The sequence below is a fragment of the Flavobacterium sp. LHD-80 genome, assembly GCF_030929605.1.
Taxonomy (GTDB): domain Bacteria; phylum Bacteroidota; class Bacteroidia; order Flavobacteriales; family Flavobacteriaceae; genus Flavobacterium.
Genome location: NZ_JAVFVS010000001.1, coordinates 230,687 through 288,357 on the forward strand (window position 1 = coordinate 230,687; position 57,671 = coordinate 288,357).

The window sequence follows — 57,671 nt, forward strand, 5'->3', positions numbered from 1 at the left end:
ATCCTACATAAACACCATTTAAGTTTTTTACTACTTCACTTAATCTGATTGCTTGTTGCTGTTCGATTACTTCGCTTCCAATAATCTGAACACTTTGTGGCAAGTCCATAACTTTAATTCCTGAACGCGCTGCTTCAATTGGTTTTTTAGGCTTGTTTGCTGTGATTAAAACTTCATTTAAGATTTCTCCTTTTTTGTTTTTAACAGTATCACTTACAGTTGTGGTATTTTCTGCACTTGTAAATTCTTGGCTATAAGCACCGAAACTTATAAAAGATAAAGCAAGTAGTAAACTATGTTTCATGTGATTTATTTAGATTTAATAAAAATAATTTTTTGTGCAAATATACAGTTACATATAGCGTTTAACAAAATTTATAAAAGGATTTTCTTACTTAAAGTTGTATTAGTTTTGCCTTAAGATTAGCTTAAGATTTTGGTTTTTACATTCTAATTTATTATTTAGAATGGTTTTAAAGAATTGGATTGAAAACAAAAAAACCTTGCTCTTACGAACAAGGTTTTTTACTAAGACTAATTTAAAAATGAAGGGGTATTATTATTTTACAGCAATTTGGTAAGTAGCCATTTTCCAAATTTCATCATATTTTTTGCCGTTATGTTCTCCAGATGATTTGTCTGTGTGCGCATATTCAACCATATAATTTCCTGACCAGATAGGAGTAAATGAAAATTCACCTTTATCGTTTGTCCATAATTCTTTTTCCCAGCCGTTTGGAGCTATTACTTTAATTTTTGTTTCTTTTGCTATAGCGCCATCATAAGAAGCTACGCCACTAATTTTGCTGTCTTTTTTTGCAACGTCTGCATTTTCTGAGAAAACAGCAATCTTATTGGTGTTTGATGTAATGTTGTTTCCTGTAGCTTTGTTTCCAACAACAACAGTTGCACTTGAATTGTAATCTAATTTCATTGTTCCATAAACATCTTTAACCGTATGGTGCATTACAATAGTATAAACCCCATCTTCATCTGGTGTAAAAAACGCTTGGTATTTATTATCTAAAGCTTTTGAAGTAAGTTTAGTTTCTTTTTTTGATGGACTGATAACTACTAAAGAGAAATCTTTTAAATCTGAAAACCATTTGTCAGCTTTTGTAATATCGTTTTCAGAAAATTCTCCAAAATAAACTGAAATTTCTTGTGCTTTTCCTTTAACTCCTGTCGATTTTGTTTCGATCCAAAGTGCATGAGCAAATAATTGTGGACTTGCAACTAACATTAAAAGTAAAAATGTAATTGTTTTTAAAGTTTTCGATTTCATAATAATTAAGATTAATAGTTTTTAGAAATTTCTTTTGCAATTTTTAATGCCAAAGAAATAATTGAATAGCTGACTTTGCTTGCCTGCCGAAATTAAATGCAAATATAAAGTTTAAAATCAGTTTAGCAATTCTTATTTAGAATAAATATTAATAATAATTGCTAAAGTTTTATTTGAAAGAATTTAAGAAGAAAAAAATGGCCTCATTCTATAAACAAGGCCTAAAAAAATAAATCAGAATTATTAGGGAAGTGTTTCTATTCGTTCTAGTTTAATTTTGAAACTGCTTTCGAGCATCGGTGGCTAATTTTTCATTTCCGTTCTTTAGATAAGCTTTTTCTAAAGAAACATACACATTTTTGCTTTTAGGGTAATATTTTTCAGCCCATTTAAAAAAGGTGATCGCTTGATCTGTTTTTTCAATATCTAAGCAATAATTTCCCATCCAATCCAGATAATTTTCGCTCGGAACAAAAGTAAAACCCGTTTGTTCAGAAAGTTTTGCATATTGTTTTTCTACTAAAGATGGATCTTGAACAGCTTGTTTTACCTGAACTAGATGTTCTTTGAAAATAAATCGCAATCCGTCGTATTCAGCCGGAATCGGAATTGTTCCGTGGTCTTCATTTTCATAATATTGAAATCCCCAGCGTAGATTTTTTGTTTTTTTGTCGTTCAGCAATTTTTCAAATTTTCTTATTCCACGTGCCATATCGGTGGTTGTGTCTTGCGGAATATTTATTTTATTGGCCATAGCCACATAAATATTGCGTTGTTCAAAATCTTTTTTATTGAAAATAGAATCAGCTTTTTTGATCATAATTTCGTTATCCCACCAAAGACTCGGATCAATAATGATGTAAGAATTGAATAATTTGGTGTGATGCAAAAGAATGTTTGTGGCCGTCAAACCTCCAAAAGAATGTCCGTTTAATATATTATAACCAGAAGTTCTGTAATTTTTTTCGATATACGGGCGCAGTTCTTTTTCTAAAAAAGTAATAAAGTTTTTATTGCCCCCAGTTTGCTGAAACATATTTTTCTTTTTGTCAAAAAAAGCTTGTCTGTTTGCTTCAGTAGGTGTCAGATCTCGCGTTCTATTCGTATTGGTAATCCCTACAACAATCATTTGTGGTATCATTGCATAAGGACCTTTTGCTAACGATTGCTGTAGTCCTGTAAAAGAATGAAAATTGCTTTCGGCGTCTAATAAATAAACCACTGGATATTTTGCTGGAGCAAATTTTGAGGAATTATAATCGGGTGGGAGATAGACCCAGAAACTTCTTTCTTCATTTAAAGCTTTTGAAAATATGCGGTGTTTGCTTCCAATCGTTATGCTGTCTTGAGAAAAGGAATTGGAAAACCAAAAGAAGAGCAGGAGTAGGAATATCTTTTTCATATGGAAATAGGTTGTGTTTTTTTCTTTTTATTTTGACGTCCGTACCAAATTAAGAACCCAGTAACGGGCAGAAACATGCAAATTAGGCCAATAAACAAGGTTAGTGTTTTTCCGATCCATCCGGCCCAGAAACCTATATGCAGATTCATTGTCGTATCGTCGATATCTAATCCGTTGAGGACTTTTACTGGAATTTCGATTTCTTTCCCTGTGTATCGGTTTATAGAAAAAGTTTTTCCGTTTTGAACGCCTTTTAGTCCAATATCTTCAGCCGCAACTGCAAACAAACTGGTTATGCTGTCTTTTGCGGGAACCGATAATTTTACTTGTTCCGCTTCTGGATTTTTTGCAAATAGTTTTTCTACAATTGGATTTAGTGGAGCAAATGTTTTGGTGCTGTCATATTCTGGTTTTAAATCTCTAATAACGGCATAGGCGCGTGGCTTTCCATCAAAAATTTTGTGTGTCGCTTTATTTAGAGGTTTATTGACAATAATTAATCCTGTTATGGTAATCAATAAAGCTGGCAATAAATTGTAAAAACCAGGAACGTTGTGCAAATCATAATTAAGCCTTTTAAAACTAGATTTCCATTTAATGGTAAAACTTTGTGATCTGGTTGATTTGTTCCACTTTTTTGGCCACCATAAGATAAGTCCGGTAATCAATTCAATTAAAAAGATCCATACCGATATTTCTACAATCAAATTTCCTGCATCACCAAACGGAATATGACCGCTGTGAATGTGGGCAATCACATAAAAAAAGTCATACGCTTTTCCAGAGGTTAAAACTTTTCCGGTATAGGGATCAATCCAGGAAAACTGCAAATCTCTTTCTTTTGTTGAAGAAGCCAATTTTATGGTTCTTTCAGGATTTCGATAGGTAATAAAATAACTCGCTTTTCTATCGGGATACTGTTTTTTGAATGCTTTTAAAAGTTCTTCGGGAGTTAGTTTTTTTTCTTTTACTTCTTTGACATATAAAGAATTGTAGGCAAGACCATCAATAATATTATCACAAAAAATAAATAAAACGCCTGTCAACGCAACGATAAAAACAATTATTCCAGACGAAAGTCCAAGCCATAAATGAAGCCAATGATTCAGTTTGCTCCATTTGCTTTTTGCTTTGCTTTTTTTCTCAGTTCGTTTGATTGGATTGTTTGTCATAATAAAAAATGATAAAACCAAGCCGGCACCACCATGAAAGATATGCCAGCTTGGTCACAACTAATTAAAATTGTTTTAAAATTTAAGCGTGATGTTAGCCACTAATTGTCTTGTAGGCATCATTGTAGACCAATAATCGTTTGTCCAATATTCCTTATTAGCAATGTTGTTTAATTTTAAACCAAGTCTGAATTTTGATTTTTCATAAAAAACCGTTGCATCCATAACAGTATATCCGTTTACAGTGAAAGTATTAGCATCGTTGGCAAAACTGTCGCTTTGTGTGTTTCCTCCAAAACCAAAACCAAGACCTTTTACTTTTCCATCTAATATTTTGTAGCTCATCCAAAGATTTGCCACATTTGCTGGCGCACCATAAGGCGTTTTCCCATTTGCGGCTCCAGAGGTATATTTACTTTCGTTATATCCGTAACCCATAATGACGTGGAAACCTCTAAATGGATTGGCAATCAAATCAGCTTCAAAACCTTTACTGCTTTGAGTTCCATCCTGAATCTGAAATCCATTGTCATAACGTACTTTGTCTTTTACCTTAATGTCATAATAGCTTAAAGTACCGTTTAATTTCCCACCTAATATTTCAACTTTTACACCACCTTCCAGCTGATTGGCCTGTTCTGGTTTGAATTCAACAATAGCACCTCCAGGAACTTCTCCCGCACCAGTATTGGTAAAGCCATTCATATAATTTCCAAAAACAGAAACTTTGTCTTTTACAATTTGATAAACAACTCCCATTTTTGGAGAGAAGAAATTTTGATTTTGTTTCGTGATTCGGTCTTCGTTATGATCGTAACGAACACTCGCCATTGCAAGCAAATTATCTGTAAAATTGATTACATCAGACACATAAGCACTAGTAGTTCTTAAATCTCTATTATTAACCAGCCAAGGCTCTGGCAGATCAGCAAGCATTTTTTTGTATTTTTCCATGTTGATAGTAGGCGCATCTCCATTGATTGGCGTCAAAGGATTTCCTGCCGCAGCATCATATGAATTGATCATCCATCGTGTATCATTTGTTCCTAAATACACATAATCCAGACCAACTAACAAACGGTTTTTTAAACTTCCAATTTTAAAGTTTCCAACGAAATTTTGCTGTAACTGACTCGTTTTGAAAGTACTGTTGATTGTCATTAATCGGCGTTGTAAAAGAGGTAATGCTCCAGCAGTTGGATTATTATTCATCAATAAGAATAAATAATTTGCTTTGTTGTCTGTGTAAGCATTAGAGAAATTGGTTTGAGAAACCCATTTTTCAGACAACTTGTAAGTCGCCCTTGCGTAAACGTTAGTATTTTTTGCTTCCGACTGTAAATCATCTGATGAATTTGATTTTTTAAAATCAAAATTTAAATCATTGAAGCTTTTATAATTTGAATTTGCCGGATTGAAATTTCCTAAACCAGTATAACTTGCATTTCGGCTTCCGCTGTACATTTCGACATCAAAATCAAAAGTAAGTTTGTCATTTGCAATGTACGTGAACGATGGAGCAATAATGAAAGTTTTGCTTTTTCCAAAATCCTGCCATGTTTTTTGATTGTCCAAAGCAGCGTTAATTCTAAAAAGCATTGTTTTTTCTTCGTTAAGAGGTGTATTAAAATCAATAGTTGTTCTGCTCAAGGCCCAGCTTCCGGTAGTATAGCTTACTTCACCTTTTGTGATTTCAAAAGGTTTTTTGGTGACTCTATTTACAAGTCCACCATAAGTAGTTAATGTAGAACCAAATAAAGTCGCCGATGGTCCTTTGATAACTTCAATGCTTTCTAAATTTACAGGATCGCTCATGGTTACATAATTGGTATTCATTCCGTTACGGATAGAACCCGCCGCCGAAGCGCCACTGAACCCACGCATTCTGATGCTTAATCCAACTCCTCCTGATCCTACACTTTGCGTCACATTGCTTAAACCTGGAGCAGTAGTCAAGGCACTTCTAAAATCAGTAGCAATTTGTTCTTGGAAAAGTTCTTTTGGAACAACTGTATAAACTTGTGGATTTTCTAAATTGCTGATAGGTAATCGAGCAACATATTCACTTTTCTTTTCGGCAAATTTTTTGGCTCCAGAAACTACCACAACTTCCTGAAGTTCTTTCAAAGAAGATTCCAATTGAAAGGTAATATTTGCGGTTTCGTTAGCAGTTACAGTCACTTGCTGTTTGGCCGGTGTATGTCCCATCATATTGATTTCGATTTGATAGGTTCCTGCTGGAATTTTATGCAAAATAAAAATTCCGTTTTCGTCTGTAATTGCCGATTTTTTTAATTCGGTTATTACAACATTTACAGATCCTGCATTTTGGTCATCAGCTGTAAGTACGGTTCCTTTTATAGAACCTGTATTTTGTTGTGCAAAGGCACTTGTCAGTAAAAAGCACCACAATAAAGTAGTGTAAAAGAGCTTGTTTAACATTTTTGTTGGCTTGGTTTCAATAAAAAACATATTATGTTTATTTAGATTGGTTATAAATTGATAATTTTACGCAAAAGTAAGCGGTTAATAAAAAGCCGATAAACGCAAAACGGATTAATATAAACGCAAAAGGGATTAATTGAAATTGACTAATAATTAGAAGATTACAAGTGCAGAAAACACTTTATTGCATAACCGTAATTAAAGAAAGAACAGATGAAAACAACGATGAGGAGTGATATTTTTAAAAAAGAATTGATAGTAATCAACGACCCGATTCGTTTTAATAAAGAAGATCTTATCGAGAAAAAAATCAATTACAATCATAAAGGAATTGTTGGTATTATTACCGACATTATGCTCGATGGCGTTCATGTTGTAGCAAGAGATTTAACGATAGAAAATGAATATTCTATTGAAGTTGAACATGATTTTTCGTTTATAAAACTCCATATTGAAATGGAAGGCGATAACGAATATTGCCCTGAAAAGAAAGACGAACCCAGTATTTATATTCCGCAAGGGCATTATAACTTTTTTTATATTCCGAAAATTAAAGGCGTTTTAAACTATCGGACGAAAAGAAGAAGAACGTTAGAAATTACTTTTACAGAAGAATATCTGCAACAGCTTTTTTATCCGAATTTAAAAAATACGATTCCGCTTCTTGCTGAAGCAATTGAAAATGGCAGTTCGTATAAAATGTGGGAGACAAGCAAAAGTATTTCGCCTAAATTGAATATTTTGATTGAAGATATTTTGCAGTGTTCCTATTCTGGTGCAATCAAAAAAGCTTTTTTAGAATCTAAAGTTGTTGAGATTCTTTCGTATTTGTTTACCATTATAAATGAAGAGGAAAATACAAAAACGATTGTAGAGCTGAGCGCTTGCGATTATTTGAAAATTTTAGAAGTTGAAAATATTCTTAAAACGCAATTCAAAGAAAAACATACTTTGGCAAGTATTGCAGCGCAGGTTGGCTTGAATAATTTTAAAATTAAAAAACATTTTAAATTAGTATTCAATACCACTGTATTTAATTATTTGACGCAGGTTCGGATGGAATATGCTAAAAAGCTAATTACCGAAAAAGAGCTCCCAATTTGTGTTGTTTCAGAAGAATTAGGGTATAAAAATCAGCATCATTTTACGGTTGCTTTTAAGAAAACATTTGGCTATTTGCCAAGCAAGCTTAAAAATCAAAAGGAACTAACTTTTTAAGATTAGCTCCTTTTTTGAAATTTTACTTTTTAATATTAAGATTTTACAATCGCTTTTTTCTTTTTATTATTTCGCCCCCACCAAATCAAGAAACCGGTTATAGGCAAACTTGCTGAAACAAGGCTGGCAAAAAAAGCAAGTATTTTTCCCGGAAAACCCAAAATACTTCCTACATGCAAATCGTAATTTATAAACCGGAATTTTTCGCCATTGTTTTTGTCACTGTAAGTAATAGTTTTAAGATTTTTTCCAGTATATCGATCAAATTGCATGGAAACATCATCGAAACGGCTTGGATATCGTACAAATGTTTGAAAAGTGGCTAATGAGTCTTCTGCTTTTGGAAGAAATAAATAATAGCTTTTAGCATTAGGATTTGCCTTAATGGTTGTGGCATAAATTTTATCTGTCGCTGTATTTTGAGTATATTGAGTAGTATCTGAAACTATTTTTTCCTTTTCAAATGTTTTTCCGCCATTAAAAAGCCATTGAACACCTTTATCGTAACATTCAAAAGCCCAAACTAATCCTGTAAGTGCAATTATTAAGGCAAAAAACATCATATAATAGCCCAGAATATTGTGCAAATCGTAATTTTTTCGTTTCCATTGCGTGGTATTTTTCCATCTAAACCAAAAGCGCTGTTTTGCCGCCTGTTTGTTTTTTGGCCACCAAAGTATCAATCCTGTAATTAATGAAATGATAAATATAATTGTAGCTGTTCCGACTATTGGGTCGCCAATTTCGCTCCTAAAGCAAAGTGTTTGGTGAAGCATTCGAACAAAAACAAAAAACTCAAAATTGTAGTTTTCAAGCTTTTTGACGCTTCCAGAATAAGGATCCAAATAAACATACGTGCTTTGATAACGGTTCCAATACCAAATGGCATCTTTATCTAATTCTTCAAAAAACCAGATAATAGCCGTTCGTTTTTCGTCATTTAGCACCCTGCATCCAGAAAGTGTTTGTTTGGGATTAATCTTGTTTGCTTCCGTAGCAATCTGAATTAACTGGCTAATGGGGAGTTTTTTATTTTTTACTTGATCAACATAATAATAGTCATGAACAATTGGGCGCAACTCTTCTTCAAAAACATACAAACAGCCAGTAATACCAAGTATAATCACAATTAGGCCAGATGACAATCCCAGCCATAAATGCGCTTTTTTTATAAAATTTTTAAATGTCATGTTTTTTGATACTATGGCATAAAGCCATGATTGTTATTAAAAAAACACCTCATAACGTTAGTACAGAGGTGTTTTTTGGAAATTTTGTTTTAGAATTTAAGGATTAAATTTGCCAATATATTAGTTGGCGCTTGCGATGTACCCCAGAAATCCCAATATTTTTCATTGCTGATATTATTAAATTTCAAACCAACTCTCCATGTCGATTGATCATAATAAACTGATGCATTGTAAGTAGTATAGGACGGCATGTAGAAAGTGTTTTCGGCTGTAAAATAGTTTTTGTCAACATAATTTGCGCCAGCACCAATTCCTAGACCTTTTAATTTGTTTTGGAAAGTATAAGAAGTCCAAAAGTTAACTACATTTTCTGGAGATCCAGTTGCTTTGTTTCCTTCAATCGCAGCAACAGATGCTTTCACAATTCTGTTGTCATTATAGCCATATCCTGTTACAATGTTTAAACCGTTGATTGGGTTTGCAATTAATTCAAAATCAAAACCTTTACTTACTTGTTTTCCATCCTGAATAGTATATCCGGCAGCATCAACTCTTGTAGCGTTGTCGATTGTGATATTGTAATAACTTACAGATCCTGTTAGTTTTTTATGAAAAGCTTCTGCTTTAATTCCACCTTCATATTGTACGGCATAAATTGGATCTAAAACTAATTGTGTAGCATTTGGTTGTGTTACAGGCTGTACGTTTTGGAAACCGTTCATATAATTTCCAAAAACTGAAACTTGATCTTTTACCAATTCATAAACTAATCCAAGTTTTGGTGCTAATGCAGTTTGGTGGTAACCTTCAACTGTTCCCACTTTTTCGCGATCAAAATTATCTAGACGTAAACTCAGCATTGCAGAAAGTCTATCTGTAAAATTTACAACATCACAAGCATAAACACTAAATGTTTTTTGGTCTGCAACTGGCGATGCAGTCAATACTAGTCCGGCATCAACCGCTTTTCTTCTGATAGGAGCAAAGTTGGTTGTAACATCAATATTATCTAAAGTAAAAGTAGTTCCTCCAGAAAAATTAGAACTGTAAAGTCTGTAATTTACACCGGCTAAGAATTTATGTTTAATACTTCCTGTATCAAACTTCCCGTTTATGTTTTCTTGAATGTTGGTGTAGTTGTTATAGATTGGTCCCCAAAGCCCAACTCTTCTTGCAACTTGTGTTGGAGAACTCCAAACAGCGTAACTCTGATAACTGCGTTCTACATCTTCGCCAACAAATGAGAAAACGGTAGTCGATTTCCAGTTTTCAGACAGTTCATATTCTGCCTGAGCAAAAACTTTAGTTGCTGTCGATTTGGCGTCGTTATCATCATGAAACATAGATTTTCTGTAGTCTATTTTCAACTGAGTTGGATTTGTAATTCCCGAAGTCGTAGCATATGTATTATAAGTGCGTCTTGTGTTATTTACATTGTAAAGCTCGGCGTCAAAGTTGAAAGTAAGTTTCTCAGATGCTTTGTAAGTAAGGCTTGGTGCAAAAAGCAAAGTATTATTAAAGCCATAATTTAGGAAACTTTTTTCTCTGTTAACGGCCATATTAATTCTGAACAAAACTGTTTTGTCTTTATTTAACGGTGTATTTACATCAGCTGTAAGTCGGTTTAAATTGTAGCTTCCTGCTGTGTATGATATTTCGGCAGCTGTTGTTTCAAAAGGTTTTTTAGTAACCAAATTGACAACACCTCCAAATGAGGAAACTGACGAACCAAATAAAGTTCCAGAAGGACCTTTCATGATTTCAATTCGCTCCACATTTCCAAGATCTACAGAAGAACGGCCCGAAGCAGTTTCCATTCCATTTCTGGCATTTACTCCTGTAGAAAATCCTCTAAAAATCACTCCAACTCCTCCCGAAGGATAACTGATGGAAACAACGCCAGGAGAATTTTGTACCGCACTTCTAATATCTACCGCTACTTGCTCTTGCAAAAGCTCTTTATGAATAACGCTGTAAACTTGCGGGTTTTCAAGATTTTTTAGTGGCATTCTGGCAACGTAATCTGTTTTTTTAGACACAATGCTTTTTTTGCTGCTAATTACAACCTCTTGAAGTTCTTTATTAGAAACTTTCAATTGGAGGTTCAATGTATTGGTTTCATTTTCGGTAACTACAACTTGACTTTCCGAAGTTTCATAACCTGTCAAAGATATTTGAAGGATGTAATTTCCTGCTTTTACTCTGTTGAATTCAAAGCTACCGTCGTCATTGGTGGTTGTTCCGTATTTAGAATTTTTTAAAATGATATTCACGCCGGCCGCCGCGTCGCCGTCTGAAGTAGTAATGTTTCCTTTAATTTTTCCGTGATTTTGTTGTGCAAATAGGCTTAAAAATGAAAATAGAAAACTGATTGAGAATAGAAAACGTGATGTTTTCAGCTTAAGGTTATTCATGATTTTTTAATTGGTTTGTAAATTAATTTTATTTAGAATAAATAAAAACAGTGCAAATGTAAAAATTAATATTTCCTTAACAAATATTATTTTACTTGATTTTAGATACTTTTTGTTATATAATTGCTGATTTGTTTTTTTTTGAAAAATGATATTGCAATTTTTATCGAAAAACCTTAGAAAAGGGTAGAAGTTCGTTTTTAAAAGCCTTAATTTTGCATTCAGAAAATTGACTTCATGATTTTACCTTTCTTAAAAAAGTATCAAAATACCCCCAAAGGCTATCGCATTGCTAATACGGTTTTTTTCTTTCTCTCCGGAATTGGATATTCGTCATGGGTTTCCCGAATTCCGCACATTCAAGCGCAATTGCATTTGTCTGAGGCGCAATTTGGAGCTGTTTTATTCGCCTTCCCAATAGGTTTAATGCTTACAATGCCTTTTACAGGAAAACTTTTAAATAAATACAGCAGTCGTTATATCATGCTTTTAGGAGCGGTTATGTTTAATATAGTGCTGGCTTTACCTGGTTTGGTTGCCTTTGTTTGGCAATTGGTTATCGTGCTTTTAATTTTTGGAGCTTCCAGAAATATTTTCAACTTATCAATTAATGCGCAGTCATTAGAAGTTCAGAAATTATATCCAAAATCAATTATTACGCGTTTTCATGCTGTTTGGAGTATTGCCATTTTTACTGGTGCTGGTTTGGGTTATGTAATGGTGACACAGCATGTTGCACCTTCGCATCATTTACTTGGAGTAAGTGTTTTTATGATGGCGCTTACGGCTTGTTTTTATCCAATGAGTATTCATAATGAGCCTGTTCCGGTTAAAAAGAAATTCTTTTCACTGCCGGAAAAAAACTTGGTTAAGTTCGCCTTGATTTGTTTTGTTTCAATGGCGTGCGAAAATACAATGTATGATTGGAGCGGGATTTATTTCGAAAATATATTGAAAGCTTCGCCAAAATTGACCAGCGCCGCCTTTGTGTTTTTTGCAACGGCAGTTACTTTAGGGAGAATATTTGGTGATTACGGAGTAATGAAATTTGGAACTAAAAAAATCCTGCTTTATAGTGGTATTTTGATCACAGTAGGTTTTGGAATTTGTTTTATTCTGCCTTACATATATCCAACTATTTTTGGTTATATGTTAATCGGATTTGGGGTTTCTTGCGTGGTTCCGTTAGTGTTTAGTATTGCTGGAAGATCTTCAAAACTGAGCAGTGGTTCTGCATTAACGTCTATTTCCACAATTGGTTATCTTGGGTTTTTACTTGTTCCGCCAATGGTGGGTTTTATCTCAGAATATTTAAGCATGAAATGGGCTTTTTTGGTAATGGCGCTTTTGGGTATTCTGATGATTTTTATGGTGAATAAGATTGGGGAAAACGAATAGTTTTTAGAGGTGCTGAGGTTCTAAGATGCTGAGGTTCTGAGTTTTTTTTGTCCTGATATATCTTTGTGGATAATCTTTGCGTAAACTGGACTGAAGTCCAGCTCTACAATATGTTTCGAGCCTTTGGTTCTTATTGGGAAGGCAGATTATTTTTCTAGTGTATTAAGATAATCTTTCCATTTTTTATTCCGATTTTGCATTAAACAAATTTTCAATCTGTATCCTTTCGGCAAAATGCTCAAGTTTAATATCTGAAGTTACATTATTAAAGATCGTTTTGATTTTTTGTGCATTTTCTGGATGAATTATTTTACAGCCTGCAAAATCGTGATTTTCTAGATACTCACCAAAAGTGTTTAGTAATTCCTCTCTTGTAATCAATGCATTTTCTTTTTTGGTCTTGAACCATTTTTTTTGAACTTTAGTCAATAAAAAATAGTCAGCAGAAGGAATAACATTCGGGATATGTTCTGTCCAGCTAGAAACGGTTATTACTTCGTTATTTTCTTTCGTTTTGAAAAAAAACATTTTAGGAACGAAATAGGAATCTCCTAACTTTTCCTGAATTAAATTTCGATTAAAGTTGTAATTCCAAATAGAATTAGATTTTTCAATTTCTAAATAATTGCTTTGCTCATGAAAATGTCCGGAACTCACGTTTAGATTTGTTTTATTCCAATTTTCATAGAGTTCGGTACTTGTTGGTTTATATGGTTCTTCGTTTTTAGATTGAGGATTTAGAACGTATAAATCTAGATCCAGTACCAGTTTTTCTACAAATTCAAATGCTTCAATTCCGAAAAAACTTGGACGAAGAAAATTTAGATTGAAAGAAATATTTAGAGTCTCAAAATTTTCAAAACTTTCGAAATCGTCTTCATTTTCTGTTTTTTCAAAACTGTAATATACTTCAGTATCGAGATTTTGAAAAAACCATTGATTGTTTTCTTCAGGAACTAAATTTAGAGATAAAAAATTCTCGATTTCGTTAGTAGTTATTTGACTTTCTTTGCTTTTAAAAAAGTATAAATCGTAACTCATATTTGTTTAATAATATTTAGAACTTAAAAACTACTTCTTCGTCATAATAAACCTTTCCGTTGTCAGCTTTCCATTCAATTTACCTGAAATCTCTGCTGTCATCGTATTATTTGCCCCTTTTGTATACATGATTTTTTGAGGATAATCGTGTTTAGGATTTTCGAAAACTAATTTTTGATCTGTTTCAGAAGTCGACGGAAATGAAACAGGTTTATCGTCATTTTGCCCTTTTACAGTCGCTTTGTAAGTTAGTGTTTCGCCTAATTGAGCTAGAATAATTGATTCAAAGTGCAAAGTATCTTTTCCTTTGATAAAATACGAAGAAGCACTAAAAGTACTGTCATTCAACTTTTGCCAGTTTTCGGTTAAAACGCCATCTGGCGAAGTATTTTCCCAGTTTCCAATTAGCCAATCGGCAACTTTGATTTTATCTTTTTCAACAGATTCTTTCTTCTGACAAGAAACAAAAGTGATTATAAGTGCTAAAAGAGTAATTTTCTGAAACATAATTTAAAGGTTTTGGTTGTACTAAAGTATGAAAAAAATGTTTGTCACAGATTACCAAGATTGAAATGATTTTTTTACGCAGATTCTGCTGATTTTAGCAGATTTAATTTCGATTTATTTAAATAAAAATCTGTGTACATCTGCTTAAATCTTTTTAAATCTGCGTGAAATAATTTAAACACTTTTCTGTAAAATAGAATAAACCAATTCTTTAGTTGGTTTTTGATCTCCAAGTTTAGAACGAACTTCATCAAAAGTAACTTTAAAATCACAACCCGATTTATATTCCGCGCAGCCATAAGCCGTTTTTCCTTTTAAAATAGTTCCTTTTTTGCATTTTGGGCAAATTAAAGAATCTGATGATTCTTCTTTTGCTTTTTTTGCTTCTGTTTTCTTGGGTTCTAATTTAAGCTTGTAGTTTTCTTCAAAACGAATTAAACCTTCAACTGTTCCGGCATCAGTTTTAAAACCTTTTATGTTTACGGTTGAACCTTTTTGAACCAATCTTAAATACTGACTTTCAGTGATTTTTTTATCTGAAAAAACAAAAGGAAGTACAAAATCGCAACCCGATTTATATTCACTACATCCAAAAGCCGATTTCCCTTTTATCAAATTTCCTTTTTGACATTTCGGACAAGTTTCTGCCAAAATTCCTCCTGCAGCTTTCTTTTTTTCTGCTTTTACAACAGGTTTCTGAATCGTTGCAGCATGCGAAATATTAGCATGTCTGGTTTCACTTCGAACTTCAGTTACCAAAGCTTCAACCATTCGTTTCATATTTCGGATAAAAGCGGAAGCGGTAAAAGTACCTTTTTCAATATCTTTTAACTGTTTTTCCCAAGAACCAGTAAGCTCAGCCGATTTAATCAATTCATTCTGAATCGTATCAATCAACTGAATTCCCGTTGTTGTTGGCAAAACCTGTTTTTTATTTCGAACAATATATTGACGCTTAAAAAGTGTTTCGATAATATTCGCACGCGTTGACGGACGACCTATTCCGTTTTCTTTCATCAATTCGCGCAAATCTTCGTCGTCGACTTGTTTTCCTGCGGTTTCCATCGCGCGCAGTAAAGTTGCTTCGGTAAAATGATTGGGCGGTTTGGTTTCTTTTTGAAGGAAAGAAGGTTCGTGTGGCCCTTTTTCGCTAACAACAAAACTCGGTAGTAAATCGGGTTCTTTTTCTTTTGCATTTGGATCTTCAAAAACAATTCGGAAACCTTTTTTCAGGATTTCTTTTCCTGTAGCTTTAAAAGTTACATCGGCCGCTTTTCCAATAACTGTCGTATTTGCAACCAAACAATCATCATAAAAAACAGCTATAAAACGTTTTACAATAATATCATAAACCTGCTGTTGATTGTACGGCAAATTGATTTCAATTCCTGTCGGAATAATTGCGTGGTGATCGGTTACTTTTTTATCGTTGAAAACCTTTGGCGATTTCTTGATTTTCCTTCCTAAAAGCGGTTCTGTCAAATGATTGTAATTATTTAATTTTTGCAGAATTCCCGGCACTTTTGGATAAATATCTCCCGGAAGGAAAGTCGTATCAACCCTGGGATATGTAATCGCTTTTTGCTCGTATAAAGTCTGTGCAATTTTTAGCGTTTCTTCGGCAGAAAATCCAAATTTTTGATTGCAATACACCTGTAGACCTGTTAAGTCGAACAGTTTTGGAGCATATTCGTTTCCGTTCTTTTTATCGACTGAAACAATTTCGAAATCACTTTCTTTAACTTTTTCGGCAAGAATTTCTCCGTCTTCTTTTTTCAGAAAACGCCCTTCTTCATAACTAAAAAGTGTTTCTCTGTATAAAGTCTGCAATTCCCAATACGGCTGTGGTTTGAAGTTTTCGATTTCTTTAAATCGTTCCACAACCATTGCCAATGTTGGCGTTTGCACGCGACCAATAGATAAAACTTGTTTGTAACCGCCATGTTTTACCGTATACAAACGAGTAGCGTTCATTCCGAGAAGCCAATCGCCAATCGCTCTTGAAAATCCGGCGTAGAATAAATTATCGTAGTTTTCAGAGGGTTTTAAGTTGTCAAAACCTTCTTTTATGGCTTCTGTTGTAAGAGATGAAATCCATAAGCGCTGTATTTCGCCTTTATAATTTGCTTCGTTCATCACCCAACGCTGAATCAATTCTCCTTCTTGTCCAGCATCCCCGCAGTTTATAACCAATTCGGCTTTGTCAAAAAGGGTTTTGATGATTTTAAACTGTTTCTGGATTCCCGAATTCTGTACAACTTTGGTTTCGAATTTTTCAGGAAGCATTGGGAGATTGTTCAAATCCCAGCTTTTCCAGTGCGGTTTGTAATCATTGGGTTCTTTTAAGGTACATAAATGCCCAAAAGTGTAGGTTACGGCATAACCATTTCCTTCGTAATACCCGTCATGTTTGGTATTAGCGCCCAAAACGGATGCGATTTCACGTGCTACACTTGGTTTCTCAGCAATACATACCTTCATTTTCTCCTTTTCTTATTGAGGAGCGAAGTTAGGATTTTTTTTTGGTTTGCCACAAAGACGCTAGGACGCTAAGGTTTTTGTTTTTGGTTCACACAAAGTCGTAACGTCGCAAAGTTTATGCTGTAAGTAAAGCTTAAAAATTAATCTCGCAAAGTCGCGAAGGCGCAAAGTTTTCTTTTACAAAATTTTAAACTTGGCGTCTTTGCGACTTTGCGTGCAAATTTCGGAGTACAATTGAAGCTTGAAATTTAATCTAACAAAAGTTATACTAAACCTTTTTTCTTCTCTCCGTTAAATATTTTCTAATTGGCGTATCATAAAAAACCATTGTTAAATAAGCAAAACCAAGCAAAAGAAGCGTTCCTATAATTATTATTAAAGTCAGCTGACTTGCGTCTGGTTTGTACTTCGCGTAATACCCCGCGAAAATCCACATCACGGCATAATGCGTCATGTATAACGGATAGGATATTTTTCCGAAGAAGATGCATAGTTTTCTAAAACCTTCTGATAGTTTTGCTCCAGCTCCCAATACAATTAATAGAGGAAAATAAAGCAATACCACAATGGGTTCGGTCAGCCAATTCCAATCTGTAAAAGGCAATAAAAGTGCTAACAACATTAGTATTGATAAGCCAACAAAACCAAGCTTTGATTTAATAATCCAGTTAGAACGATAAATGAGCATTCCGGCTAAAAAAGAGTATGAAATGCGTCCAAATCCGTCCCAAAAGGTTTCACCGCTCCAACCGCCCATCAATGAACCGCCCGCGCGATTGCTAATAAAACAGATTCCTGCTCCAGCAATGATAGTTAATATAAACAGTATGCGTTGGCTTAATTTATGAAGGAAAAGAGCATAACAAATATTGGCAATATATTCCCAAAACAAAGACCACGCAGGCGCACTTAATCCGAATAAATTGAAATAGCGATCTGGCATTGCAGGAAACGGAATCAGAAGAAGTGAACTAACAATTACTAAAATTAATTTGCCAGTTTCATAGTTTTGAAAATGATTGCTGAACGGATCAAGAATAAAAGTCAGCAAACCCAAAATTGAACCAAAAATAACCAAAGGATGCAATCGAATTAGCCTTAATTTAAAAAACTCAGTAAGACTCATTTTGCCAATTCGATCATGATAAGCATAAGCAATTACAAATCCGGAGAGACAAAAGAAAAAGTCGACAGCTAAAAAACCGTGCGCTATGAAATTTTCCTTTGGCGGATAAACAATTTCCATAAAATGAAAAACGACAATGGCCAAAGCGGCAATTCCTCTTAAGCCGTCAAGGGTTTCGAAATGTTGTTTTGGTTTTGTAATTGGTGTATTCGAGTTTTCAGTTGGTTGAATTGTTGGGTTTTGGGTAGCCATTTTAGCCTTTCGGTTTTCGATTTAATAATTTGATAATCCTTTTTACAAAGATTAGTTTTTCTGTTTAAAAAGTGATGATTATTACTCGTTTTTATTCTTTAAAAATATCAATCCTTCTCATCCAAAAAATTTCTGATTCTAAAAATTGAAGTTTCGTTTTAATGACTTTATCACTTTTATCTCTCGGATTTTTAGTTACAAATCGGGCTGTTGATTTATTAAAATCCAAAGTATATTTTTCGTTAAAATCTTCTTTTTTATCAGAAGAAAAAGTAATCAAATTGTCTTTTTCGCTCCATTTTCCTTTTCCGTAGTGGTTTGTTTCCGGTGGAGTTCCACCTTGCAGTTTTGAGTACGAATGAAATACAAATGTCCCATCAGGATTTAAAGTCAAATTGTATTCGATTATATGTCTTTCCCCTTCAGAAAGTTTTCGATTATAATTACCTGTAAGCTGACTCGCTTGTGCGAACAATGTTATATTTGAAATTAAAAATAGAGCAATGATTAGCTGTTTCATAAGTTTGTTTTTCATTTAATAAAAAAATAAAAATAAGTAAAAATCTTCTGATGATTTGTAATTAAAATTTATATATTTTTGGTTTGAAATGTGTTTGCTTATTTTTTGGTCATATTAACTAAAATAATGATTTGTTTTATGATTTTAGCCTATATGTTGATTAAGTATTGTGCTGTTTTGTGAATATCATTAGTAAAACAGTGACTAAAATTAAATAAAAAAGCACAATTCAAGTAACCAAATCACCAATCAAGAAATCACTATTTTTATGAGCAACTTTCCTAAAGAAACAAGTTTACCAAAATTTTACAGCACCACCGCATTAATAGCATTTATCTACGCTGGTTTTACAATTCTCTTTTTAGTTTATAAACAATTTTTTTATGTTAACGGAACTTGGTTTCATGGTCTTACAGTAAATGGCTTAGCTCTTTTAAATACGCTGGTTTGGATGGGAATCCTGATCGTTTTTAAACTTTTTCTAAATAGAATTCTAAAATATAAAAAAGCAGATTCATTGATAAATGTTTCTCTGGTATTCTTATTAATCGGACTTTATACAGTGACTTTAGTTGTATTCAAGTCGGTACAATTATACTTATCGCTTGATGGGGAGCAGGATATTAACTCTTTAACGTCTTTTGCTTCGACCTCTTTTTCGAGTGCAGTATTGCTGATTCTTTCTAACATTGCATTGATCATTGTTACCATTTTATTGGGAATACGTATCCTAAAAATTGATATTATTTTAAATAAACTGTTTTCAATTTTAGGCTTTTCATTGATATTACTGGGTGTGTTTTCTGCACTTTCGGTCGTGAATATTACAGGAAGCGAGATACTTACGTTTTTGGTAAAAGCTTTTACAGCTGCCGTTTTAGGATACATTTTAAAAGAAGCTTCTCAAGTGAACTATGCCGATTTGCCTGTTTCGCAAGAACCTGAAAAAAGAAATGATTTGAATTATTCTAAAGCAAATTCTCAAACTGTAATTTCATCTCAAAAAGTTGCCGAAAAAACAGAAAAAATAAACGTTTTAAAAAGAAGCAAAGAAGCTGTCCCAGCGCCTGAGGTGATTCCGAATCTTGATATCAACGAGCTTGAAGATAAAGAAATGGTGATTTCTTATTTTGAGAATTTGTCAAAAGAGGAGTTAAGCAGACTGGAAGCTGTTGTTGCTAAAAAGTATACTCAGAGCTTAAGTGAAGATCAAATCAAGAATCTTGTAATACAACATATTGTAGAGAAAAAATCGTATGATCATAATCGATTTGCACCAAAATAAAATCCTTTTGATGTGAAGTTTATCAAACAAAAAAGCTGCAAGAAAGTACTCTTACAGCTTTTTGTTTTTTTATAAAATCAGTCTTTGTATTGCTTAGTTTGCTGTTTCAAATGCTTGTCAAGGAATTTCTCCATTGCCGAATAAAAATCAAAACGATTATCCTGATTTCTAAAACCATGGCCTTCATCATTTTTAACCATATATTCTACTACAACACCACGTTTTTTTAACGCTTCAACCATTTGATCGCTTTCTGCTTTGTTCACTCTTGGGTCGTTTGCGCCCTGAGCAATAAACAAAGGCGTTTTAATTTTGTCAGCGTGCAATGCCGGCGATGCTGATGCAAGCAATAAACTGTCTTTTTTAGGATCACCCACCATTTCGTGAATTTGGGCCAAATAAGGCGTCCAGTAAGGTGGAATTGTATTCATAAACGTGAACAAATTACTTACTCCAACATAATCTACCGCGGCAGCATATAAATCTGGAGTGTAAGTGATTCCGGCAAGAGTGGCATAACCGCCGTAACTTCCTCCATAAATTGCAATTCGTTTTTCATCGGCAATGCCTTCTTTTTTGAGCCATTCAACGCCATCTGTAATATCGTCCTGCATGGTTTTTCCCCATTGTTTGAAACTTGATTCCCAAAATTTCTTTCCGTAGCCTGTACTTCCTCTGTAATTCATTTGTAAAACAGCATAACCGCGATTGGCTAAAAACTGAACTTCCGGATTATAATACCAGCCATCGCGCGCCCAAGGTCCGCCATGCGGGTTGATAATTACGGGAAGATTTTTAGGTTCAATACCAAGCGGAAGCGTCAAATAACCATGAATTTCTAAACCGTCTCTCGATTTATACGTAATAGGTTTAATATGACTCATTTGATTTTCCTTAATCCAAGGATATGGATCTGCCACTTCTTTAACTTCAGTTGATTTAAAATCATATAAATAAAATTTCCCTGGAGTTCTGTCATTTCCAGCCCAGACAATAGCTTTAGTTCGGGCATCATCGTAGCTTACAATTTCGGTTTCATAACCTTCAATTTGTTTTTTCAAATTGGTGTTGATTGTTTCCCAATCTTTATCGAAAAAATGTTTTTCTTGTTTTTCGCCTTCCCAGTCAACAGAAACCAAAGTTTGTTTTTTTCGGTCGTAATTAATACCATCTAAATCATATTTGCCGTCAGCAAAAAGTTCTTTTACATTTTTTTTGCCAATAGGATCGTATTCAACCAAAGCTACTTTATCTTTTCCAATGTTGCTCAGCGCATAAATATTTTTATTGTCTTTATCAAAAGAGGAAGGCGTAAAAATATCTTTGAAGGTCGTTGTAATCAAAGGTGTAAAAGGTTCTTTGTCTGAATTACGGTAATTCCACGTAATGTTTACACCGTCTGTTTTTGAGGCAAGACGAATAACTCCATTATTATCGGTAACCCAGCCGTCAAAGTTTTCTTTGTTATCGTAAAGAAGCGTCAAAGTTCCCGTTTCAACATTTAAAAGATACGGATCAAAATATTCTTTAACTCGTTTGTTGATCTGTACAATCAATTCTTTTTCTTTTCCTTTAATGTCAATCAGAGCGTCAGTAATGTCGCTTCTAATGCCAGGAAAAGGAGTTAATTTTTTTAAATCTGTTCCATCTGCTTTAACTGAAAAAAGCTGAAAATTTTCATCTCCGCCAACATCTTGCGCGTACACGATTCTGTCACCTTTCCAGAAATAATTAAAAATACTTCTCAACGTATCATTAGTCACACGAACCGACTTTTCTTCGCCTACTTTCTGAACAAAAATGTTGGTTTTTCCCTTATAATCGGCGCGATAGCTAAAGTAATTGCCATCTGGCGAAATTCGGAAGGAACTTTTTTCTCCATTTTTGAAAAAAGTTTTCACATCAATTAATGGGGCAGGAGTTTCTTTTGGTTCCTGTTTGCAGGAAATAAAGAGTGTTGCCAAAACAACGAAAACGGATAAAACGGATTTTCTAATCATATTTTGCTTTTTTTGGTGTTCTTGGAATTATAAACTGCTCTTGAAAATACAATTGATTTTAAATTGTATAATGTTGAAAATGTGGTTTTTATAATTTCAAAAGTAAGAAAAAGTTTCTAATATTGATTAGAGAAGATTTAAATTGTTTAACTCAGTGATTTTGTTGGGAAGAAATACGAAATTCTGGATATTTTTTAAAGCAAAGTAACTTAAAAAACAATTCGTTTGTATTGTCTCTACGATTAAGATACGGGTGTTTTTTGGTTCATAATTTTATTGATTTTTTCTAGAATGTTATTTGCATTCTTAATATCTAACCAATCGATAATTCTTATAGTTTGAATCCCTTTTTGAATAATAATCGAATAATTGGAATTTGAGAATAAATAATTCAAACGTATGTAATATTTAGTTTTTTCAATTCCTAAATCTAAAATACTGATTTTCTCAATTTCAGAAATTCTATATTCTTTTGGCTTATTGAAAAGCTTGTTTTTAGTCGTCACTTTTATTTTTTCAGGTGAAATTTCTAAAATCACTTTGCCAAAAGTATTCCACAACCAAATGTAAAAGAACAGAATAAAAAATGCCAAAAAAGGTACAACCGATTGAATGTAATTCAACGCTGAAAACAGATAAGTACTTTTAACAGACACAATGGGAAGGAGAATAAATATTACGAAAATCAAAGCTAAAAGAGCAATAGGACAGATAATTGATATAATCCAGTTCGGTTTGTTTTTAATTGTTATAATTTCAGTCATTCGATTTTTTAATTTCGTTCACGAGCAGTATAGTCGAGCCAGTTTGGTCAATAAATTATATTGTCATAGCAAACACAGTTACACCTAAAAACACAAAAAAACAAATTACATCGAATATAGTGCCTTTTCGATCATCATAAAGATCTGTTGCGCCGTTTTTTGCTGGCATAATTAATTCTTTGTTCTGAATTTGTAAACTTAAAAATCGAAGCACTTGAAAAAGAAATAATGACAGTAGAGTATTTCTTAATATAATAGCAGCTTTTAAACCACTTCGTTCAAAAATATTTTGTGGTAAATCTTTTAACGCAAGAAAAACACAAAAATGAAGTATTCCAATTACTACCCAAATTAAAAAATAATTAAAATTACGAAGCGCCCGATATTGAAAACTGTAAAGAAATAATTGAGTAGCGAGTCCGTATAAAAATAGTATGTCTTGGGTGTTTTTGTTTATTGCAACGTAACTTAATAAGAAAAAAGAAAGCAGTACATAAATACTAATAGTGATAATATTCCATTTGGTTAATTTGGAACGACGAATAAATTTGTTTTTCATTAAAACGGTAAAGATTGTTTTATCAAAAATAGGAATTACGAACGAATAGACATTTTAAAAACCCTTAATTATTTATCATCGGATTCAAATTTTCGTCTTTATTTCGTAAATCCAATCCGCCTTCGTAAACCGATTTAAGATTGGTGAGATAAAAGTGCCAGCCGTTTGAACAGCCCAATCTGATATTTTGTTTCGAAAAATCATCCGTTGGAATATTGTGCTGATGAAGTTCGACAATTGTATAACCATTACTTTCGCTCAATTTTATATCAACAAGGCAATTTCCTTCAAATGTAAATTGCAATTGGTTTTTTCCGTTTGCTGAAGTAATTTTTCCATTCATTGCGTCTTTGTATAAATACCAAAGCCATTCGTAAGCAGTGCCTTCTGAAGCATTTTTATTTTTGGGGATTGAGTTTTCATTGGCATCAAAAAAAGAAACTTTTTCTAGAAACCATTTTTCCAGTTCATCAGCTATTGTCCAGGCATTATAAATATCGCTGATTTTAGCTTTTATGGCTATTTTTTTGGTGAAGGATGTCCAATCGAAGTTTTCCATAATAATTTGATTTTATATTACCTGTTGTGATTTTAATTAACCCGTTTTTTACAATCATTTGTAAACGCAATTACTAATGCAATTCCACAGAAAAGCAAACATATAAGCGCACGAACAATTTCATTTCCACCACCTTCTGATGGATTTGCAACGGCATCAGGAATATGAAAGAATAGGAAAAACAATAAAAGTGTAAAGGCCAAAAGAAGTGAAATAGGTTTTATTAGTATTTTGAAAATAATGGATATTCCAGCAATAACAAGTGCAACGCCAAAAAAATACGTCCAAAACATTGGCGCCGGCAACCATTTTGGAACCATTGTCGCAATAAAACTGGCAAAAGCAAAATGACTTAATCCAAATATTATAATGAGAATGGAATAAAAAACGCGTCCACACGGAATAAGTTTTTCTAATAATGACGTGAAATTCTTTTCGCCTGTAGCAGCATTATTTTCTCCAAATGATCCTGCCATTACAAACGCTCCACCGCTATAGGTTAAGGCTTCGATAGCATTTATCCAAACTTGAAAATCGGGAGTTTTTTCTGCACTCAGCATGATGATGTACGGCAAATGAGAAGCGATGACAGAAACAAGAAAACCAAAACCTAAATAAAGACATGCTTTTTTGGTTTCAATAAATTTAATTGTAAATACGCCCGAAATGATAATTCCAGCAAGTATTAAAACGATTCCGACAAGAATAGGGAAGATGCTATTGTCATGCGCCCAAGCAGGAAATGGAGCTAAAATTTCTGAACGAAATTTTTTGATTATAAGTTGATGGATCCCTAAAGCAACAACGCCGATACCATAAAACAAACGGCCAATTTTAATGAGTTTTTCCATTAGTGGTTTTGTTAGAAAAAATGATTAAAGAATAGATTTTGGCAATAATCAAATATATAAATTAATTTATAAGATATTGATTTACTGTTTGTTTTGTTTTTTGTCATGAAAATGACTCTTTACGATTCGTTACCGCAGATTTGTAATCTGTGCCCGCAAAGATTGGTTTGTTCTTCGAAGATCAGGAAAGAGGTAATTCTCGTGCTAGCGCGAGCGTCTCGCTCGTGACCGCATCGTTTTTAAAATTGATTTTGATCGCGTGCACGAGCGGGACGCCACGCCAGCATGAGATTTAAACCTTATGTTGATTTATTAACTATTCTGAGAATTACGTTTTTTAATTTCGGAGTCTATTTGACTCATAAAAATTAAAATAGGGACTATTGTTGTAATGGCAAGTGGCAAAAGCGTAAAAATTAACTTGTATTTTGGTATACTAACGATCCACGACAGAATAAGAATCCATAAAATGCCTAAGGCGATAATAATTATTTTTAAGGCTTTTTTATTCTTAATTAGTTCTTTTAAACTAGACTCTGATACTGATTTATTCCTCATAATTAAAAAGTTAAAACGCATTACAAAAAAAAGTAATAGATTTTAAATTCATTTTACACTTTTGTGTAGTTTTTAGTATTTTTATAAGATGGAAAACGAAAAACGATCTTTACTCAACCGCAACAAGATAGAAGCCACATCGGATGCAGACAAAGTTCAGTTCGGGAATTATCTGGAAGTGATAAAATCTTTTGCAAAAATAACGTATCAAAGTATTTATGTGATCGATTATGAAGAAATGAAGTTTGAATATGTTTCCAATAATCCTTTGTTTTTATGTGGTTTTTCGGCAGAAGAAGTGCTTGAAATGGGATATGAATTCTATTTTAATAATGTTCCAAAAGAAGATCTAGAATTATTAAGTACCATCAACAGTGCCGGATTTGATTTTTATGATAAACTGCCTAACAATGACGAACGAAAATTATACAGCATATCGTATGATTTTCATTTAAAAGGGAAATATGACAAACCCATTCTTATTAATCATAAACTGACGCCTCTTTTTTTGAATCAGGAAGGAGCAGTTTGGAAATCGTTGTGTCTGGTTTCTATTTCACATAATAAAAAAGCTGGAAACATTATTATAAACAAGCAAGGTTCAGAGACTTTGTGGAAATTTGATTTATCCAGTAAAGTCTGGATCGCAAAAAATAAATCAAAATTAAAAGACAAAGAATTGGAAATACTTAGGTTGTATGCTCAAGGTTTAACCATAAATCAGATTGCCGAAAAAATGTTTGTTTCTCCAGATACGATAAAATATTATAGAAGAAAAATTTTTGAAACTTTTGAAGTCAAAAACTTCACCGAAGCACTGGCTTTTGCTAAAGACAATAAGATTATTTGAAAATTAGTTTGATTGCGTTAATGAGCGGGACGTTATTATTTCCAGTCTAAAATAAAATCAAGCAAATTCTCGACAAATCTTTTTAACCAATTTTTCTTTTTCTTCATAAAGAGCTTTTATTATATCACGTTAGCGCGGATTTGTAATCCGTGCCCGCAAAGATTGGTTTGTTCTCTTTGTAAATATAAAAAAAAGCTACATGATATTTTAGCTTTTGTTTTTTATGATTTGTATTGTGTCTTGTTGGTGCGATCAGGATTATACTTCTGATTTCTTTTTTAAAATGAGCAAAACTATAGGCAATAAGAGAAGTGAAAATTGAATGTATAAATGACTAACAGCGTTAAACTTTTGATCTTCCATATGCTTTTTGTTGTCTACAAAAAGTGCGTCATTCAGTTTGTTTCTCCATACTTTGATAGATTTTGCTTTTCGGGTAGAGACGTACTTGAAATTATCGTTGTTAAGGGCAAGTCTTTCTTTATAAAATGTATAAATATTATTGCCCTGCCAAATTATTTCTTTTTTGATGTTCGAATGCAATAAGTTACCTCTAATTACGGTGTATTTTGATTTTGTGTCAGAGGGTTTTCTGCCTGAAGTTTCTTCAATAAATGCAGTATCGACTACAAAAAAATCACTTTTTAAATATTTTTCGGGATTAGACAATGCGGTATAATTTTCAAAAGGTTTTTTCAAACCTAGCAAAGGATCCCCATTGTTATAACCACCAACTAATCCTGAAATAAAAATAAAAAGAGAAACAAACAAATGAAATAATAATAGATACTTGAAATTTCTATATTTTGTAAAGAACGGATGATTTTTTATATTCATTTTTTTAATGTTTGTCTTTTATTATCGAGAGCTATTTATTTCATATAGATTTTCTAAAAACAATATCATCATGGCGCAGATTTGCAATCCGTGCCCGCAAAGATTGGTTTGTTCTCTTTGTAAATATAAAAAAAGCTACATGATTTTGTAGCTTTTTGTTTTTTATGATTTGTATTGTGTGTTACTGTTGCGGGCACAGATTGCAAATCTGCGCTAACGAACTGTGGAGACATATCTGCGCGATGTATTAAAACTAAAAATTTTCTTCTTCAATTTTAGCTATTTTTACTTCGTATTTATTGTGAGTTGAACTAAAATTTATAATTTCTACTACTAAATTGTCATCTTGCATAATTTCATAATCGATATCACTTAATTCTCGTTCTGATATAAAGCCAACTTTATTTGTCTTGGAAAGTTTCAAAAAAAGTCCATACCGCATTATTTTTGTTACTTTTGCATTAAGCTTAGTTCCTGCGTCTAAAAGTTTTGGAGTATTTTGTGCAATTCTACTTTTCTCATTCGAAATGATGGACCGTATTTCTTCTTCTTTTAATGGAAATGATTGTTTGTTGTCTGATAAATAATTTAAGTATCCTTCAAAAAAAGAGTTATGATAATCTGAAAGATAATTTATTAGTAATTCTGAATGTTCAATAACATTTTCTAATGACAAATGAGCATGTTTTCCAGTTCCAGATATGTTTTTTGCAATTTGAGTAGCAATATCAACAACACTAAACCAAGTATCTTCACTACAAGAACTCAAATAATCAATATTATTTAGTAGCTCAAGATGTATAATGCCTGGTATATTAATGGAAATTAGCTCGGCTAATTTGAAACTATTACTATCTTGTGATTCACTAATTATTAATCTATGGCGAATCAAATTAAGAATTTCCTTTTCAACTCTATCTCTTTCAAATCCAATAGTTATAAGATCGCTTATTAATTCATCTACTCTATGGAAACCTAAAATTCCGCTCAATCCGCGAGTACGATATTTAGAGTGCAACCATTTAAGAATTTCAATTCTTACAAATGGATTTGGAATCTTATCACTAGGATCAGAATAAAATAAATTTTTCACACGAGAAGATTCGTCATTATAAAACACTCGGTCACCTCTAAAGAAAACTTTACTAACAACATGGCGAGGTAATATGTGTTCGCCCTTACTTTGTTTAATTTTAAAGATTTCAGAATCTGTTATATGACCACTTTTACAGAAATCTAAAAAGATTTCTATGCCGTGACGAATATCACTCCCAGTAAGACCGGTAATTAATTTTTTAAAGAAATGATTTTGAAATAAAGAAGTAATAATACTTTTAAGATAATAAAGTTCTTGTTTCGCGGGATACGAAACTTTTATATTATTGTCCAAAGTATAATATCGATTCTCATTTTTTTCGGAAAGCCTTGTAGCGTATTTGATCCTATTATAAATTATTTGCTCAAGAGGTGCCGGAGTTATTCTGAAAATTAGATCTTTTATTACCGTGTCTAATGGTTTTTCTTTCTTAAAATGATCGTAAGTTGTATCTCGAAGTGGCAGGAATACAATTGCTTTTATGGTTTCTTTTATCCAATTAGCTACTTCAAACATTAATAATTGTTCTTCTAAATTTCGCTTATCACAATTGTCCAAGACTATAACTAAATTTTTCCCAGTAGAATGTAAAAAAGTTGATATTATAGAATGCAAAACAAGTTCGTGGCTAGCTTGCAATTCTGTAATTTTTCGAAATAATTCAATACGATAAGTCTCACTTTTTTTGTCTAGTAATGCTCCCGCAAGTTTATCAAATTTTTCAAGTTCTAGTTTAAATATCTCTTTTATTGTTTCAAAATCATCAAAATCAATATCGGTTCTGCTTGCTTTGATTTTGTTTGTTAAGTTGTTGATAATCCAAGAGTAAATGTCTTTACTGTTTACCGGCGCATTATTTAAATCTAATGTTACCCATACAAGTTTTTCAATTAACTGCTTGTCTAAAGCAACTTCCTTGAGATAAGTAGTAAAGGTTGATTTTCCAGAACCTACACTTCCTATAAGTAATAATACTTGGTTGTTATAATTATGAGCTTCTTGTAGTTTACTTAATAGCTCTGTTGGATTTTCACTTGATTTTATTAGAGTTGAATTCTCAACAGAAGATAAAACTTTTTTTCGTATTAATCTGTCAATTGGAGTTACATGTGATTGATGTTTATTAGTATGTACATATGCGTTTTTTACAATATCTGCTTTCTCTTCATCGACATTTGGATTAAAGAGATGTCTATATTGGATGGAAATTGTTTCGCCGAAAGAATTTTTGATTTGTTTATTCTGAATATTTTTTCCTCCAATAAGATGCAAAGGTTTTTTGAAACTAACATCTTTTCGGATTTTTGTTCTTATTTCTGTAGAATGCCTTTCAATTGAATCTTTAGAAAACATATTAAAGAATGATGAAAACTCATCATTTCCCACTTCCCAGTTTTGTGTTGTTAAATTAAATGCTGGTTTGGCATTGTCCCATGTACCTGCCAAAAAACTTAAACCATCGCATGCAATAATGTATTTACATGGATTTATTTCATCTTCAAAAAAGCGATTTATTTCGGCTGAATAAAGTGCTGCCTGTCTGAAAGCTTCGTTTAAATCTTCATCTGGCCTTTTAGCTTCGACTATTATAGACGGAACTCCATTTATTGTAATTAAGTAATCAGGATAATACAAAGAAGATTTTTTACCTTTATCAATTTGAAGTTTTTTTAAATTAACTTTTGTCTGGATTTCTTGATTGTTATAACCTAATCCTAATGGTTGTGGATTTGTAAGTAAGGGATAAATTATTTTCTGTTCTACATCGCTTTCACTTAATAGATCAGTTTTAGAAATATTATATTCACTCATAGATATAAAGTTTAATTTTTTTAAAAAAAAAATATAAGATTTTCTTGTATTGTTATGCGTAATTTTGAAAATAATTTATTTCATTTTTTTTTAAAATATTTTTTCAAATCTAAAAACTTTGTAAATATTTTTTTTACGGAAAACCATAAAAAACTAAAATGTAATTACTTCATTAGAATTACTAATCTTTTAGGCAAACAATATGTATTTATAAAAACAAACATCGCATTTAATTTAAATTAATCATAAGGTAAAAACACCTGATTTATAAAAAATAAAATTCCTTAAACTATCATCAAAAATCCCAAAAAATAACCACTAGAATTTTCCACAAAAATTTTGTAATTTTGCAGTCCAATAAAAGGAATTAGAAAATGTTAGATAGACTTCAATATGTAAAGCAGCGTTTTGATGAGATTTCGGATTTGATTATTCAGCCGGATGTTATTGCTGATCAAAAACGTTATGTGCAACTCAACCAAGAATATAAAAGCATTAAAGCTTTGGTTGATAAGAGAGAAGAATACATTCTTGTTTTAGCAAATATTGACGAAGCAAACGAAATTATTGCTGACGGAAGCGATGCTGATATGGTTGAAATGGCCAAAATGCAACTTGACGAAGCAAAAGAGCGTTTGCCTCAACTAGAGGAGGAAATCAAATTTATGTTGATTCCTAAAGATCCTGAAGATGCTAAAAATGTTATGGTGGAGATTCGCGCCGGAACGGGTGGGGACGAAGCGAGTATTTTTGCAGGGGATTTATTTAGAATGTATACTAAATACTGTGAAGGCCAAGGATGGAGAACATCTGTGGTGGATATGAACGAAGGTACTTCCGGAGGTTTCAAAGAGGTTATTTTTGAGGTTTCGGGAGAGGATGTTTACGGAACCTTGAAGTTTGAAGCGGGTGTTCACCGTGTACAACGTGTTCCTCAGACAGAAACGCAAGGTCGTGTGCATACATCGGCGGCTACTGTTATGGTTTTGCCAGAAGCAGAAGAGTTTGATGTTCAAATCGATATGAACGATGTTCGTGTAGATTTCTTCTGTTCGTCAGGACCTGGAGGACAATCGGTAAATACTACGAAATCGGCTGTACGTTTAACGCACATTCCAACAGGATTGGTAGCACAATGTCAGGATCAGAAATCGCAGCATAAAAATAAAGACAAGGCCTTAATCGTATTACGTTCTCGTTTGTACGAAATGGAATTGGCGAAAAAACAAGAAGAAGATGCCTCTAAACGTAGTTCACAAGTAAGTTCTGGTGACCGTTCGGCTAAGATTCGTACGTACAACTATGCGCAAGGTCGTGTAACCGATCACCGTGTTGGTTTAACGCTTTACGATTTAGGAAACATCATGAATGGTGATATCCAAAAAATTGTTGCCGAATTACAGTTGGTTAACAATATGGAGAAATTGAAGGAAGCTTCTGAGGTGTACTAATCGTACACAGGTTCAAAGTGACATAGTTACAAAGGTTCAGGTTTTTCTCTTTAGACTGTATAATATAAAAAAAGCCGAACTTATGTTCGGCTTTTTTGTTGTTTAAGTTTATAAGCAAAAACAGGAAACCTTTAAACCTTTGTAACTATGTCACTTTGCACCTTTAAAAGAAAAAATTGCAAGAACCTTCTTAGATTTTTAAATTTTCGATTTTTTTATTCAATAAGTTGTTAAATTTCTGAGATTAATCTGTTAATGAATGTTTTGCGAATTTTCTTAATCTCTTTAATTTAATTCAAGTGGATTACTACAATATTTTAAAATGAAGTAAGATTAATAATATTTTTAAGTAAATCTTAGTCCCGAAGCCTCGGGATAGCAGCTTAGAATCTTAGTATCTAAAAAAAACTTGCCTAATCGATTAGATTAGGCAAGTTTTTTTTTGCCATTTTTTTGTTAATATTTGTGTGCTTTTTCAAAATAAGGCACAACCAACCAACCCCTTAAAAAAAATCTATGAAGAGAACTTTACTATTATTTTGCTTCTTTGGAAGCTTTTTTTATGCGCGATCGCAATCGTATTTCGGATTCAGGGATGACAATTATGCCGGAATCCAATCGGCTTTATTTAATCCTTCAGTTATTGTAGATTCTAAGTATAGAGCCGACGTTACTATTTTTTCAGCAAGTGCAACAGGACAAAATGATTTGTACGGCTTTAATTTTGCTGAAGTTCTCGACGGGAATTATGATATCCAGACAGACGCCAGCAAAAACATCAAAACGAACAATCGTGGAAATGTGAATTTCGACATTTTAGGACCTTCGTTTATGATGAATATTACACCTCAACATAGTATTGCACTTTTTACAAGAGTTCGCAGCGTTACAGGTCTTATTGATGTAAACGGACAACTTATTGATGAATTAAATAAAGATCTTGATGTTTCCAATAGCTTTTTAATTCAAGGCGGAAATCCAAATGGTGTGAGCAATTCCTGGGCAGAAATTGGCGCGAGTTATGCGACAATTTTTCTAGATGAGGAAGATCATTTTATTAAAGGAGGTTTGACTGTAAAATATTTGCTTGCAGGTGTAAACGGCTACATCAGCGGAAATGATTTAAGTGTGGCTTTCAATAAAAATAATGCAAATCCGGCGTTGAGTGAATATTATTCAACGGGAACATTAAAAACGGCTGCAAGTTATGACTATCAAAACGGAAATGATCCTAAATTTAGTGGGGCTTCGGCTGGAGTTGGACTTGATTTGGGTTTTACATACGAATACCGCACAAATTGTCACACGTGCATTGGAAATAGATATAAATTCAAAGCAGCAGCCTCAGTAACAGATATCGGGAAAATCAATTATAAAAATATTACCGAGAATACGTATAATTTAGCTGGAAGAGTAACGCAGGATGATATTGACAATGCAGAAAGTATTTTCGAATTCTTCGATACGCATTATACAAAAGTTGCGTCAAGAACTGGTATTAAAGCTAATTTGCCAACAGCACTTCACACTAATTTCGACTGGAATATCGACAACAAATTCTACTTAAATTTAAGCACTGATTTTAGTTTAGTGAATGCAAAAAACATAAACGGAACTGCACTTCCAAATTCGGTTACCTTTACGCCTCGATATGAAACGCGACAATTCAGTTTTTATGTTCCAGTAACGTACATGGAATTCAGCGGCACACAAGTTGGAACTGGTTTTAGAGCTGGTCCGCTGTTTGTGGGGTCTGGATCGTTGATTTCAAATTTGTTTTCGAATACTTCAAAAGCATGCAATTTGTATGTTGGTTTGAAATTACCGATTTATCAAAATTATAATTAGAGGTTCTGAGGTACTAAGGTGCTAAGGTTCTAAGTTTTTTAAAATAGAAAAGAGATTATTTCACTTAAGTGAAATAATCTCTTTTTGGTTGATAAAAGCACCAGCTTTTAACAAAACCTTAGTTCCTTAGCACCTTAGTACCTCAGAACCTTTAAATATATAGTCTGTATTAACCCTTTAACCGTTTAATTTCAAAAAAAGAAACGTATAAACAAGTTAGATACCGAGAAATACTCTTGTGTATTCAAAACATTTATATAGATTAGAGTACATGTAAACTCCATTTTTTATTACGATTTCGCTTAACTTTTCCATGATATAAAATTTAAGTTAGACAAATTACTCTTTAGATGATTCGTAGTGTGATGATTCTTCTTCTGAAGAGGCATCTGATGATTCGTGCTGTGGTTTCGAAACCAAGTTGGTAACGACCAGCTGAACGATTGAGCCCAAAATTCCCTTGAACATTGAATCGCCTTTTCCGACGATGAATCTTTTTGCCAAATATCCAATTCCGATACTAATGGCAGATTGGGCAATGTGGCTTTTAAAACCAACAGTTTCATTGATTTCTTCAACCGTATTCCGAATCAGGTTTAGAGGTTTTAAATTCTCTTTAATATCCTCAATTTCGTCTTTTATCGAACACCACTCGGCGTCCTGACGATTTTCTAAAAACTTTATTCTCTGATTTAATTGATCAATAGTGTAAATAGGCTCCATTATAGTCTTGTTTAGTTATTAATAGTTAAATCAGTTTTTACTTTCGTCTTTTAGAATACTTGAAATAATACTATTTCCTATTGGCGTTTTAATCAAACTGTGATGCGTTTTATGAATCACAATGGCAACGATTAAATAAAAAACTGCCATGATAAAAAAGCCGTAGTAATACTCTCCAAGCTCTTTGCCAAGCCATAAACTAATCCCGATATTAAGGAACAAGGTAAAAAATGCAACAACAACGCCGACTGCTATCTTAGATGTTAAGGTTGAAACCACATCTGCGACTGAACATACTGTTTTCAGTTTAAGTAATTCCAAACTGGTTTTAGTATAGTTTTCCGCTTTTTCATAAAGATTTAAATTCTCGTTTGTTGTTGCATTTGATTCCATGATATAAGGTATTTATGGTTTAAAAATCTCACTTTTTACTAGATACTAGTAGTTTGATTTTACGGTTTTTGCCTCGTCTTTAATTGCATTGTAGTCGTCTTTAACTTGGTTAAATTTAGATTTACCTTCGTCTACAAGCTCTTTTCCGTTTGATTTGATTGTATCTACAATTCCGTCAAATTTTGTTTTTAAGTTATCTCCGTAATCTTTCGATTTATCTTTGATTTTTTTGCGAGTTTCTGAACCTTTATCTGGTGCGAATAAAACTCCTAATAATGCTCCTGCAGCTGCAGCGCCAACAATTCCTAAAATGGTGTTACTTGCTTTCATAATATTTGATTTTAATGATTAATATGTAATTGTTAATATGATTTGTTTTTAAATTTCCCTGCCTTTGATAAGTCTAAGCAATACAGCAATAATGGCGATCACTAATAAGATGTGAATAACGCTTCCGAAGCTGTAAACAAAGAAACCAAGAGCCCACAGAATAACTAAGATTACTGCGATTGTATATAATAAATTTGACATGGTTTTTATTTTTTAGAGGGTTAATTAATTCGTTTTACTAATTCAGTTTGTACGATAGGTATAGCGATAAATTGCTGTTTTTAGCATCTGGAACCGTAAATGTTGTTCCCGCAACAGTTCTTTCTTTTCCTATTGTTGTTAATCCGTAGTTGTATCGTAAACCAATACTTATTGGACTAAAATCAACTCCAACACCGGCAGATAAACCAGCGTCAAATCGGTTTAAATCATCTGCGTCAAGTTCTTCGTCAAAGTTGAAGTCACCATCACCAGAAACTTTGGAACTTACCAGATATGATGCATATCCACCGGCATGAATATTAAAGTTTTTAGTAACATTTACTCTCACTAATAAAGGAACTTCGATGTAATTCAATCTAAATTTTCCGGTTCCGCTTGCAAAAGCATTGTTATATTCTAATTCGGCACCTTTTGTTGTAAACAAAATCTCTGGCTGAATTGCGATAAAATCTGAAATAGGCAATGTTGCATAAACACCGGCGTTAAATCCGTATAAAATATTTTCGTCGTCGGCATTATTGTTATATAAATTCGACATGTTAAATCCTCCTTTTACACCAAACTCGGTCGTAACATTTTCGTCATTTTGAGCTTGAAGCATTCCAAATGAAGCTGAAAAAAATAAGGCTAAGGCGCATAAAAAATTGTGCATTTTCATAGTAAAAAATTTAGTTAATAATAATAGATTCTAAAGGCGTTTAAATAAACTCTGTTTTTAATCTTTCGGTTTCTCTTAAAAGCTGATACTGGTCTGGCAAATACTGAAGCACTAATTTTAAAATCTTTTCATCATTTGTTTCAGATGAAATTTTTTCTAATAAATTAATCTGTTCTGATAACGATTCTGAAATTGAATTCAAATAAGTTTTGTCAAAAGAACTTTCTTCAGTGGCAATCAATTCATATAAATCTCTTTTGTGAGCCACATTGATATCAGTAATAATAATGAGCTTTTTATTTGCCATTTCTGATATTCTTTGAAGCAATTGATTTTGATGATCTTCAATTTTTTTGCTTAATTCCTGTATCGGACTTTCTGAACGTTTTTGTGCAAATTGACTTTTTGAAATAAGTGCATTACTTACATTTGCCACAGCGATAAAAAACGAAGATTCTACTTGATCTTTATCTATTTGCTGTCTGTTGTTTTGGCTAAAAGCTTCATTTTTAAAGTGACTTGCTTTTTGATGTTCTTTCTTTCCGCATGCTGAAAAAGAGATTATGATCAATAAGAAAAAGACTTTTAAAATAGCAGCTTTTATATGGGGCATTGCTTTCATTGTTACTTCATAAAGTATTACATTACAAAGGTGCTAACGAATAGCTTATTTTGCTTTACAGCATAAAAAAGATTCGTTATATAATTCCCATAATCGTTTTATATAAAGGCTTTAAGGCGTTTTTTGGTAGAAAAAAAAGAGCGTTTACTGCAAATAAATAGTTATTTGCAGTAAACGCTCTTTGTAAGAATTTGTATATTTTTTAATCCGGAAGAAAAACCGTAAACAAAGAACCTTTTCCTGGAACGCTGTCGGCCAAAATATAACCTTTGTGATTTTCGACAATTTTTTTGCAGATAGCTAAACCAATTCCAGTTCCTGGATAATCAGTTTTAGAATGCAGACGTTGGAAAAGAACAAAAATAGTTTCTTTAAACTGCGGGTCAAATCCCATTCCGTTATCTGAAAAAGTTATTTTATGGTATTTTTTTATAGTTTGTTCCAATAAATCTGGATACGCGCTAGAAAGTGTTTTTTCGCTTTCAATGCTAATTTCAGGAATTCGATCGGGCTGACTGTATTTTAAAGAATTTCCAATCAAGTTGATGAAAAGCTGTTCAATCTGATACGGAATCACTTCTAACTTTGGAAGTTTTGAAGTGGTAATAACTGCTTTTTTCTCATGAATAAATTCAGTCAATTCAGATTCGGCATTTTCTAAAAGTTCATTTAAGTTTGATTTTAAAAATTCCTTTTTAGTTGTATTGGTTCTTGAAAATAAAAGCAAATCATCAATCAAAACGCGCATTCTTTTTGCCGAACTTTCAATTTTAGAAAGATAATCTTTTGCACTGTCAGACATCACAGCTTTATCGGCATCAGAAACTCTTGAAATAAAAGTTTGTATTTTTCTGAGTGGTTCTTGCAAATCGTGACTCGCAACATGGTTGAAAGAAGCCAGCTCTTTATTGCTTTTTTCTAATTCTCTGTTTCGTTCCTGAAGTTCAATATTTAAAAGATGCTCATCGGTAATGTCAAAATTAATTCCTAGTAGAATTTTACTTCCCTGCTGATCAGTCAATAATTTTCCTGTCGATTTAAAATACCTGATTTCGCGATCTGGGCGTACAATTTTATAATAAATAAAAGGAAGGTTCTTTTTCTCTATAATTCCTTCCATCGAAGCAGCCACGGCATCCTTATCGTCTGGATGTACAAAGTCAAGAAAAGTTTCTTTTACTGGAACAAAAGAATTTGGCGTAACGCCTAATATTCGGAACTGATTGTCTGAATAATCGATTTTATTTGAATCCAAATCCCATTGCCAAGTGCTGAATTTTCCAATAATTTCAGACTCCGCCATCAAACCACTTGAAATTAAAAGTTTTTTGTTGAATACTTTCAAGCGCTCAAAATCTCGACTGATTTGTCGGTAAGCCAATAAAATAAAAGTAAGCGCAGTTAAAAATAAAGAAATAGAAAAAATAGGACTCAGCGAAATTTCCTGATCATATATTTTAAGTCTTTTTTCTAGATATTTTTTTTCGATGTCATTCATCTTGTCCACTTGAAACCGAATATTTTCCATTAAAATTCGGCCTCCAAACATATGATTATCGAGTTTTCGTTTATCGTATGTTTTAGGATCGCTGTATTTCAGGCAATTTTCAAAAGAAACAAATCGCTGAATAATGAGCTTGAATAAATTTTCGAGATTTTTCTGCTGCTTCGCATTATCTGCAGTCAGTTTTTTTAAGGTAATAAACGAAGCGTTTACTTTGTCGCGCGAATAAAGATAGGGCGCTAAAAAACGGCCATTGCGAGTTATGATGTACCCGCGCTGGCCCGTTTCAGCATCTTTAATCGCCGACATTAATCGTTCTAATTGAATGTTAATTTCATAAGTATGCATCACAAGCTTACTTGATTCATTCAAGTCCTGATTGTGTTTGTAAGCAATGGATGATAGAAATAACAGAATGAAAACTGCGATTACAAAAATAACTCTCAATGAGTTTGAAGAATTAAAATTTGGTATCCATTTCATGTTGGCAGGCTTATACTATTTTAGTCGCAGCAGGAAATTATCACGGTTTAACCCAGAGGTATGATAGTGCCAGTTTACGGTCACGACTTCATTAATTATTTTTTTAAGCGTATTAAAATCGCTCGGCTTTTTGATGTAAATATTGGCACCTTGAATAAATGTGTCTTCAATATCTTCTTCAGATGATGAAGTAGAATAGATGGCAATAATGATATTTTTCAGGCGTTCTGTTTTTTTGATTTCGATCAAACATTCTTTACCCGTTTTCTTTGGCATGTTCAAATCCAGAAATAAAATATCCGGAAGTTTGTTGTCAAGATTGTTTAAATGATCCATTAACTGCATTCCGTCGTGAACAAAATCTACATTGGTCTGAATTTTTATTTCTTCAAATGCGTCCTTAAAAAAAAGACGATCATCTTCATCATCATCAGCCAGTAAAATATATAATGCGTTTTTTTGCATTTTAGTGTGGTATTTAGGTTTTTATTTTAAATTTTCTCTTCGTTTCTTAATTATTCTTTGAAAAGCCGAAGGTGTAATTCCGGTCGTATTCTTAAATTGTGTGCTCAAATGCGCAACACTCGAATAATTTAGTAAAAAAGCAATTTCAGTAAGGCTCATTTCATTAATAATGATAAGCTGTTTTGCTCTTTCGATTTTTTGTAAAATGATAAAATTTTCGATAGAAGAATAAGTTACTTCCGAAAAAACATTAGATAAATAGCCGTAACTGTGGTTCAATTTCTCGGCCAAGAATACAGAACTTTTGTAATTGTTGCTGTCTTCCATGAAAACCAATTCAATTATGGCATCTTTTATTTTTTGTACCAAAACACTTTTTTGATTCTCCACGATTTCAAAACCGCATGGACTCAAATTATTTTTTAAAGTTTCGAGAGCATCAGCATCAAGGTTGTCAGCAATCTCGATCTCACCAAATCCTAGACTCGTAAAATTTATATTTTGCTGTTCAAGGTTGTGTTTTAGATAAAGAGAACAAATGGTATTAATGTCGAACTTTATAAATAGCTTCATTTTATAAAAATTTGGTTAAAGATACTTAATTTATTTTTGGTTATTGTGTTTAAGATTTGTTAGAAATGCTGAAAATCGAAGAAAAACAAATAAAATTTTCATAAAAATACCGTCTAGTACAAGTATTAGACGGTATTCCCTGATTGAGATCAAAGGGTTTATAAATCTGCAATAATTTTACGAACCTCATCCTTTGTTTTTCCTAGTTTTTGTTGAAGTTTTCCGTACATTTCGTCTTCTTTTCCTTCATCATACAATAGGTCATCATCAGTAAGGTCAGCATATTGCTGTTTCAATTTCCCTTTTAACTCATTCCAGTTTCCTTTTATTTCGGTAGTATTCATGATAGTCTGATTTAGTAATTATTTGTTTTGTAAAATTGCGATTTAAGCGTAAAATAACTGTTATATTAATTTTGGATAACGCTGCATAATTCACATTTTTTAAGCTTGATAACGGCGCAGAATCCAAGCCATTTTTTCGTGTTCCTGCAAAAGACCTGTAATAAAATCAGCACTTCCAGCATCATTTGCTTCATCAAAAACCGGAATATAATCTCTAAATTCCGTAACTAATTGTTCGTGATTTTCTAAAAGTTCTTCCAGCATATGTTTTTGCGAAGCATATTCTTTAGGAGATTCTTTTAAAGTCGAATTCTCGATAAATTCTTTCATTGTTCCAATGGTCTTTTCACCAAGCTGACTGATTCTTTCTGCAACTTCATCAATCTGTGCTTCTAAAATTCGGTATTGATCCTCAAACAATTTATGCAGTTCCATAAAACTGTTTCCTGAAATGTTCCAGTGAAATTTTCTCGTTTTCACGTACAATGTCATTTCATTTGATAAAATCGTGGCTAATATGCTAGTGCTTTTCTTTAAATTTTTCGTCGATATTCCGATATGTGGAGTCATAACTGTCTGATTTTTTGGGTTCTTTCCAAAATTAGAAAAGACGACTTCCTTTTTTCTTACATAATTTTTAGAAGATGTTATAGGAATTCAATGTTAATTAGATAATTAGATAATGTGGCAATTAGAAAATTACACTTTGAAACAAATACAATGTCACCCTGAGAAGAGTCGAAGGGTGCTTCAATTAGAACTTGGGACTTCTCCCGAAATCTCAGGAAGCTCCGCCTGACAACAATTCACAATTCACAATTTACAATTCACAATTATAATTTGTAATTTTGCCCGACTATTAAAACACACTATGACAACACAACAGCTACACGAACAAATTCTTCAAAAAAAATCATTTTTATGCGTTGGTTTAGATCCTGATTTAAGCAAACTTCCACAGCATTTATTAGAAACTGAGGATCCGATTTTCGAATTCAATAAAGCGATAATTGATGCAACTTACGATTTAGCAGTTGGATACAAACCAAATACGGCTTTTTTTGAAGCATACGGAATAAAAGGTTGGATGTCATTACAGAAAACAATTAATTATATCAACGAAAATTATCCTGAAGTTTTTACTATTGCCGATGCAAAACGCGGTGATATCGGAAACACTTCAAGCATGTATGCAAAAGCCTTTTTTGAAGACTTGAATTTTGACAGTGTAACCGTTGCGCCTTATATGGGGAAAGATTCGGTTGAGCCTTTTCTAGCTTTCGAAAACAAACATACAATTATGTTGGCCTTAACTTCAAATGAAGGCGCTTTCGATTTTCAGACTTTAAATACAAACGGAACAGAATTATACAAACAAGTTTTAGAAACTTCTAAAACATGGAAAAACAGCGAAAACTTAATGTACGTTGTTGGAGCCACAAAAGCAGAATATTTTGCCGATATCAGAAAAATTGTTCCAGACAGTTTTTTATTGGTTCCTGGAATTGGCGCTCAAGGCGGAAGCTTATCAGAAGTTTGCAAATACGGAATGAATGATAAAATTGGTCTTTTAGTAAATTCAGCTAGGGCAATTATCTACGCTTCAAAAGGAACTGATTTTGCTGAAAAGGCTAGAGAAGAGGCTTTGTCAGTTCAAAAAGAAATGGAAGAAATTATTAATTCTAAGTTTTAAATAACTTTATAAATACATTTAACCGCAAAGTTCGCAAAGATTTTTCGCAAGGTTCGCAAGGAAAAAACTTTGCGTTCTTAGCGCAAATCTTAGCGAACTTTGCGGTTAAAATGACAATCTAAATCAATGAAACAAATCAAAGACCAGCTAGGCACTTTACATTCTTTCGAAACAGCTCCAAAACGAATTATATCGTTAGTTCCTTCTCAAACAGAATTGCTTTATGATTTAGGTTTAGAAGAAAAAATAATCGGAATCACAAAATTCTGTGTACATCCGTATCATTTTAAATCGACCAAAAAAATTGTCGGGGGAACAAAGAAGATTCATTTCGAAAAAATAAAGCTTTTACAGCCTGATATTATCATCTGCAATAAAGAAGAAAACACAGAAGAAATCGTAAATCAATTACAAGAAATTTGTCCGGTTTGGGTTACGAATATTGTTTCAATAGAAGATAACTTTCAGATGATTTCAGATTTCGGTCAAATTTTCAATTGCAGAACCGAAGCGCAAAAGTGGAACGACAAATTGACTTTTGCCTTGAGCGATTTCAAAAAATACATTCAAAATATCGAAGTTAAAAAAGCAGCTTATTTTATTTGGAAAAACCCATATATGGTTGCTGGAAACGACACTTATATAAATGAATTATTAAAGCTAAATCATTTTCAGAATATCTACGAAGACAAAGGACGTTATCCTGAAGTGGAACTTAAAAAAATGCGTTTAGAAGGCGATCCTGATATTGTTTTTCTTTCTTCAGAACCTTATCCTTTCAAAGAAGAAGATGCTTTTGAAATTGGAAGATTTACACATCACGCCAAAACCATCTTCGTCGACGGAGAAATGTTCTCTTGGCACGGCAGTAGATTATTAAAGGCTTTCGCTTATTTTAAATTACTGCACGAAAGATTGAAAAATTAGTTTTTTTGTTTCAGGTTTCAAGTTTCAAGTTGTTGAAAGCTTAACCGCTAAGATTTGCTCAAAGTTCGCAAAGTTTTTACACAAAGCTTTGCGAACTTTGTGTTTTATATAGTCTCGTAGGTAAAAAAACCTTGCGTTCTTTGCGGTTAAATTATGTTCAAAGTAAAGCAACTTGAAATAAAAAAAATGCCGACATCTACAAGACGTCGGCATTATTTAACTAACCAAAACCAAAATAATAAATAACCAGTTTATTACATTACAAAGATCCGACATAAATAAATCTTATGCTGTTAAGTTCTTGTTATTACTTTGTTGGATATAAGTTAATGTTTAAATCTTGATTTTTTTGTTTCAGGTCTCACGTTTCAGGTTGGCATTAGAGTATGTTGATTTTACCGCAAAGAGCGCTACGATTTACGCAAACTTCGCAAAGTTTTTTACAAAAGCTTGGCCAACTTTGCATTTGTATAAACACTCTAAAATAAAAAAAGACTTTGCGCTCTTTGCGGTAAAACTAACCACAAAGTAAAGCAACATCAAACTAAGAAAACCTGAAACCTGAAAACCAACTTTCACAAAAAAAGAATGCCGGCATCTCGAAGACGCCGGCATCATTTAACTAACCAAAACCAAAATAATAAATAACCAGTTTATTACCTTACAAAGGTCTGACATATATCAATCTTTTGCTGTTAAGGTTTTGTTATTACTTTGTTGACCATAAGTTAAGATTTGTCAAAACCTATTTCTGAGCTTTCTGCAGCGATATATAACTTTTGATTATTAAAATATAATAACAATCAATTTTGTTTATCAATATGCTAAAGATAAGTTTGTATATTTGGTAAAACATTAAATATCAGCAATATGGAATCGAACAAAAAATTAACAACTGCAACAGGAACTCCCGTTCCAGACAATCAAAACATTCAAACTGCTGGCCCACGCGGACCTGTTTTATTACAAGATTTTTGGTTTTTAGAAAAGATGGCACATTTTGACCGTGAAGTGATTCCGGAAAGAAGAATGCACGCTAAAGGATCTGGAGCTTATGGAACTTTTACTGTTACTCACGATATTACAAAATATACGAGAGCAGATATATTTTCAGAAATTGGAAAGAAAACCGAAATGTTTGCTCGTTTTTCTACAGTTGCAGGAGAAAGAGGTGCTGCAGACGCAGAAAGAGATATTCGAGGGTTTGCCTTGAAATTTTACACCAATGAAGGAAATTGGGATTTGGTTGGAAATAATACTCCAGTATTCTTTTTCAGAGATCCAATGAAATTTCCTGATCTAAACCACGCTGTAAAACGTGATCCAAAAACCAATTTGAGAAGTGCTGATAACAATTGGGATTTTTGGACATTATTACCAGAGGCTTTGCATCAGGTTACTATTGTAATGAGCGATAGAGGTATTCCGAGATCGTACAGACAAATGCACGGATTTGGAAGTCATACTTTTAGTTTCATAAATCATCAAAATGAAAGACATTATGTGAAATTTCATTTTGTAACACAACAAGGAATCGATAATCTTTCTGATGAAGAAGCAGCAAAATTAGTTGGAGGCGACCGAGAAAGCCACCAAAGAGATTTATTTGATGCTATCGAAGAAGGAAATTTCCCAAAATGGAAATTATTCGTTCAAATCATGAGCGAAGAACAAGCTGAAACGTATCGTTTTCATCCTTTTGATTTGACGAAAGTTTGGTTAAAAGGAGATTTTCCTTTAATTCCAGTTGGTGAATTCGAATTAAATAAAAACCCAGAAAATTATTTTGCAGAAGTAGAACAAGCTGCTTTTAATCCGGCACACGTGGTTCCTGGAATTAGTTTTTCTCCAGACAAAATGCTTCAGGCACGTTTGTTCTCTTATGGAGATGCGCACCGTTACCGTTTAGGAGTGAACAATTTTCAGATTCCGGTGAATTCTGCGAGATGTCCGTATAACACTTTCCACAGAGACGGAGCAATGCGTGTTGATGGAAATAACGGATCTAAAAAACATTATGAGCCAAATAGTTTTGGTGAAATGCAAGAACAACCAGAATTTAAAGAACCACCATTAAAACTGCACGGAGATGCGTGGGCACATAATTTCAGAGATGATGATAATGACTATTTCACGCAACCAGGTTTGTTGTTCAATTTATTAACGCCAGAGAAAAAACAGTTGTTGTTTAAAAATACTGCAGCGCAAGTTGGAGGAGCTCAAAAATTCATACAAATTCGTCACATCAGAAACTGCTTTAAAGCGGATCCAGCCTATGGAGAAGGTGTAGCAAATGCTTTAGGTTTGACAATGGCTGAAGTTGACGCTTTTGATGATCCTAGATTGTCGATTGTAGTTCGTTAAAAAAGGTTCTAAGATGCTAAGATTCTGAGATACTAAGTTTCTAAACTTTTAATAGTAAACCCGACAGGTTTTAAAAACATGTCGGGTTTATTTATTTTTATAAGAAAAAAACTTAGAATCTTAGCACCTCAGAACCTTAGCATCTTTAAGAAAACACCACCGTCTTATTGCTATAAACCATTGTTTTTCTCTCAGCATGTAATTTAATCGCTCTTGCCAAAACAATTCTTTCCAAGTCTCTTCCTTTCATAATAAAATCTTCAACAGAATGAATATGCGAAACTCTGGCAATATCCTGTTCGATAATTGGACCTTCATCTAATTCTTCGGTAACGTAGTGACTTGTTGCACCAATGATTTTTACACCACGTTTAAAAGCCGAATGATACGGTTTTGCACCTGGAAATGCAGGTAAAAACGAATGGTGAATATTGATGATTTTGTTCTCGTAAAGCGAAATCAAATTTGGTGTAATGATCTGCATATAACGCGCCAAAACAATAAAATTGATTTCGTATCTTTTTAAAAGTTCAATTTGTTTGGCTTCGCCTTCTTCTTTATTGTCTTTTGTAAACGGAACACAGTGATACGGAATATTAAATCGTTCGGCAACACATCTTAAATCGTTGTGATTGCTAATAATAACCGGAATTTCGACATTTAATTCACCAGCGCTGTATCGTCCTAAAATATCAAAAAGGCAGTGATCGTATTTAGAGACAAATAAAGCCAATTTTGGTTTTTGCTCCTGATTGTACAAATCCCATGACATATCAAAGTCGGCAGCAATAGCTTGGTCAAAATCAGCTTTAAAGCTTTCAATTGTGGTTTTGTGATTGGTAAATTCACATTCCAATCGCATAAAAAACACATTTTGCTCGACATCAACATGCTGATCGATATAAGTGATATTTCCTTCTACCTTAGCAATAAAAGTAGTCACTGCAGCGATAATTCCTTTTTGGTCTTTACAGTGAATGAGAATGGTAATTTTTTGCATCTTTTTTGGTTAATCGGTTAATCGTTGATTTGTTTAACCGTTTGTTCGATTACACGAATAAACTATTAAACAGTTAAACAGAAAAAAAACTATTTTCCGTCCTGCATTGCAAAAACACTTTTTAATAAAGGCGTTGTTCTTGCACTAATATTATTTCGGATTTCTTTTTCTTCTACAGCAATCATTTTGTAAACTCCCGCTAAAGCTTGATTCGTTGTATAATCAGTCAAATCAGGATTTACTTTTTTAACAAGCGGAATTGTGTTGTACTTGTTTATAATATTAGCCCAAACGACATCGGCGCCCACTTTTGCGAATGAATTTTTAATCACCGGATTAAATTTTCCGTACAAAGCTGTTGATGTAGTTCCTTGTAAATATGTTGTTGCAGCACTGTCATTTCCTAATAAAATATTTTTAGCATCAGTAAACGACATATTTTTAACTGCTGATACAAAAATTGGAGTTGCTTCCTTGACAGCATCTTCAGCGGCACGATTCAGCATTTTGATTCCTTCATCGGCAAGTGAGCTCAAACCAACTTTTCTTAAAGTAGCATCTACTTTTTGTAATTCTGCGGGCATTAAAATTTTTACAGCTTCATTTTTGTAAAAACCATCAACCGCGGTTAATTTGCTAACTTGTTGTGTAATTCCTTTATTTAGAGCTTCTTTTAATCCAGCTGAAATGTCAACACCACCAACCGGAATTTGTGACGCTATTTGTGGGAGCTGATTTAAAGTCTGCTGCATTTCTGCGCATGAAACAAGTGAAAATGTAACGGCTAATAATAAAATCTTTTTCATTTGGGGGTTTTGTTTAAGTTTCAAAAATACTACTTATTCAAAAACAACGCCACAATTTTATTTTAGGAGCAGAAAGAATTTGTTTCATAATTAACTTTTTCTAAGATTCTGAGATGCTAAGGTTCTAAGATTTTACATTTTTGAAGCATATAGAATTAATTATTGCTTGGTCGAAAGACAAGAAAAAATAGAACTTTGCGACTTCAGATTTTCGTATGCAAGTACTTAATTAAGAAATGAATAGGAGAAATTGATAAAATCTGTATATAAAAAATTAGCGGTAAAATTACTTAGCCAGCAAATCAATTTTCTCACCTGTTTTTTCAATAAAAACAGACATTTCACTGTATTTCCAAGTTCCTCTTTTTTCGCCTACAACAAAGAGTGTTGCTTTGCCTTTAGGGCCTTTTAATGGCACTTGTACATCGCATTTTCTAACATCGTTTTCGGCACTTACATTTCCAGAAACCATTCCGTCAGTTTCGATAGGCGATCCAAGTTTTTCGATTAGTATTTTATTGTGCTCAACTCTTGTCATCGATTCTATATAAGCATCAGAATCTTTAATGATTGAAGTTACTTCAAAGAAAACTCCAACTAAAAATAAAGCAAATAATACAATAAGACTTAAACAACCAGTAGGAACAAACCATTTCCAGTTTCGGTTCCACCAGCTTCTTTTATCCACAATAAGTTCGTTTGAATCTTCCATATTTTAGAGTTTGCTTTAATTGATTGAATATCAAAGCTAAAATATGGAATTTCTTAATGAAATTCAATTTTATTATATCATAATTCTTGTAGATTGTTTACGACATACAAACCATCTAAATTTAAAAACATACTATTGTTTAAAAATGCAAAATGAGTTAAAAAGAGATTGCGGTTTTTGTATAAAACAGCGCATTCAATTTTTAACTCATTATATATAACCTTGAAAATAATTTTGCTTGGGACAAAAAAGGCGTTTAAACGTATTGTAAACAGTATAAATTTGGATTGCAAATCGGATTAATTTGGTTTAAATCTGATAATACATTTTGGGTGTAATCCTTGCCACCAATTGTTAAATAGAATAAAGATTTTGAAATGTAGAAAGGTCTTAACGGAAGTGCACGCCAGCTAAGTGTTATATTCTTAATAAAATGTTTTAATGCGTATTTAAATGTTTTTTCTTCAGGACGAATAAAATAAATGGTATAACTTTTAATTTTTGTCATTAAATTTGGAAACATTACAAATCTTCCGCCCTGTTGTATCAATAAATTTATTTCGAATAATGTTAAACCTTCAATATTTTCTGTTTTCATGATCGTTTGTTTTTGCAATTAATATTAGTGGTAGTATTATGATGCAAAGTTGCGACAGAAAGTAAAATTGAAAAGGACTTAAAAATTTTAAAATTAATAAGTTAGGTTTTTTTTGTGAATAAAAAATCGAGAACCCATTTAAATGAATTCCCGATTTATATTTAGATAGTTAATTATTAATTTGAAGTAAGAGACAATTGATTGTTCAATTCAGAGTCTCTTTCATAAACATCTGGGAAGAAACCAATTTCACCTTTTTCATTTACCAATGAAGTAAAATAGGTAATGTAAATAGGAACTTTTTTAGCTAATTTAAAACTGTTTTCTGATTTTCCAGCCATAGCTTTATCAATTTTGTCTTGCGTCCATTCTGGATAATCTTTAAGCATAGCTGCTGCTAATTCCTTTGCCATTTTTACATTAATACATCCGTGGCTAAAAGTTCTTTTTTCAAAATCGAATAATGTTTTAGATGGCGTATCGTGCATGTAAATATCATCAGGATTTGGGAACATAAATTTCACTAATCCAAGAGAGTTTTCTGGCCCTGGTTTTTGTCTTACTTGACCATTAACGATTTCCATATTTTTTTCTGCAAGATAATTTGGATCTGAAGCGATTTTAGATTTCAACTCGTTTTGTACAATACTTTGTGGTACTGTCCAATAAGGACTAAAAACGATTCTGTCAATTTCTCCATTAAAAATGGTGGTTTTGGTTAAAGGTGCTCCAACAAATACGGGTGAAGTCATTACTACTTTTCCGTTTTTAACGTATACCAATTCATAAGAAGGAACATTAACCAAAACATATTCGTCGCTATTCGCCATTTGGTCAGAAATCGCACGACATCTTTCCATGTTCAATTCTAAAGTTTTTACCTTGTCAGAAAGAGGCACATTCATTTCTTTAATATGTTCTTCAGCAAGAATGTAGTTAGGTTTAAATCCGTTACGAACTTTATATTTCATTACAGCATCCATCAATTCACGATCATAAACATCGCTTTTAGAATCCTGTTTTAAATCTCCCAATATATATAAACGAGTTCTCACTTGAGCAATTGTTGGTGAAACAGCATCAGGACGTAAGTCTTTATATGGAGTTTCTGTAACAATCGGTTTCCATTTATTTGATCTTTCTATTTTTTTGTATTGTTTTAAAACACCTTGCAATTTATAATATTGATCAAAAGCTACTTTATTATCTGTAGGTGCAGTAGTTGTTTCTTCAATTGTGCTGTAATTCATAAAGTCTTTCAACATAGTATCATAAGATACTTTTTTGTCAGCACTGCTTTTTTTAGCATATACAATATATAAGGAACTCAAAAGCATATCAGCATCTGTTTTAGAAAGATTTGTAGTTGCTGAAGAATCAAAAAGCTGATCAATTTCTTTTTGATACGGAATTTCCAAATTATTTGTTTTTTTTGCTTTTTGGTACAAAGCAGCAGCAAATTCGTTTATTTGATCTTCATCATGCCAGATTGTACCAAGAGTTCTGTTTTTGTACAATGACATAATATCAGATTTATATTTTTTCAAATCGGAATATCTTTTAAAGAAGTCGTTTGAAATATCATTTTCATCATCATTTAAATTAAAAGTGACTGCAGTAGAGTTTGGAGTTTTTGTATTTAAGAAATTATTGTTTTCAATTCTGTTATAAGAGGATACAAAAAAACTCAAACCTAAAATTACGGTGAAAGAATATAGTGTTTTCATTTTTTTAAATTTTTACGTTTTACTTTTTTTATTTGCTAAGTTTTTGGTAAAAATTTGGGGCTTTTCTACACTGCTAAATTACTATGAGAGAGCTTGAAACACGTTTTTAGATTTTGTTTAAATGTTGCGAAATTGCCATGTCTTTAAGCTTTCTTTAACTTATATCAATTCGACTTCAAATTTGTTACCCCTTAAATCAAAAAAAAACATTTTCATTTTTTTGTTAACATAAAGCTATTCTCGTAATCAAATATTAAAATAATTTGTACATTGGTCGCTTAAAATTATCATATTCATAAAATGGAACCACAAATACCATATATTCCTAAAAATAAAGTAAGAATTGTCACAGCGGCTTCGCTATTTGATGGACACGATGCTGCGATTAATATCATGCGTAGAATCATACAGTCAACCGGAGTTGAGGTTATACATTTAGGTCATGACCGAAGTGTAGAAGAAGTTGTAAACACCGCAATCCAAGAAGATGCCAATGCAATCGCGATGACATCATACCAAGGAGGTCACAACGAATACTTTAAATATATGTATGATTTGCTTCGCGAAAAAGGAGCAGGGCATATCAAGATTTTTGGAGGCGGAGGCGGTGTAATTCTGCCAAGCGAAATTTCAGAATTGCACGAATATGGTATCACCAGAATTTATTCTCCAGATGACGGCCGATCTTTAGGACTTCAAGGAATGATTAATGATTTGGTACAACGTGCTGATTTTCCTATTGGAGATAAATTGAATGGCGAAATTGATCATATCGAAAATAAAGTTCCAACGGCAATTGCGCGTTTGATTTCTTCGGCAGAAAATTTCCCAGAAATTGCAAAACCTGTTTTTGATAAAATCCACGAAAGCAATTCTGATTCTAAAATTCCAGTTTTAGGAATTACAGGAACGGGAGGAGCGGGAAAATCTTCTTTAGTAGATGAATTAGTTCGTCGCTTTTTAATTGATTTCCCAGAAAAAACAATCGGATTAATTTCTGTCGATCCTTCGAAAAGAAAAACGGGAGGAGCACTTTTAGGAGACAGAATCCGTATGAATGCTATTAATAATCCTCGCGTTTATATGCGTTCGCTGGCAACGCGTCAGTCGAATTTGGCTTTGTCTAAATATGTAGCCGAGGCAATTCAGGTTTTAAAAGCGGCTAAATACGATTTGATTATTTTAGAAACTTCAGGAATTGGTCAGTCAGATACTGAGATTATGGATCATTCTGATGTATCCTTATATGTAATGACACCAGAATTTGGAGCGGCAACACAATTGGAAAAAATCGATATGCTTGATTTTGCTGATTTAGTGGCTTTAAATAAATTTGATAAACGTGGAGCGCTTGATGCTTTGCGCGATGTAAAAAAACAATATCAAAGAAATCATAATCTTTGGGATAAAAATCCTGATGAAATGCCAGTTTTCGGAACAATTGCTTCGCAGTTTAACGATCCGGGAATGAACACGCTTTACAAAGCGATTATGGATAAAGTGGTTGAAAAAACAGCTTCAGATTTGAAATCGACTTTTACAATTACGAAAGAAATGAGCGAGAAAATCTTCGTGATTCCTCCTCACAGAACACGTTATTTATCTGAAATTGCTGAGAATAACAGAAGTTATGATGAAACAGCCATTTCGCAGCAAAAAGTAGCACAGAAATTATACGGAATTTTTAAAACCATAGAATCGGTTTCAGGAAAAGTTCCTCAAATAAATAAGGCTGGGATTGATGATGCAACTGTTTTGCCAAGCGGCATTCAAGAGCATGACGAAAACAGAATCTTTTTAAATCTTTTACTAAATCAGTTTGATAAAGTAAAAATGGATTTAGATCCGTACAATTGGGAAATTATCTTGAATTGGGATGAAAAAGTAGCGAAATACAAAAATCCGGTTTATTCGTTTAAAGTTCGTGATAAAGAAATCAAGATTGCAACACATTCTGAAAGTTTATCGCATTTACAGATTCCGAAAATTGCTTTGCCTAAATATGAAGGTTGGGGCGATATTTTGCGTTGGAATTTACAGGAAAATGTTCCTGGAGAATTTCCTTTTGCTTCGGGATTATATCCGTTTAAACGTGAAGGCGAAGATCCGTCGAGAATGTTTGCTGGCGAGGGCGGACCAGAAAGAACCAACAAACGTTTTCATTATGTAAGTGCCGGAATGCCTGCAAAACGTCTTTCAACTGCTTTTGACAGTGTAACTTTATACGGAAACGATCCAGATTTGCGTCCGGATATTTATGGAAAAATTGGAAATGCTGGAGTTTCAATCTGCTGTTTAGATGATGCCAAAAAACTATATTCAGGTTTCGATTTGGTTCATGCATTGACTTCGGTAAGTATGACGATTAATGGACCTGCGCCAATGTTGTTAGGTTTCTTTATGAACGCGGCAATCGATCAGCAATGTGAGATTTACATCAAAGCAAATGATCTAGAAAAAGAAGTTGAAGCGAAAATCAACAAATTATACAAAGAAAAAGGAATCGAAAGACCAAAATACCAAGGTGATCTGCCAGAAGGAAACAACGGTTTAGGATTAATGCTTTTGGGTGTTACGGGTGATGAGGTTTTACCTTTAGAAGTTTATAATGAAATAAAAGTCAAAACATTATCGCAAGTGCGTGGAACGGTTCAGGCCGATATTTTGAAAGAAGATCAGGCGCAAAACACTTGTATTTTCTCAACCGAATTTGCTTTAAGATTAATGGGTGACGTTCAGGAATATTTTATTACTAAAAACGTTCGTAATTTCTATTCGGTTTCGATTTCAGGATATCATATTGCAGAGGCGGGGGCAAACCCAATTACACAATTGGCCTTCACGCTTTCGAATGGTTTCACTTACGTGGAATATTATTTGAGCCGTGGAATGAACATCAACGATTTTGGACCAAATTTATCGTTCTTCTTCTCAAACGGAGTAGATCCAGAATATTCGGTAATTGGTCGTGTGGCACGTAAAATTTGGGCAAAAGCCATGAAAAATAAATACGGAGCCAACGAAAGAGCACAAATGCTGAAATATCATATTCAGACATCAGGACGTTCGTTACACGCTCAAGAAATTGATTTCAACGATATTAGGACGACTTTACAGGCTTTATACGCGATTTATGATAACTGTAATTCATTGCATACAAACGCTTACGATGAAGCGATTACAACGCCAACAGAAGAATCTGTGCGTCGAGCAATGGCAATTCAGTTGATTATTAATAAAGAATTAGGTTTAGCGAAAAACGAAAACCCAATTCAAGGTTCTTTTATCATTGAAGAATTAACTGATTTGGTTGAAGCTGCGGTTCTTCAAGAATTCGACAGAATTACAGAAAGAGGAGGAGTTCTTGGTGCAATGGAAACCATGTACCAAAGATCTAAAATTCAGGAAGAAAGTTTGTATTATGAAACTTTAAAACACAATGGCGATTTCCCAATTGTTGGTGTAAATACATTCTTGAGTTCAAAAGGTTCACCAACAGTAATTCCGGCTGAGGTAATTCGTGCAACTGAAGAAGAAAAACAATATCAAATAACGATGTTGGATAACTTGCATAAATTCCACGAAGAAAAAGTGAATGAGCATTTAAATACATTACAGCAAGCCGCTATTAAAAACGAGAATTTGTTCGATCATTTAATGGAAGCTGCAAAGGTTTGTTCTTTAGGTCAGATTACTTCAGCGTTGTTTGAAGTAGGCGGGCAGTATAGAAGGAATATGTAGGATTTATTTTTTAGATTTAAGGAAAACCTCTCAAGATTTTGGGAGGTTTTTTTTGGATAGAAATTAATAGCTTAACCACGCGCCAGCAAAATAACAAAATTCCATAAAGTTTGTCATTTCGACGGAGGAGAAATCTTTGCGAGAAGCTCCGCTCCTAAAAGTGCCAATCTTTTTAGAGCTTCTCACGAGGATTTCTCCTTACGTCGAAATGACAATATTGCGGTTATTTTTCTCGGAATTAATCTTATTGCTGTAGATATTAAAATATAAAAAACCTCTCATTCCTGAGAGGTTTTTATTTATCTTGAGCAGCTTAATACACTAAACTTTCTTCCTCGTTCCTTTAGATTTCCGTTTCAACTTTTCAATAACGGCATCTGCTTTTTCATTTTGGCAAATGAATCTTAATGATTCTGCGTAGCGATAGTAATAAACAGGTTCTAAGTCAGAGGTCATGGCAAAAAGTTTATCATACCAGTCGGCTGCTTTTTCTAGTTTGTCATGTTGATAAGAGGAATCTCCTAATTTCTGAAATAAGTCTACAGATTTGTAGCCTTTTGCAGCAATTTTCTCGTACGTTTTTATCACGTCAACATAAGCATATTTGTCGCTTATTTTATCAGTTATATAAACTTTTTCACTTTGAGCAGCAGCACCAAATGAAAAAACAATCAATAATACTAAAACAATAAGTTTCTGTTGCATAAGTATTAGTTTAAAAGATTGGTTTTGATAGTCATTTTTTCTTCTGATAATTTTATTATGAACTGCTAGTTCAGTTTGCAAATATATCTAAATCAATGATATAACGTGTAATTGAACGACGTTTTTTTTCATTTTATCGATTTTAATATATTGACATAACTGCTATTTTTTAGTTTTAGTATGTTTTTGACTAAAAAAGAATTTCTAGAGACCATTTTTTATCAATTTGAAATATATAATCTAACTTTATATTTGTAAAGCGATCATTATCATGATAATACAGGAATATTTGGTTAAACTAGATCTTTTGCAGAAAGAAGAAATAGATCTTGAAAGATTTGACAATGCTTTAGAGCAAATTATTGCGAAAACTTCATCAACAAAAACGAAAAACTATTTTACACTTGATTCTCTTTTTCAGAAATCAGCTTCTAAAGGAATTGCAATAAATTCAGAAATTATAAAGCAATTTTCAAATCATTCTGGTTTGCTTTTTTTAGAAGAAGAAGGAGGAGGAAATGTATGTTATGCAGAAAGCACTGAATTACGATCAGAATACAAGCAAAGTTTCATATTAATAGATGTATTAGATTATATCTATGCTTTTGTACATTCCTCTATTTACAAAGAAACTCAAAAAATCATATTGCCAATTGATGCCGATGTTTTTTGGGATTTGGTAAAAATTGGGAGCAATATTCGGAAAACAGAAAAATAAAAAAAGCAGCTCCTGGAACGAGCTGCTTTTGTTTTTGTGGGGACAAAAAGGGTTAGCGACGGAAAGACGGGCTTTGGTTTACTGATTCGTCTAACTTTACAGCTTTCACTTTTTTTGCTGCAACTTTAATTTCATGTTTCGCAATTTTACCGTTTTCTGATACTTCTAAAACATAAGTTCCAGCTGGATGACCTTCTAAGCTTATTGTTTTTGAAATTTCTAATTTATCTGCTGCAGATGCTCCAGTATAAATTAAATTGTGGTTTTCATCATAAATAGAAAAAGAAGTGTTTTCAACGGTGTCTAAAGTAAAGCTTACTACTTTTCCGTTTCCAGTAACTATATTTAAAATATAGTCTCCTTTTCCATCAAATGCGTAGGTAAAAATCGATGTAAATAAAAAGGCGGCAATCAAGCCCATTTTGGTAAATTTTGTCATGTTTTTTTAATTGTTTTTTAAAAGTTTAATACTAAATAGTGGAACGGCAAAACTACAAAAGAAATTTAATTTTGTGCAAAAAATAGCCGTTTTCAAACGGTTAAGTTGCTGAATTAAAGATGTTTCTGTATTTTTCTTACAGTATGTACGAAAAAAAGCTGTTTTTGGATTTTTTTTGATGATTTTTTTTAAAAGTGTAAAAATCAGACTTTTAAAATTATTAGGAATAGTTTTGTGAAAAAACAAAAATCGGGATAAATCAGGAAAAATTAGGCATAAAAAAAACAGCTCAATAACCACAAAGAGCTGTTTGTAAAACAATCACGTTTTTACTAACTATCTAACCTTATACTCTTATGAGAAGTATAACTTTTTTAGCGTACTGCTACGCTAGTATTTTTAGCAGCGTTACCTGCTTTATAAGTTGTCGAAACTGCTTTTGATGATAAAACTGAGATGCCATCAGTAACCGTAATTTCGTGTCTTACTTTTTTTGTACTGTCTTCAATTTCTAGATAGTAAGTTCCCTTTGGAAACTCTTCTAAGCTAAAAGTTCTTAGGATTCCGTCTTTACCTGAAGCGCTTTCAGAGTAAATCAATTCTCCATTTTTGTCGTAGATTGCTAAATTGGCTTTTGTAACCTGATTAAGAGCAAACGTAATTAGTTTTCCATTTCCTTTCAAAACGTGAACATTCAAATTGTCATTCCCGTCAATTGCAAAAGCGCTGCTTCCTGCAAAAAGTACTGCACATACTAAACTTAATTTTAAAATCTTTTTCATAATCTTAGTTATTAAATTAATAGTTCTAATTATCTGATGCTAAATTACTCTTGAAATAGCTGTTTCAACACAACTCTATTTGCAGATTTATATGCTGTATTCTCATTTACGAAACCGATATAGGTTAAAGTTTGAATTATAATCGGTGTTTTTGTTAAATTGGTTGTTATTTTTCAAAGTTTTTAATCGGCTCAGAATAAAGGTTTTCGGTTTTGAATAAAGAAATTCAAACTTTTAAATAAAAATCCTGAAGGAATACAGCGAAAAAATATCGGCCCCAAAAAAAACAGCTTCCTTTTATTAAGAAAGCTGTTTTAAAGAATATAAAATCTAATTTTGTTTTTCAATACAAGCATCATTTTAACGTGCGGCTACGCTTGTATTTTTAGAAAATCCCGATTTGTAAACAGACGAAATTGCTTTTGCTGACAAAACTGTTTTTTCATCAGTTATCGTAATTTCATGTTTCACTTTCTTTACATTATCTTCTACTTCTAAATAGTAAGTTCCTTCTGGAAATTCTTCTAAATTAAAAGTTCTCAAAATTCCATCTTTACCAGAAGCACTTTCTGAATAAATTAGAGTTCCATCTTTGTCGTAAATTGCTACGTTTGCTTTTTTAACTTGGTTAAGTGCAAACGTGATCAGTTTACCATTTGTTTTTAACACGTGAACGTTCAAATTATCGTTCCCGTCAATTGCAAAAGCGCTCATTCCTGTGAAAAGCACTGCACACACTAAACTTAATTTTAAATTTTTCATAGCATTAGTTTTTAAATTAATAGATCTAATTCTCTGATGCTAAATTAGTTACAATGCAGGGGTAATTGCACAACTCCATTTGCAGATTTCGATGCTGTATTCTCATTTACGAAACCGTTATAGGTTAAATTTTGAATTTAATTTAATGATTATGTTAATTGGGTGGTTATTTTTTAAAGTTTTGATGATTTTGGCTTTGCATTTAATTCATGATTTGTTTACAAAGCAAACGTGTTTAACCGCAAAGACCGCAAAGTCGCAAAGGTGTTACGCAAAGTTCGCAAAGCTTTAAATATAAAACCTTGCGAACTTTGCGTAACACCTTTGCGACTTTGCGGTTAAAAAAAATCTACACTTAAATAAAAAGCAAAAAAAAAACAGCTCAATAACCACAAAGAGCTGTTTCTAAAACCTGACGGTTTTTAAACTTTACTAACTATCTAACCTCATTTTTATACTGTGTTCGAGTATAACTTTTTTAGCGTACTGCTACGCTTGTATTTTTTGCAGCTGTTTTGTAAACAGATGAAATTGCTTTTGATGATAAAACTGTAGCATCATCAGTAATTGTAATTTCGTGTCTTACTTTTTTAGCGCTGTCTTCAACTTCTAAATAATAAGTTCCAGCTGGAAATTCTTCTAGACTGAAAGTTCTTAAAATACCATCTTTTCCAGATGCGTTTTCAGAATATAATAAAGTACCGTCTTTATCATAAATAGATAGATTAGCTTTTTTTGTTTGGTTTAAAGCAAACGTGATAAGCTTTCCATTTCCTTTTAATACGTGAAGACCAAATTCTCCTTCTCCATTAATTGCATAAGTATTTAATCCTGATAATAATACCGCAACTACTAAACTTAATTTTAAAATCGTTTTCATAATTCTCTATGTTTAAATTATTAGTTCATTTTTCTGATGTAAAATTACTGCAGCAGCTGCTTTTTAAACACAACTCTATTTTCCAATTTATATGCTATATTCTCATTTACGAAACCGATATAGGTTAAAATTTAAATTATTTTAGGTGTTTTTGTTAATTACGATATTATTTTTCAATGTTTTGATAAAAATGCGGTTTGTTAAAATATTCCGTTTTTCTTACAGAAATGCTATATCAATATAAAAAAGCGGTTTTAAATATGATATTTTAAAAAAATCACGGATAAAAAAAATCAGACCCTAAAAAAAGAGCTGTTTTGGTATAAAATCGGCAAGATGATTTTGTTGGTTTTCGTGAATAATTCTCATTTACGAAACCGTTATAGGTTAAAATTTAAATTATTTTAGGTGTTTTTGTTAAATTTGCTATTATTTTTTAAAGATATATATATCATGAAAACAGTCGCCCCAGCTCTTGAAGTGATATCAAACTCATACGGAAGTTCTTTCACCTACACTAAACATGCCGAAAAGACCAACAGTAAAGCCCATTTATGGCATTATCATCCAGAAATTGAG

The 57,671-nt window shown here is 32.8% G+C and carries 52 protein-coding genes (2 of these 52 running past the window's edge); 12 read left to right on the forward strand and 40 right to left on the reverse strand.

The features are described from left to right. The 5 genes from RB619_RS00965 to RB619_RS00985 all read right to left on the reverse strand — a co-directional run. Positions 1-304 carry the beginning of a TonB-dependent siderophore receptor gene (locus RB619_RS00965; RefSeq protein ID WP_308092974.1) on the reverse strand. 1,979 nt of this gene lie to the left of the window's left edge, so the window shows 304 of its 2,283 coding nt (coding positions 1-304); its start codon is at positions 302-304; the stop codon falls past the left edge of the window. A 255-nt stretch (positions 305-559) separates the two neighbouring features. Further along, positions 560-1,285, reverse strand: a complete 726-nt coding sequence (locus RB619_RS00970) for a DUF4198 domain-containing protein (RefSeq protein ID WP_308092977.1) — start codon at positions 1,283-1,285, stop codon at positions 560-562. A 271-nt stretch (positions 1,286-1,556) separates the two neighbouring features. Next, positions 1,557-2,687, reverse strand: a complete 1,131-nt coding sequence (locus RB619_RS00975; RefSeq protein WP_308092983.1) for an alpha/beta hydrolase-fold protein — start codon at positions 2,685-2,687, stop codon at positions 1,557-1,559. Further along, positions 2,684-3,859 (reverse strand): PepSY-associated TM helix domain-containing protein, encoded by a 1,176-nt coding sequence (locus RB619_RS00980; RefSeq protein ID WP_308092985.1) that lies wholly within the window; start codon positions 3,857-3,859, stop codon positions 2,684-2,686. The genes RB619_RS00975 and RB619_RS00980 overlap by 4 nt, the downstream gene beginning before the upstream one ends. Positions 3,860-3,934: 75 nt before the next feature. Further along, positions 3,935-6,301, reverse strand: coding sequence for a TonB-dependent receptor (locus RB619_RS00985; RefSeq protein ID WP_308092988.1), 2,367 nt, complete (start codon positions 6,299-6,301; stop codon positions 3,935-3,937). 216 nt (positions 6,302-6,517) lie between these two features. Between RB619_RS00985 and RB619_RS00990 the strand changes: the two genes are divergently transcribed. Then, complete coding sequence (locus RB619_RS00990) at positions 6,518-7,522, forward strand: helix-turn-helix transcriptional regulator (RefSeq protein WP_308092993.1); 1,005 nt, start codon at positions 6,518-6,520, stop codon at positions 7,520-7,522. Positions 7,523-7,557: 35 nt separating this feature from the next. On the opposite strand, the gene RB619_RS00995 is transcribed toward RB619_RS00990, so the two are convergent. Both RB619_RS00995 and RB619_RS01000 read right to left on the reverse strand, forming a co-directional pair. Further along, entirely contained in the window at positions 7,558-8,712 is a 1,155-nt protein-coding gene (locus RB619_RS00995; RefSeq protein ID WP_308092996.1) for a PepSY-associated TM helix domain-containing protein, read from the reverse strand. Positions 8,713-8,801: 89 nt separating this feature from the next. Beyond that, positions 8,802-11,126, reverse strand: coding sequence for a TonB-dependent receptor (locus RB619_RS01000; RefSeq protein ID WP_308092998.1), 2,325 nt, complete (start codon positions 11,124-11,126; stop codon positions 8,802-8,804). Between the two features lie 237 nt (positions 11,127-11,363). Here RB619_RS01000 and RB619_RS01005 point away from each other — a divergent pair, with 237 nt between their 5' ends. Then, a complete protein-coding gene (locus tag RB619_RS01005) occupies positions 11,364-12,524 on the forward strand; it encodes an MFS transporter (RefSeq protein ID WP_308093001.1) in 1,161 nt (386 codons plus the stop codon). A 183-nt stretch (positions 12,525-12,707) separates the two neighbouring features. Here the strand turns inward: RB619_RS01005 and RB619_RS01010 are convergent, their stop codons facing one another. The 5 genes from RB619_RS01010 to RB619_RS01030 all read right to left on the reverse strand — a co-directional run bounded on the left by RB619_RS01010 (position 12,708) and on the right by RB619_RS01030 (position 18,451). Beyond that, positions 12,708-13,565 carry a hypothetical protein gene (locus RB619_RS01010; protein ID WP_308093004.1) on the reverse strand — a complete coding sequence of 286 codons (858 nt, stop codon included), beginning with the start codon at positions 13,563-13,565 and terminating at the stop codon, positions 12,708-12,710. Between the two features lie 30 nt (positions 13,566-13,595). Then, on the reverse strand, positions 13,596-14,072 hold the full coding sequence (locus RB619_RS01015; RefSeq protein ID WP_308093006.1) for a DUF6265 family protein: 477 nt from the start codon (positions 14,070-14,072) through the stop codon (positions 13,596-13,598). 174 nt (positions 14,073-14,246) lie between these two features. Beyond that, positions 14,247-16,553: a DNA topoisomerase 3 gene (locus tag RB619_RS01020; RefSeq protein WP_308093007.1), complete on the reverse strand. Its 2,307-nt coding sequence runs from the start codon at positions 16,551-16,553 to the stop codon at positions 14,247-14,249. 268 nt (positions 16,554-16,821) lie between these two features. Next, positions 16,822-17,931 (reverse strand): acyltransferase, encoded by a 1,110-nt coding sequence (locus RB619_RS01025; RefSeq protein WP_308093008.1) that lies wholly within the window; start codon positions 17,929-17,931, stop codon positions 16,822-16,824. A gap of 91 nt (positions 17,932-18,022) precedes the next feature. After that, positions 18,023-18,451 (reverse strand): copper resistance protein NlpE N-terminal domain-containing protein, encoded by a 429-nt coding sequence (locus tag RB619_RS01030; protein ID WP_308093009.1) that lies wholly within the window; start codon positions 18,449-18,451, stop codon positions 18,023-18,025. A 268-nt stretch (positions 18,452-18,719) separates the two neighbouring features. On the opposite strand from RB619_RS01030, the gene RB619_RS01035 reads away from it, so the two are divergent. Beyond that, positions 18,720-19,736, forward strand: coding sequence for a hypothetical protein (locus tag RB619_RS01035; protein ID WP_308093010.1), 1,017 nt, complete (start codon positions 18,720-18,722; stop codon positions 19,734-19,736). A 77-nt stretch (positions 19,737-19,813) separates the two neighbouring features. On the opposite strand, the gene RB619_RS01040 is transcribed toward RB619_RS01035, so the two are convergent. The 5 genes from RB619_RS01040 to RB619_RS01060 all read right to left on the reverse strand — a co-directional run bounded on the left by RB619_RS01040 (position 19,814) and on the right by RB619_RS01060 (position 24,469). Continuing rightward, positions 19,814-21,736, reverse strand: a complete 1,923-nt coding sequence (locus RB619_RS01040; RefSeq protein WP_308093011.1) for a S9 family peptidase — start codon at positions 21,734-21,736, stop codon at positions 19,814-19,816. A gap of 242 nt (positions 21,737-21,978) precedes the next feature. Beyond that, positions 21,979-22,500, reverse strand: coding sequence for a hypothetical protein (locus RB619_RS01045; protein WP_308093015.1), 522 nt, complete (start codon positions 22,498-22,500; stop codon positions 21,979-21,981). A gap of 55 nt (positions 22,501-22,555) precedes the next feature. Continuing rightward, a complete protein-coding gene (locus tag RB619_RS01050; protein WP_308093017.1) occupies positions 22,556-23,059 on the reverse strand; it encodes a hypothetical protein in 504 nt (167 codons plus the stop codon). Between the two features lie 64 nt (positions 23,060-23,123). After that, a complete protein-coding gene (locus RB619_RS01055) occupies positions 23,124-23,618 on the reverse strand; it encodes an SRPBCC domain-containing protein (RefSeq protein ID WP_308093020.1) in 495 nt (164 codons plus the stop codon). Between the two features lie 32 nt (positions 23,619-23,650). Continuing rightward, positions 23,651-24,469, reverse strand: a complete 819-nt coding sequence (locus tag RB619_RS01060; RefSeq protein ID WP_308093023.1) for a DoxX family membrane protein — start codon at positions 24,467-24,469, stop codon at positions 23,651-23,653. A gap of 646 nt (positions 24,470-25,115) precedes the next feature. Between RB619_RS01060 and RB619_RS01065 the strand changes: the two genes are divergently transcribed. Beyond that, positions 25,116-25,877, forward strand: coding sequence for a helix-turn-helix transcriptional regulator (locus tag RB619_RS01065; RefSeq protein WP_308093025.1), 762 nt, complete (start codon positions 25,116-25,118; stop codon positions 25,875-25,877). Between the two features lie 258 nt (positions 25,878-26,135). Here RB619_RS01065 and RB619_RS01070 read toward each other — a convergent pair whose 3' ends face one another. Continuing rightward, a complete protein-coding gene (locus RB619_RS01070) occupies positions 26,136-26,714 on the reverse strand; it encodes a hypothetical protein (RefSeq protein ID WP_308093027.1) in 579 nt (192 codons plus the stop codon). Positions 26,715-26,967: 253 nt separating this feature from the next. Then, on the reverse strand, positions 26,968-29,622 hold the full coding sequence (locus tag RB619_RS01075) for a type I restriction enzyme HsdR N-terminal domain-containing protein (RefSeq protein ID WP_308093034.1): 2,655 nt from the start codon (positions 29,620-29,622) through the stop codon (positions 26,968-26,970). 374 nt (positions 29,623-29,996) lie between these two features. On the opposite strand from RB619_RS01075, the gene prfA reads away from it, so the two are divergent. Then, on the forward strand, positions 29,997-31,073 hold the full coding sequence (gene prfA / locus RB619_RS01080) for a peptide chain release factor 1 (RefSeq protein ID WP_308093036.1): 1,077 nt from the start codon (positions 29,997-29,999) through the stop codon (positions 31,071-31,073). 516 nt (positions 31,074-31,589) lie between these two features. After that, entirely contained in the window at positions 31,590-32,921 is a 1,332-nt protein-coding gene (locus RB619_RS01085; protein WP_308093039.1) for a DUF5723 family protein, read from the forward strand. Positions 32,922-33,260: 339 nt separating this feature from the next. Here the strand turns inward: RB619_RS01085 and RB619_RS01090 are convergent, their stop codons facing one another. From RB619_RS01090 to RB619_RS01140, 11 genes are all read right to left on the reverse strand, one after another. Next, a complete protein-coding gene (locus RB619_RS01090) occupies positions 33,261-33,644 on the reverse strand; it encodes a hypothetical protein (protein ID WP_308093041.1) in 384 nt (127 codons plus the stop codon). A gap of 30 nt (positions 33,645-33,674) precedes the next feature. Further along, the gene (locus RB619_RS01095; RefSeq protein WP_308093047.1) at positions 33,675-34,037 is read right to left on the reverse strand and encodes a hypothetical protein; all 363 of its coding nucleotides are present in this window, start codon (positions 34,035-34,037) and stop codon (positions 33,675-33,677) included. A 45-nt stretch (positions 34,038-34,082) separates the two neighbouring features. Next, positions 34,083-34,367 (reverse strand): YtxH domain-containing protein, encoded by a 285-nt coding sequence (locus RB619_RS01100; protein ID WP_308093049.1) that lies wholly within the window; start codon positions 34,365-34,367, stop codon positions 34,083-34,085. 48 nt (positions 34,368-34,415) lie between these two features. Beyond that, positions 34,416-34,568, reverse strand: a complete 153-nt coding sequence (locus RB619_RS01105; RefSeq protein ID WP_155100564.1) for a lmo0937 family membrane protein — start codon at positions 34,566-34,568, stop codon at positions 34,416-34,418. A gap of 37 nt (positions 34,569-34,605) precedes the next feature. Then, entirely contained in the window at positions 34,606-35,247 is a 642-nt protein-coding gene (locus tag RB619_RS01110; RefSeq protein WP_308093058.1) for a porin family protein, read from the reverse strand. A 40-nt stretch (positions 35,248-35,287) separates the two neighbouring features. Continuing rightward, complete coding sequence (locus tag RB619_RS01115; RefSeq protein ID WP_308093060.1) at positions 35,288-35,860, reverse strand: DUF4142 domain-containing protein; 573 nt, start codon at positions 35,858-35,860, stop codon at positions 35,288-35,290. Between the two features lie 211 nt (positions 35,861-36,071). Next, the gene (locus tag RB619_RS01120; RefSeq protein WP_308093062.1) at positions 36,072-37,856 is read right to left on the reverse strand and encodes a CHASE3 domain-containing protein; all 1,785 of its coding nucleotides are present in this window, start codon (positions 37,854-37,856) and stop codon (positions 36,072-36,074) included. Positions 37,857-37,871: 15 nt separating this feature from the next. Continuing rightward, a complete protein-coding gene (locus RB619_RS01125; RefSeq protein ID WP_133525071.1) occupies positions 37,872-38,321 on the reverse strand; it encodes a response regulator in 450 nt (149 codons plus the stop codon). Positions 38,322-38,342: 21 nt separating this feature from the next. Continuing rightward, positions 38,343-38,894 (reverse strand): AraC family transcriptional regulator, encoded by a 552-nt coding sequence (locus RB619_RS01130; RefSeq protein WP_132988629.1) that lies wholly within the window; start codon positions 38,892-38,894, stop codon positions 38,343-38,345. 158 nt (positions 38,895-39,052) lie between these two features. Next, positions 39,053-39,238, reverse strand: coding sequence for a CsbD family protein (locus tag RB619_RS01135; RefSeq protein ID WP_055098382.1), 186 nt, complete (start codon positions 39,236-39,238; stop codon positions 39,053-39,055). A gap of 99 nt (positions 39,239-39,337) precedes the next feature. Continuing rightward, complete coding sequence (locus RB619_RS01140; protein WP_308093081.1) at positions 39,338-39,808, reverse strand: DNA starvation/stationary phase protection protein; 471 nt, start codon at positions 39,806-39,808, stop codon at positions 39,338-39,340. 301 nt (positions 39,809-40,109) lie between these two features. Here RB619_RS01140 and pyrF point away from each other — a divergent pair, with 301 nt between their 5' ends. The 3 genes from pyrF to RB619_RS01155 all read left to right on the forward strand — a co-directional run bounded on the left by pyrF (position 40,110) and on the right by RB619_RS01155 (position 44,222). Beyond that, on the forward strand, positions 40,110-40,931 hold the full coding sequence (pyrF, locus tag RB619_RS01145) for an orotidine-5'-phosphate decarboxylase (RefSeq protein ID WP_308093083.1): 822 nt from the start codon (positions 40,110-40,112) through the stop codon (positions 40,929-40,931). A 126-nt stretch (positions 40,932-41,057) separates the two neighbouring features. Next, positions 41,058-41,858, forward strand: coding sequence for a helical backbone metal receptor (locus tag RB619_RS01150; protein WP_308093086.1), 801 nt, complete (start codon positions 41,058-41,060; stop codon positions 41,856-41,858). Between the two features lie 870 nt (positions 41,859-42,728). After that, positions 42,729-44,222: a catalase gene (locus RB619_RS01155; RefSeq protein WP_308093088.1), complete on the forward strand. Its 1,494-nt coding sequence runs from the start codon at positions 42,729-42,731 to the stop codon at positions 44,220-44,222. Between the two features lie 145 nt (positions 44,223-44,367). Here RB619_RS01155 and purU read toward each other — a convergent pair whose 3' ends face one another. The 5 genes from purU to RB619_RS01180 form a co-directional block, all read right to left on the reverse strand. Next, positions 44,368-45,222, reverse strand: a complete 855-nt coding sequence (purU, locus tag RB619_RS01160; RefSeq protein ID WP_308093090.1) for a formyltetrahydrofolate deformylase — start codon at positions 45,220-45,222, stop codon at positions 44,368-44,370. Positions 45,223-45,311: 89 nt separating this feature from the next. After that, positions 45,312-46,028 carry a DUF4197 domain-containing protein gene (locus tag RB619_RS01165; RefSeq protein WP_308093092.1) on the reverse strand — a complete coding sequence of 239 codons (717 nt, stop codon included), beginning with the start codon at positions 46,026-46,028 and terminating at the stop codon, positions 45,312-45,314. 286 nt (positions 46,029-46,314) lie between these two features. After that, positions 46,315-46,740 (reverse strand): cytochrome c oxidase assembly factor Coa1 family protein, encoded by a 426-nt coding sequence (locus tag RB619_RS01170; protein WP_308093094.1) that lies wholly within the window; start codon positions 46,738-46,740, stop codon positions 46,315-46,317. Between the two features lie 256 nt (positions 46,741-46,996). Next, positions 46,997-47,338, reverse strand: a complete 342-nt coding sequence (locus RB619_RS01175) for a hypothetical protein (protein ID WP_308093096.1) — start codon at positions 47,336-47,338, stop codon at positions 46,997-46,999. Between the two features lie 176 nt (positions 47,339-47,514). Further along, positions 47,515-49,065 carry a L,D-transpeptidase family protein gene (locus RB619_RS01180; RefSeq protein ID WP_308093098.1) on the reverse strand — a complete coding sequence of 517 codons (1,551 nt, stop codon included), beginning with the start codon at positions 49,063-49,065 and terminating at the stop codon, positions 47,515-47,517. Positions 49,066-49,365: 300 nt separating this feature from the next. Here RB619_RS01180 and RB619_RS01185 point away from each other — a divergent pair, with 300 nt between their 5' ends. After that, positions 49,366-52,806, forward strand: coding sequence for a methylmalonyl-CoA mutase family protein (locus tag RB619_RS01185; RefSeq protein WP_308093101.1), 3,441 nt, complete (start codon positions 49,366-49,368; stop codon positions 52,804-52,806). Positions 52,807-53,127: 321 nt separating this feature from the next. Here RB619_RS01185 and RB619_RS01190 read toward each other — a convergent pair whose 3' ends face one another. Then, the gene (locus tag RB619_RS01190) at positions 53,128-53,511 is read right to left on the reverse strand and encodes a flagellar motor protein MotB (protein ID WP_308093103.1); all 384 of its coding nucleotides are present in this window, start codon (positions 53,509-53,511) and stop codon (positions 53,128-53,130) included. A gap of 271 nt (positions 53,512-53,782) precedes the next feature. On the opposite strand from RB619_RS01190, the gene RB619_RS01195 reads away from it, so the two are divergent. Beyond that, positions 53,783-54,229, forward strand: coding sequence for a hypothetical protein (locus RB619_RS01195; RefSeq protein WP_308093106.1), 447 nt, complete (start codon positions 53,783-53,785; stop codon positions 54,227-54,229). 52 nt (positions 54,230-54,281) lie between these two features. On the opposite strand, the gene RB619_RS01200 is transcribed toward RB619_RS01195, so the two are convergent. The 4 genes from RB619_RS01200 to RB619_RS01215 form a co-directional block, all read right to left on the reverse strand. After that, positions 54,282-54,668 (reverse strand): secretion protein, encoded by a 387-nt coding sequence (locus tag RB619_RS01200; RefSeq protein WP_308093107.1) that lies wholly within the window; start codon positions 54,666-54,668, stop codon positions 54,282-54,284. A gap of 374 nt (positions 54,669-55,042) precedes the next feature. Next, entirely contained in the window at positions 55,043-55,450 is a 408-nt protein-coding gene (locus tag RB619_RS01205; protein ID WP_308093110.1) for a T9SS type A sorting domain-containing protein, read from the reverse strand. Positions 55,451-55,810: 360 nt separating this feature from the next. Further along, complete coding sequence (locus RB619_RS01210) at positions 55,811-56,212, reverse strand: DUF3244 domain-containing protein (RefSeq protein WP_308093112.1); 402 nt, start codon at positions 56,210-56,212, stop codon at positions 55,811-55,813. A gap of 478 nt (positions 56,213-56,690) precedes the next feature. After that, entirely contained in the window at positions 56,691-57,092 is a 402-nt protein-coding gene (locus RB619_RS01215; RefSeq protein WP_308093114.1) for a T9SS type A sorting domain-containing protein, read from the reverse strand. A 453-nt stretch (positions 57,093-57,545) separates the two neighbouring features. On the opposite strand from RB619_RS01215, the gene RB619_RS01220 reads away from it, so the two are divergent. Next, positions 57,546-57,671, forward strand: partial view of an AraC family transcriptional regulator gene (locus tag RB619_RS01220; RefSeq protein ID WP_308093117.1) — the start only. The gene runs 747 nt beyond the window's last position; only the first 126 of its 873 coding nucleotides appear in the window; its start codon is at positions 57,546-57,548; the stop codon falls past the right edge of the window.

Excerpts from the sequence above, each read along its gene's own strand:
- RB619_RS00970 (WP_308092977.1), bottom strand. The coding sequence starts at position 1,285 with ATGAAATCGAAAACTTTAAAAACAATTACATTTTTACTTTTAATGTTA.
- RB619_RS00975 (WP_308092983.1), bottom strand. The coding sequence starts at position 2,687 with ATGAAAAAGATATTCCTACTCCTGCTCTTCTTTTGGTTTTCCAATTCC.
- RB619_RS00980 (WP_308092985.1), bottom strand. The coding sequence starts at position 3,859 with ATGACAAACAATCCAATCAAACGAACTGAGAAAAAAAGCAAAGCAAAA.
- RB619_RS00985 (WP_308092988.1), bottom strand. The coding sequence starts at position 6,301 with ATGTTAAACAAGCTCTTTTACACTACTTTATTGTGGTGCTTTTTACTG.
- RB619_RS00990 (WP_308092993.1), top strand. The coding sequence starts at position 6,518 with ATGAAAACAACGATGAGGAGTGATATTTTTAAAAAAGAATTGATAGTA.
- RB619_RS00995 (WP_308092996.1), bottom strand. The coding sequence starts at position 8,712 with ATGACATTTAAAAATTTTATAAAAAAAGCGCATTTATGGCTGGGATTG.
- RB619_RS01000 (WP_308092998.1), bottom strand. The coding sequence starts at position 11,126 with ATGAATAACCTTAAGCTGAAAACATCACGTTTTCTATTCTCAATCAGT.
- RB619_RS01005 (WP_308093001.1), top strand. The coding sequence starts at position 11,364 with ATGATTTTACCTTTCTTAAAAAAGTATCAAAATACCCCCAAAGGCTAT.
- RB619_RS01010 (WP_308093004.1), bottom strand. The coding sequence starts at position 13,565 with ATGAGTTACGATTTATACTTTTTTAAAAGCAAAGAAAGTCAAATAACT.
- RB619_RS01015 (WP_308093006.1), bottom strand. The coding sequence starts at position 14,072 with ATGTTTCAGAAAATTACTCTTTTAGCACTTATAATCACTTTTGTTTCT.
- RB619_RS01020 (WP_308093007.1), bottom strand. The coding sequence starts at position 16,553 with ATGAAGGTATGTATTGCTGAGAAACCAAGTGTAGCACGTGAAATCGCA.
- RB619_RS01025 (WP_308093008.1), bottom strand. The coding sequence starts at position 17,931 with ATGGCTACCCAAAACCCAACAATTCAACCAACTGAAAACTCGAATACA.
- RB619_RS01030 (WP_308093009.1), bottom strand. The coding sequence starts at position 18,451 with ATGAAACAGCTAATCATTGCTCTATTTTTAATTTCAAATATAACATTG.
- RB619_RS01035 (WP_308093010.1), top strand. The coding sequence starts at position 18,720 with ATGAGCAACTTTCCTAAAGAAACAAGTTTACCAAAATTTTACAGCACC.
- RB619_RS01040 (WP_308093011.1), bottom strand. The coding sequence starts at position 21,736 with ATGATTAGAAAATCCGTTTTATCCGTTTTCGTTGTTTTGGCAACACTC.
- RB619_RS01045 (WP_308093015.1), bottom strand. The coding sequence starts at position 22,500 with ATGACTGAAATTATAACAATTAAAAACAAACCGAACTGGATTATATCA.
- RB619_RS01050 (WP_308093017.1), bottom strand. The coding sequence starts at position 23,059 with ATGAAAAACAAATTTATTCGTCGTTCCAAATTAACCAAATGGAATATT.
- RB619_RS01055 (WP_308093020.1), bottom strand. The coding sequence starts at position 23,618 with ATGGAAAACTTCGATTGGACATCCTTCACCAAAAAAATAGCCATAAAA.
- RB619_RS01060 (WP_308093023.1), bottom strand. The coding sequence starts at position 24,469 with ATGGAAAAACTCATTAAAATTGGCCGTTTGTTTTATGGTATCGGCGTT.
- RB619_RS01065 (WP_308093025.1), top strand. The coding sequence starts at position 25,116 with ATGGAAAACGAAAAACGATCTTTACTCAACCGCAACAAGATAGAAGCC.
- RB619_RS01070 (WP_308093027.1), bottom strand. The coding sequence starts at position 26,714 with ATGAATATAAAAAATCATCCGTTCTTTACAAAATATAGAAATTTCAAG.
- RB619_RS01075 (WP_308093034.1), bottom strand. The coding sequence starts at position 29,622 with ATGAGTGAATATAATATTTCTAAAACTGATCTATTAAGTGAAAGCGAT.
- prfA (WP_308093036.1), top strand. The coding sequence starts at position 29,997 with ATGTTAGATAGACTTCAATATGTAAAGCAGCGTTTTGATGAGATTTCG.
- RB619_RS01085 (WP_308093039.1), top strand. The coding sequence starts at position 31,590 with ATGAAGAGAACTTTACTATTATTTTGCTTCTTTGGAAGCTTTTTTTAT.
- RB619_RS01090 (WP_308093041.1), bottom strand. The coding sequence starts at position 33,644 with ATGGAGCCTATTTACACTATTGATCAATTAAATCAGAGAATAAAGTTT.
- RB619_RS01095 (WP_308093047.1), bottom strand. The coding sequence starts at position 34,037 with ATGGAATCAAATGCAACAACAAACGAGAATTTAAATCTTTATGAAAAA.
- RB619_RS01100 (WP_308093049.1), bottom strand. The coding sequence starts at position 34,367 with ATGAAAGCAAGTAACACCATTTTAGGAATTGTTGGCGCTGCAGCTGCA.
- RB619_RS01105 (WP_155100564.1), bottom strand. The coding sequence starts at position 34,568 with ATGTCAAATTTATTATATACAATCGCAGTAATCTTAGTTATTCTGTGG.
- RB619_RS01110 (WP_308093058.1), bottom strand. The coding sequence starts at position 35,247 with ATGAAAATGCACAATTTTTTATGCGCCTTAGCCTTATTTTTTTCAGCT.
- RB619_RS01115 (WP_308093060.1), bottom strand. The coding sequence starts at position 35,860 with ATGCCCCATATAAAAGCTGCTATTTTAAAAGTCTTTTTCTTATTGATC.
- RB619_RS01120 (WP_308093062.1), bottom strand. The coding sequence starts at position 37,856 with ATGAAATGGATACCAAATTTTAATTCTTCAAACTCATTGAGAGTTATT.
- RB619_RS01125 (WP_133525071.1), bottom strand. The coding sequence starts at position 38,321 with ATGCAAAAAAACGCATTATATATTTTACTGGCTGATGATGATGAAGAT.
- RB619_RS01130 (WP_132988629.1), bottom strand. The coding sequence starts at position 38,894 with ATGAAGCTATTTATAAAGTTCGACATTAATACCATTTGTTCTCTTTAT.
- RB619_RS01135 (WP_055098382.1), bottom strand. The coding sequence starts at position 39,238 with ATGAATACTACCGAAATAAAAGGAAACTGGAATGAGTTAAAAGGGAAA.
- RB619_RS01140 (WP_308093081.1), bottom strand. The coding sequence starts at position 39,808 with ATGACTCCACATATCGGAATATCGACGAAAAATTTAAAGAAAAGCACT.
- pyrF (WP_308093083.1), top strand. The coding sequence starts at position 40,110 with ATGACAACACAACAGCTACACGAACAAATTCTTCAAAAAAAATCATTT.
- RB619_RS01150 (WP_308093086.1), top strand. The coding sequence starts at position 41,058 with ATGAAACAAATCAAAGACCAGCTAGGCACTTTACATTCTTTCGAAACA.
- RB619_RS01155 (WP_308093088.1), top strand. The coding sequence starts at position 42,729 with ATGGAATCGAACAAAAAATTAACAACTGCAACAGGAACTCCCGTTCCA.
- purU (WP_308093090.1), bottom strand. The coding sequence starts at position 45,222 with ATGCAAAAAATTACCATTCTCATTCACTGTAAAGACCAAAAAGGAATT.
- RB619_RS01165 (WP_308093092.1), bottom strand. The coding sequence starts at position 46,028 with ATGAAAAAGATTTTATTATTAGCCGTTACATTTTCACTTGTTTCATGC.
- RB619_RS01170 (WP_308093094.1), bottom strand. The coding sequence starts at position 46,740 with ATGGAAGATTCAAACGAACTTATTGTGGATAAAAGAAGCTGGTGGAAC.
- RB619_RS01175 (WP_308093096.1), bottom strand. The coding sequence starts at position 47,338 with ATGAAAACAGAAAATATTGAAGGTTTAACATTATTCGAAATAAATTTA.
- RB619_RS01180 (WP_308093098.1), bottom strand. The coding sequence starts at position 49,065 with ATGAAAACACTATATTCTTTCACCGTAATTTTAGGTTTGAGTTTTTTT.
- RB619_RS01185 (WP_308093101.1), top strand. The coding sequence starts at position 49,366 with ATGGAACCACAAATACCATATATTCCTAAAAATAAAGTAAGAATTGTC.
- RB619_RS01190 (WP_308093103.1), bottom strand. The coding sequence starts at position 53,511 with ATGCAACAGAAACTTATTGTTTTAGTATTATTGATTGTTTTTTCATTT.
- RB619_RS01195 (WP_308093106.1), top strand. The coding sequence starts at position 53,783 with ATGATAATACAGGAATATTTGGTTAAACTAGATCTTTTGCAGAAAGAA.
- RB619_RS01200 (WP_308093107.1), bottom strand. The coding sequence starts at position 54,668 with ATGACAAAATTTACCAAAATGGGCTTGATTGCCGCCTTTTTATTTACA.
- RB619_RS01205 (WP_308093110.1), bottom strand. The coding sequence starts at position 55,450 with ATGAAAAAGATTTTAAAATTAAGTTTAGTATGTGCAGTACTTTTTGCA.
- RB619_RS01210 (WP_308093112.1), bottom strand. The coding sequence starts at position 56,212 with ATGAAAAATTTAAAATTAAGTTTAGTGTGTGCAGTGCTTTTCACAGGA.
- RB619_RS01215 (WP_308093114.1), bottom strand. The coding sequence starts at position 57,092 with ATGAAAACGATTTTAAAATTAAGTTTAGTAGTTGCGGTATTATTATCA.